Origin of the sequence: Vampirovibrio sp., from assembly GCF_041737375.1 — a bacterium.
Taxonomy (GTDB): domain Bacteria; phylum Cyanobacteriota; class Vampirovibrionia; order Vampirovibrionales; family Vampirovibrionaceae; genus Vampirovibrio.
In genome coordinates, this window is sequence record NZ_JBGSRV010000003.1 from 57,672 (window position 1) to 114,233 (window position 56,562).

The window sequence follows — 56,562 nt, forward strand, 5'->3', positions numbered from 1 at the left end:
GTGGCTTTCTCACTCGGCGCTTACGGTGTAGATAATACGATAGGTGTAGACTGCCTGTTTGCTGTCTTCTTGAAGCCGCTCGGTAGTGATTCTCTTCGATGCGTGGTGTGCCGTACCCGTGGACTTGACCCTGAGACTCGCAGTACTCTATGCTGAGGTCAGGGGAAAAAATCTACTATTCAAACTAAAAAGTCACTTCTATAATTAATACCACATCATCTGAAAAATGAGTAGTTTTTTTGTAAAATTCATTGATAAAGTGGAAATTTACTTAATACGAATGAAAGTACGGTTTACATGAACGGCGGCTCCCTGTTTGATATTGTTGGCCCCATTATGGTGGGCCCTTCCAGCTCCCATACCGCCGGAGCGGTGCGGCTGGCTAATTTGGCCCGAATGGTGGCCAGTCAACCCATTCAATCCGTTGAGTTTGTGCTGTACAACTCCTTTGCCCAAACCTATCAGGGTCACGGCACGGATCGGGGATTAATTGCGGGAATTCTGGGTTACGGGGTCAACGATGAGCGCATTCGGGACGCCTTCACTCTGGCCGAAGCCGAACGGTTGAATTACCGCATTACGCCGTTCTCAGGGGCCAATAACTATTCTCCCAACACGGTTATTTTTAACATGATACTGCAAGGGGGACAGCCCCTGAGTGTGGTGGGCCACTCCATTGGGGGCGGCAAAGTTTACATTTCAAAAATCGATGATCATAACGTGAGTATTCGCGGGGAAATGCCCACCCTGATTCTTTTTTACAAGGATAAACCCGGCATGATTTGGCAGGTTACCAAAATTCTGGCCGAACAAACCATCAATATCGCCACCCTCACCTGTAATCGAAATCAGCGGGGGGTGGAAGCCTTTATGATTATCACCCTGGATTCCCTGCCCCCGGCGGAAGCGGTGGCCGAAATCCGGGGCATTCCAGACATTTATACGGTAAGATCCATTGATAAGCTGCCCGCTTAACTTAAAATCTAGCCCAGATAGCCCAAAAAATTCAGGAACCACCCACCCATGCCCAACTTCAATTCGTTTCAGGAACTCCTTCACTATTGCCAGGAGAAACATTGCAGTATTTCTGAAGCCGCCTTGCAGTATGAGGAAGCCTATTCTGGCAAAAACCGGGAAGAAATCCTGAGCGGCATGCGGGTTATTTTGCAACAAATGCGAGATACGGTAGAAAGTGGCATCCATTCCGAGGAAAAATCCATGAGCGGCCTGACCGGTGGAGACGCCAAGCGCATTATGGATTTTATGAACCAGCCCCAGTGTTTTTTATCGCCGGTGGAAATGAAAATGATTGCCTACGGATTGGCCACCCTGGAAGAAAACAGCCGCATGAAGCGCATTGTGGCCTGTCCCACGGCGGGGGGTAGCGGATCGGTGCCTGCCGCCCTCATTGCGGTGGAGCAAGACCGGCAAGTACCACCGGAACAAACTTTAAAAGGGCTGATTACGGCGGGTGTGATCGGCGAAATCACCGCACGGCGCATGTTTTTATCAGGCTCCGCCGCCGGGTGTCAGGCGGAAGTGGGTGTGGCATCGGGCATGGCTGCCGGGGGACTGGTGGAAATGATGGGGGGCAGCCCTACCCAAGTGGTTCACGCCGCCGCCATTTCCATGCAAAATTTAATGGGTCTGGTTTGCGATCCGGTGGCAGGACTGGTGGAAGTGCCTTGCGTGGTGCGAAACGGCTTGTCGGGCGTGCAGGCCTCTGCGGCGGCCACCATGGCCCTGGCCGGTATCCAGAGCTTTGTACCCATGGATGAAGTGGTAGAAGCCATGGCGGCGGTGGGTAAGCTAATGCACCCCAGCTTGAAAGAAACCGCCGAAGGCGGGCTGGCCCAGACCCCTTCGGCCAAAGCCTTTACGGAACGCTTTAAAGCCCCTCAAACGCTTGGCGAAATTATGGAAGCCAAACCCGATTAGGCGATTTTAATCAAAGCAGGCGCCTCCCGTTGGACGTTGCGGGCAATTGAGGTTTTGGGCTGTTTTTATTCAGTATCATCACCCCATCAGGCCACGGCTTCTGCTGCCCCGGGTTATTTTTAATTTGTTTTACGCCTGATAGTCAGTCCGATCATCAAAAAAGAATGGATGCGTTATGCAAACCGTTTCACCCCTTCCCTTGAAAGCCACCCAATCCATCACACCCACCAGACCGGCCAAAACGCAGTCTCCGCAGTTCGGGTGTCGTTTGCTTGCGGTCATGAGTCCCGCTCCTTACGAAGGGCAGGATACATTTATTAAAGAATTACTCATCGATGGCAGGGATTCATTACTAAGACAAAGCCAGCTTCCTTTTCGTGAAGCAACGCCATCGCCGCCGCCCTCAAAAGCGGATCCCGAATTTGATAAAGCAGACTTTATCGCCAATGGTTTTCCCATCCAGATCAGCTGGGGGCTGGCCATTCCTGATCAGCTGAGTCGCACTTTAAAATCAGCCCGACCGGCTTCACTGGATCCCGCCTTTATCCAGCTATCTCCCATTGTGGCCCATAACAAACCCATTACTTTAGTGGGACATTTACGCCACACGCTAAAAATTGAACCGCCAGACATGACCCCGGAAAACGCGCACCCATTCCCGGTCCATAATGGCTTTCTGGCCCAGGTTGGCGCCATTCCGGTCGATGTGCTGGAAACCATGGGAAACCGCCTTAAAGAAGCAGCCCGAAAAGATCCACAGGTCGCCCTCCCTCAGGGAACCACCGACACTGAGGTTGTGGCCTGCCAAATGGCCCTGAAGCTTAAAGAGCGTTTTGAGCAAAACCCCACCCAGCCTCTCTCGGCGGAACAAATCAAAGCAGTCTTTCAGGATCTGGTCAGCGAAACTATCCTGGCCCCTGAAAAATTAAGCGATCAGGCTTTCAGCGAAACCAGGTTCAATGGGTTCCAGGGAGCCGTTCGGAACGCTTCAAATACCTTTATTTTCGCCAACGCCCAACAAATGCTGTTCAGTCAGCAAAGCATGGGTCCCTCAGATACCTACTACCTTGGCACCCATCAAACCGCTGGGGGCCAAACCAACTATGTCATCAGTCCCCGCCCCATGTTCCCAAGCCTGGGTCAACAGGAATCACTCAACTGGACCCCCCTGCCCAACAACGCCATGACCGAACTCAAACGGGTGCAAACGGAAAAAAACGGGCCTCCTCAAATCCAAATCGAGCAAATACCCTTACCCACTCGTCCTAACAAAAAGCAGGAAGAGCGGGAGGATTTAAGCCGCATCAAAAAATACGTACGGCAACACGCTAAGGGTAACGCCCCGCATCAAACCGCAAAACCGTAGTAAGCCACTATAATCCAGCCCTGAAACCAAAAGAACACAATCAAAAACAGTGAGCCAATGCCCGAAACAGGGGTCATTGTCATTCAGGCCGCAAGGCGGATGGTTGCCCTGTGGCTACAAAATATGCTCCAGACCATAAACCAGACCGTTTAAGCTCATGGTTTTTTTCACGGCCAAGGCCACACCCGGCATAAAACAGGCCCGATCCATACTGTCGTGGCGAATGGTTAAAATTTCACCGGCGCTGCCAAAAATCACTTCCTGGTGGGCGATAAAACCCGGCAACCGCACACTGTGAATCCGAATCCCAGCCGGACCGCTGGCCCCTCTGGCCCCGGCAATTACCTCGGTTTCCGGGGCGTTGCCAGCGCCAAATTTGGGCTGGCTCTGCTGCATCAGTTCCGCCGTTTTTAAGGCGGTGCCACTGGGGGCATCCGCTTTTTTATTGTGGTGCAATTCCATAATTTCAGCATGATCAAAATACTGGGCCGCCTGCTGGGCGAATTTCATCATCAACACCGCCCCAATGGCGAAATTAGGCACCACCATACCGCCCAATCCTCGCTGGCGCAGGGCGTTGTCAATGGTTTCCAGTTGTTCGCCCGTCAGTCCAGTGGTACCAATTACCGGGCGGCAACCGGCCTCAATAATGGCCATGGTATTTGCAAAAACCACCTCGGGATTGGTGAAATCCACGCACACATCCGGCTTTTCACGGGCCAGCAATGCTTTAAGATCCCGATCAAAGCGAGTGCCTTGCTCAGTGGTCAGGCCAAAATAATCGTTGATGGTTTCATTCAGGGCATGGGGATCCACCGCCCCGGCCAGCGCCAAGTCGGGATCGTTGGCCACGGTTTTCACCACTTCCCGGCCCATTTTACCCTTGGCGCCACAAACCGCCACCCGAATGGTTTTTAACGAAGCCTGAGTTTCCATGCCGAAACACTCCCGCCAAATCAATACAATAGCTTGGTTTTAACCGAAAGGCACAATGCAGGCAAGCAAATGGCCCCTAAAAAAACTAGCCCTGTACTTTTTCCGGCTGGGGCAGTTTGAGCTGGGCGTTGGGCCTTTTGTGAAAAGTGACCTGTTCTTCCCATTTTAAATCTACCGATTCAATCACATCCCGGTACTCCTGAATTTTAGGCAATAACGGGGCCAATCGGGCCAAACGATCCGAGGCGCTGCCGTTCAGCCGCCCCAGAATCACCGGGATTTCCCGGTAACGCAAAATCACCTGCTCTGGATTGCGAATATCAATGGCCTTCAAAGTCAGCCCCTTAATCTGGCGAGCCTGCCATGCGATTTCTCGCAATTGCAGCAAATAAGCGGATTTTAAAGCGGTTTGCGGATTGACCACAATGTTCTCAATCCCCGCGTACAGCTGGGGCTGATGCTGATACCCTTTCAGGGAGATCAGTTCATCGTCTGCCGCCACCCCGTAGGGCAAAAACCGTGGTTTGCCCAAGGCGTTCACTTTTTTGGAAAGGCCCTCGGGCTGGTCAGCGGGCGGAGCGCTAAGCCCGGTAGCGTCAAGATTTTTAGAATCACTGGTTTTAGAATCACGCTCTTGCTTTTGATACTGATCATAGCTGGCAGGCACATAAAGCGCCGCCCAGGGCTTTTTCTCAAAAATCTGGATGCTCAGCCGTGCCGGAAACAAACTGCGGCGAACCACGGCCCGATCCACCAGATCAAATTGCGCCTCAATCTGATCGGCCAGCTTGCCGGTATGCAGGGTATAAATGGGCTTGCCCACCCATGGCTTCACCAGTGGCGCCAATTGAGAAGCTTGAACCAGTCGTTGATTCTGCACATCAAACCGGGGGGCGTTGTACAGCCATAGGGAACTATGGGCCATTTTCCACAGCAAAACAGCCCACACCACCGCAAAACAAAGCTTCAGCACGGATTTAATGCGTCCGTAAAAAACCTTCAGCTTTTTTTCCTTGCGCCGCTTTTGCAAATAATTTTCTTGCCGACGCCGGGCCCGATCCAGTTGGCGACGGGATTTAACCAGCTTTCGCCCTGACTTGTCCTGTTTCGGAGTGCCTTTGCCCTTGCGCTTTTTATCAGGGACCACCGGCGCCAAGGTCTCTTCAGCCGGTGCGATGACCGATTCCTCAACCCCGGCCACAGCCTCAGTTGCCGATGCCGATGGCGGCGTTTCAGGCTCCGGCGCAGGGGTGGCTATTGGTGGTTTTACCAACGGGTCCTGAATCCCGCTGCGAGATGAAAAAACACTTTGCGAACCGGCCTTGTCGCCCTCTGACTCTGTCCCCATGTCACGCCCCTTCCATGGTCGAATGGTCAGATCCGGCGACAAGTGAGTAGAGCGTCCAGCCTCTGCGGACGGCAACTCTTCCGGCTGATCGGTTTGAGACATGCAAACTCACTATCAATTAGCTCACGGCGGTTTTCAAAATACATTCTACCAGTTCATCGTACCCGATTCCCATGGCTTTGGCCTGTGCGGGCAGGTCGCTCAGGTTGGTCATGCCCGGAATGGTGTTGATTTCCAGAATGTAAAACTGGTTATCCGCATCCACCACAAAATCAATGCGAGAGACGCCCCGGCATCCGGCGGCCAAATGGGCCAGCAAGGTGGCATCCTGAATAGCCTGCGTGGTTGGCTCATCCAGCTCGGCGGGCAAAATAAATTCAGTGCCGCCCTCCGTATACTTGGCTTCCAGGTCGTACCATTCAGACTGGGTGGGCCGCAGCTCCAGAATGGGCGTGACGTTGGGCTCTCCGCCAACTTCCACCACCCCGACGGTGAGAGACTTTCCATAAACATATTGCTCCACCATCACCTCATCGGCGTAGGTGAAGGCGGTTTTCAAGGCCGCTTTCAGGTCATCGGGCTGATCCACCTTGCTCATGCCAATGCTGGATCCCTCATTAATGGGCTTCACCATCACCGGGTACCGCAAGGGCATGGGCACCGGCTTGCCGTTCAGCACACTGGACTTCAACACCACCGAGTCAATCACCGGCAACCCGGCGTCTTTCAAAACACTTTTGGTCAGGGCCTTGTTCATGGTTAATGCGCTGGCGGCCACCCGGCATCCGGTATAAGGCACACCCATTAGCTCAAGAACCCCCTGAATACAGCCATCTTCGCCATATTTTCCGTGCAAGGCTATATAGGCCACTTCAATTTTTTTATCGGACAAGGTGCGGGCAATGGTTTGATCCACATCAATCAGCTCGGCTTGCTCGTAGCCCAGCCGACGCAGGGCATCGTAGCAATTTTTGCCGGAGCGCAAGGACACTTCCCGCTCAGAGGACAAACCGCCGTACAGGACCCCGATGCGGGTATGTTTGTTTAAAATCTGGTTTTGTTGTGTGCTGGTCATCTAACAAATTCCTTGTGAATCCAATTAAAATGCAGAGTGCGGTTAAATTAGAGATCTAAACGAAGCCCCCGTTCAAGACCCTTCTTGCAGGGCCTGCCAAAGCGCTTGTTCATCGGGGGTGGCCTCCCCTAAAAACAGGTTTTCCGGGTGGGCATCCAAACCGTAACCCGCTTTAATGGCCTGCTTCATGCGAAGCATCAGGCGCAATACATCGCCAGAGGTGGCATTGTCCACATTCACGATAAAATTACCATGCAAGGGGCTAACCATAGCCCCGCCTTCTCGCCACTGACCCTTGGCGCCCAGTTCTTCCATCAGTTTGCCCGCAGGCATGTCCTTGGACGGATTTTTAAACACACTGCCCCCGTTCGGCTCTTTGGGGTGATGGGTTTTACGAAACGAGACGCTTTTTTCCATCATGGCACCAATTTCAGCAGGATTGCCGGGTTTAAATTCCAGCTCCGCGCTCAAAATAATTTGCCGCTGCGGATCAATGGTACTCATACGATAGCTGAAACCCAGTTGCTCCGGCAACCAGCGCTCAATTTCGCCGGTTTGCACATTAAACAGGGTAACGCTGCGCACCAAATCAGCGGTTTCCTGACCCAAGGCCCCGGCGTTCATGCGCACCGCCCCGCCAATGGTACCGGGAATGCCAATCATGTACTCGCCCCCGGTCAACCCGTGCTTTAAGGCCACACTGGCTGATTTTGCCAAATGCACCCCCGCCCCAAAGGCAATGCGGGTGTCCGATAGTGGCTCTGCCCAATCCAGCTTGCGAGTGATAATGGTAACGCCCCGGATACCGGCGGTGGCGATAATGGTATTGCCCCCCCAGCCAATCACGGTTAATGCTTTGCCGCTGCGATGGGTTTCCTTCAAAATGGCAATCATATCCGCTTCACAAGCAGGCTGATAGGCTTCCTCCAGGGGGCCACCGATGCGATAGGTGGTAAAGCTGGCCCCGGAAAGTACTTGAGGCAAACAGGCGCTCATTCAGCGCTCCAGTTTCGAAGCAGCTTGGTAATATTGCCCGCCCCCATGGATAGCACAATGTCACCGGGCCGCATTTCAGCCTGCAAGGCCGCCCGCAGCGCGCCAAAATCGGCGGTTAACGGCACGTAATGAGCATTGGGATGCTTGACGGCTTGGGCAAAGGCATCGGCGGTCATGCCCGGAATCACCGGCTCATGGGCGGCATACACATCGGTGAGGTACAGCAAATCGGCGTCCTCAAAGCAGGTTAAAAACTCCTCCCACAGCGCTTGCAAGCGGGAATACCGGTGCGGCTGAAAAACCGCGATCACCCGGCCCGAGGTTCCCTGCAAGGACTCCTTGGCCGCCTTTAATGTTACCAGCACCTCACTGGGGTGATGGGCGTAATCGTCTACCAGCAAAGTGTGATTCCGCTCGCCGACCTTCTCAAACCGTCGGCCCATGCCAGTAAAGGCTTGCAAGGCTTCGGCCAACAAGTCAAAATCGGCCCCCAGCTGATCCCCCACCGCTACGGCGCACAACCCGTTAAACAGGTTATGCAGGCCGGGAACCGACATGTTCAGTTCCCCCAGCATTTTGGTATTGCGGTACACATAGCCCTGATAGCACCCTTTAGAGTATGGGCGGGCATTTTTCAGCCAGTATGTGGTCTGTTGTTCCTGCCCGGTAAATACATCCCCCGGTGCGATTAAAATGCTTTCCAGACCGGGAGGGCTATCCGCCATCAACCGTTGGGTATTGGGACAAGTCACGTTATAAAGCACCTTGCTGCCCGGTTTCAAAGCCTTTAAATAAGTCCTGAATGTATCCAGAACCCCTTCCAGCCCGTTGGTGTAATGATCCGCGTGATCCAGCTCCAGATTGGCCACCACCGACACGCTGGGCTGATACTGCACAATGGTGCCATCGCTCTCATCCAGCTCGGCCACCGCGTATTGCTGATTGGGGCTTAACAGGGCGTTGGTGTTTAACCGGGGCATTTTGCCGCCCACCACCACGGTGGGGTCTAAACCGGCCAGCTTTAAAGCCAGCCCGGTCATGCCGGTAATGGAGGTTTTTCCGTGGGTGCCGGTAATGCCAATGGTGGTTTTATGGCCCAGCAAGGCCCCCTGCATCACTTCCCGCAGCAAGCAGGAGCGGTGATGAATTTCCAGCCCCTGCTCCAGAGCCAGCGCAATTTCCGGGTTCTGGTTATCGATGGAAGAGGACACAATCAACATGGCGCTTTTTGGCACCTGACTGGCCGCATGCCCAATAAAAATATGGCCGCCCAGCGCTTGCAATTCTTCGGTATAAGCACTGGCCGACAAATCGGAGCCGCTGACCTGAAAGCCGGACTGAATCAAAACCTTGGCCAGGCCACTCATGCCAACCCCGCCTACCCCCACAAAATGCACAGGGCGAGCCTTGTCCAGATGCAGCGGCTGGTTCAGGGTTTCGGTAGAAATACTCATAAAGTGCCTCTTTCCCTAAACCGACGACAATTGGCGTTTTTGACGAACGTAATCCTGTACCACTTCGCGATCATCAAAATGAATGGTGCGATCGCCCAGAATCTGGTAATCTTCGTGGCCTTTGCCAGCCACCACAATAATATCGTCCGGCTGAGCCAGATCAATGGCCTGATGAATGGCCTGCTTGCGATCAGCGTCCACCATCATCCGGGCGGAATCAAAGCGCTGAATGCCGGAAATTACATCGGTAATGATCTGTTGGGGGTCCTCCGTGCGGGGGTTATCAGAGGTAATCACCAGCAGATCGGCCAAGCGTTCAACAATACCGCCCATTTTGGGGCGCTTGGTGGCGTCACGGTCCCCGCCGCAGCCAAACACGGCAATCAAGCGGGCATCTTTGGGGGTGACCACCCGCGCGGCATTAAGCACGTTCTCCAAACCATCCGGGGTGTGGGCATAATCCACAATCACATAAGGCTTTTCAGACACCACTTCAAAGCGTCCCCGAATCCCTTCCACTTTTTCAAGCGATTTTACACAGGCATCCAGCGGAATGCCAAGCGCCAACCCACTGGCCAGCGCCGCCAACGCGTTGTAAACGCTAAATTGACCGCCCAGCTTCAGCTTCACATCCGCTTTGCCCGCCGGGGTGATGACCGTAAAGGAAGAGCCAGCGATGCTGTAGTTGGGATTTTCAATGCGAACATTGGCTTCGGGGGCTTGAATGCCGTAGGTGTACAGCGTCACCCCTTTGGGGCAGGCGGCGATAAACTCGGCAGCGTAATCGGAATCCAGATTAATGACCGCCGAGCGCTGCTTGCCTTCCGCCACTTCCAGCCGACTGAACAACAGGGCCTTGGCCTGCCAGTACTGGGCCATGGTTTTGTGGTAATCCAGATGATCCTGGGTCAGGTTGGTTAAAACCGCCACTTCAAAGTCGCACCCATGCACCCGGTATTGCTCCAGGGCGTGAGAACTGACTTCCATCACCACAAAGGCGTTTTCTTCCTGCTGCATATCATGCAGGATTTCCTGAAGTTCGGTGGCCATGGGGGTGGTGTGGCCGGTGCTGTCATAAGCCTTGCGCTTGCTGGTTTTTTGACCCAAAGTGCCAATCAGGCCAACTTTATGGCCTTGATCCTCCAGCATTTGCTCAATCAGGTGGGTGACGGTGGTTTTGCCGTTGGTGCCAGTCACTCCCACCAAACGCATTTGGCGACCGGGAAACCCTTGCAGGGCGGCGCTGATTTCGGCCAGCGCCTTGTAGGTGCTGTTAACCGCAATCACCGGAACATTATCAGGCAAGGCGATACTGTGCTGACGTTCCGCCTCGATGATCAAAACCAAAGCCCCCTGGCTGGCGGCGCTGGATAAAAATTCATGCCCATCGGTGCGGCTGCCACCCAGGGCCACAAACACAGTGCCCGCCTTGGCTTGCCGGGAATCACTGGTTACACCCGCCACCGATTGCGTGGCGACACGCTCGAAAACCTCAGGATTCACAATCGTGGAATCAGACAAATAATGCGGTAGTTCAGCCAGTTTCATAGCGTTTATGTCTCTCAGCGTTAACCGTAACTCTTTAAAAAAAACTCTTTTGAAAACTCTTTAAAAATCGTGTGATTGAAAATAAATCGTTCAAATCAGGCGAATGGCTAGCGAATCCCACCCGGCAGCGGTGAACGGCCCGGCATTCCAGCAGGCTTGAGGCCCACCGAAGCCACCGGCCTACGTGCTATTTTAGCAGCATTTAAACCCAAGTAGCTGACTGTTTCCTGAGCGATATTGCGAAAAATAGGGCCAGCCACCGTACTGCCCCAACTCTCTGCCATGGTGGGGCTATCCACCACCACCATAATCAGCACTTTGGGGCTTTGGGCTGGAAAAAAGCCCACGAAAGAGGTGTAAACATCGGAGCTATAGCCCCGCCCTGTGGCGCTGGGCCTGCGGGAAGTTCCGGTTTTACCCGCCACATCCACCCCTTCCACCCGAACCGTAGAGGTTTTGGCCTCCTTAATGCTTCGAGTCAGCAATTCACGCATATCCGCACAGGTTTTTTCGCTAAAAATGCGCCGATGGGTGACCGGAGAGCCTTTCATCACATGCGGGGAATTCCAGATGCCCCCGTTGGCGATGGCCGCCACCGCGGACGCCATTTGCACAGGGGTGGCCGCCATGCCGTACCCGTAGCCGATAGAGGCATGGGTAGACTCATCCCAGGACTTGGGGGGCAAAATAATGCCAGCCGATTCGCCCGGAATATCAATGCCGGTTTTAGAGCCGATACCAATGCGCTTGAGCAACTCATACTGCTGCTGAACCGGCATCATCAGGGAAATTTTGGCGCTGGCGATATTGCTGGAGTGCATCAACAGGTAATTTAAATCAATCATCCCCGGTGCCCCATGCCGCCCGTAATCGTAGTTCTGAATGGTCCAGCCGCCCACTTTGATTTTGCCAGTATCCAGAATGCGGCTGGTTTTGCTAATTTTACCCAGCTCCAGACCGGAGGCCACCGTTAAAATCTTGAAGGTGGAACCGGGGGGGTACACATCGCTAATGGCCCAGTTTTTCAGCGCCACTGGCGGGGCTTTGTAAAATTGATCGGGCTGGTAGGTCGGCAGAACCGCAAAGGCCAGCAGTTCCCCACTACGAGGGTCCATCATAATGACCGTGCCCCGCTTGGCCTTGGTGCGTTCCAGACCAGCGGCCAGCTCACGTTCTGCCACATACTGCAAGCGGGCGTCAATGGTCAGCTTGACATCCTTAGCCTTGGGCAACGTCACCAGATTTTTGGGGTCCAGCTTGCCCAAGTCCACCAGATTGCCCCGCCCGTCCAGATAAGTGTTACTGAGATCGGTGGGCTTCTTTTTCAGCACCTTGGCCGCGGAAGCCTCTACCCCGGAGCTAACCCCCGCCTCATCATTAACATAGCCCAGCACATGAGCGGCCAAATTGCCCTGAGGGTAGTTCCGCACGTTTTTCTTGGAGAAATCCAGCCCCGGCAACGGCACTTTGCGAGAAATGGGACGGCCTTTTTCATCTAAAATCAACTTTTTGGTCTTGGGATCCAGGGCAATCACCGAAGTGCGAACCCCAACAATGGCTTCCATTTGCTGCTTGGTCAGATTTTTTTTCACCCCAATGGTTGTATAAGGCTCCGAAAGCTTTTTCAACAACGGACCTTCATCCATGCCCAGCGCGGGGCTTAAGGCGGTGGCGATTTGATCCACCGGCATTTTGAAAAAATACTTGGGATGCACGAACAAATCATAAAGCAGGGTATCCTGAGCCAGCACCATTCCATTGCGATCCACGATGCGCCCCCGGTTAAACAGGGTCAGCGCCTGATTTCGGGAAAGCTGGGCCTTTTTCTTCAGGTGCTTGGCATCAACCAGTTGTATATAAAACAGTTTACCCACCACCGCCACAAAAATCAGGCCCAAAATCATCAAAACAATCTGAAATCGCTTGGCCGACAGTTGATCACGCAGGGGCGGCTTGCCGCTGGGCATATCATAAGATTGGGCTAGACGCCGCTGGCGGTGCTGGCGCTTGCGCTGCTGATAGCCTTCCCTAGTACCCGTAGACACGTGGAATCTCCTGCTTGGGCCGGGGCATGGGGGGCAGCTTGGCCGGGGCTGCCGAAGGGGCGATTTCAATCACCGTTTCCGGCATCCGCAAATGGGGAACCTTGGCGGCGGCGGCCTCTACGTTTTTATAAGAGCGGATGTGATTGAGTTTCACTTGTAATTCTTTATTCTGTTCGTTCATATCACGGGTATTTCGGGCCAGTTTATTGATGGAACCCTCATACTGCACCTTAATGCCGTAAGCCACCAGCACCCCCACCCCAAACACCACAAACACAATGGAAAGCACCCGGGTAGACACCCGCAACACCCGGCCCGTTCTGGCCGGTGCGAAGTTACCCTGAATAATCATCGGTTCAGGTTGCTCTCTCATGTGAAAGGATGCCCCATAAAGCGTCTTGGCGGTAGATACAGGTAATACTTTATTATTTAGGCCCCAATAAGCCTAAAAAAGTAAGCCTGTGTTTATTATATAGCCCGCCCGCCCATGCCGTCACGTGAAAATTCAGGCTCAGCCTCATAAGCAGAACAACAGATCCAGCCTATAGACCGGACGGCCAGTAAAACTTGAGGACCCGCAAAGAACGGCAGGGCGATTAATCGGAAACCACAATGCCCTTCAGGTCATAAGGGGTGACATGCGTGATTTTAACCTTCACAATTTCACCGGGAACCGCTTGCCCTTTGACTTGAACCGTATTGTCCACCTCTGGGGCGTCCCACTGGGTGCGGCCAATCAGGGTGCCGTACTGGTTAATCATATCAATCAGCACTTCCACGGTTTGCCCAATCATGGTTTGGTTCTGGGCAAAGGCAATTTGCTGTTGCAGGGCCATCAATTCATTGCGACGCTGCTTGATCACGCTTTTTTTTACTTTACCGTCCAGCGTTTTGCTGTGGGCGGTATCCACATCGGAGTATTCAAACACGCCCAGCCGATCCCACTGAACCTGCTCAATCACGGTCTTCAGGTGCTGGTAATGCTCTTCGGTTTCGCCGGGGAAGCCCACAATAAAGGATGTCCGCAGCTTCACGTTTTTAATTTTGGCCCGAGCCCGCTCGGCAAAAGCCACCAAGTCGGTCACCGGACGGCGCATGCGCTTCAGCACCTCGGGGTGGCTGTGCTGCAAGGGACAATCCAGATACTTCACCACTTTGTCGCAATCGTTAATGGCTTCCAGCAACTCATCGGATACCAAATTGGGATAGGCATACATAAAGCGAATCCACTCAATCTCCTCAACCTCGTTCAAGGCCCGCAGCAGGGCAGGCAGGCTGGAGCCAATATCTTTGCCGTAGCTGGTGGTATCTTGTCCCACCAGAATAATTTCCGTAACGCCTCGTTGCGCCATTTCACGGGCATTGTCCACGATATTTTGAACGCCACGGCTACGGAACACCCCACGCATGCTGGGAATAATACAGAAGGAGCATTTGTAATCGCACCCTTCCGCAATTTTAAGGTAGGTGTAAGAACCCACCGTAATGTGCCGACGCACGGTATCTTCTTCCAGAATATAGGTGGGGTCCTGCTGCATGGCCAGCACCCGCTCTCCGTTTTCCACCCGTTTCATTACATCGCCAATTTCGGCCACGTTGTTAATGCCCACCACGGCCTTGGCCTCGGGGAACAAATCCAGCAACTCGCCCTGAAATTTTTGGGCCAGACAGCCGGTAATCAACAACTCTTTGCCCTGCTCGGCCAAGCTGGCCAAAACGCCCACCGATTCTTTCTGCGCAGAATCAATAAAGGCGCAGGTATTCACCAGCACAATATCCGCTTCTTCTTCACTGGCCACAATTTGATGGTGTTCTTTGTCCAGAATGCCCAGCATGGTTTCGGTATCCACCAAATTTTTAGGGCAGCCCAAGTGGACAAAGCCCACTTTTTTCTTGGCAGTGACGGGGAGCGACTCAGGGGTGGCAACCATAGCGCCTGCCAAAGCATCCGTAGAAGAATCAGTGAGGGTGGTGGTGGGAGGGGTCATGAAAAAGTCCGCCGTATTAGGGATCAATTACAGAGTAATAGGATACTAAAAACGAAGCCCCCGCAAGAGTTGACCTCAATATTAAAAAAAGTAAGCCCCCTTGCCAAAAGGCGAAAAAACCACGGCCCATTGGCTTTAAGTGCTCACATCAACGCCCGCTGGCAGCGTTTGTCTGGTGTGTTTTTAAATTTTTTTTGAAGCTTGCCGGGAACAAAGCCTTCCCATTCCGTCTATATCCTACAGCAACAGAAAAGAAGTTAACCCTGCTGGGAAAGTACGGCGTATCACCCAAAGCGTTGAGAGAGCGCCGCCCCCCCCCAAAAAAAACGCATTCATGCCCCTCAACCCATGTTCCTACATTGCTACAAACCCCGGCTTTGCCTGAAGCCCAGGTGGTTTGTATAACCCGGTTTGTCTCAGCGCTCCAAAAAGTCAGCCTTTATTAAAGCCAATAACCCTAGCACCCTCTATGTTGTTAGTCGGGGAGTTTTACAATGCTCAAGTTCAATCCCAGTCATAAAGCCCAAAATCAGCACGCCTGGAAAGATATGGCCTTAAATATCGGCAAACTCTCGCTGGCCGGACTGTTTGTAACCGGCACTGTTTTCTTTTGCCACGCTTATGCCGAAACGCCGGAAACCGCCCAAAGCGTTCCCGTTCTTAGCCCAAGCGAATTGCCTCAGCCTTAAATTTCTCTCTCCTACATTCCTTCCTACCAATTCCGTACTACCCTGCTATCCAGTTTAGCCAAACAGCTGGATGGCATTTCTTTTTTCTTCAGAAATCAGATTAGATGGACTCTTGAGGTTTCCCGGAGGTGGGGAAATCTGGTGTTTTTTTAAGTTACTTGTTTTTGCCTCACTAATGGCGTAACAAATAAACGTCCACCCCAACATTACAAAAATGAAAGGGTAATGATTTTGCCAAAACGGAAAGAAAACCTAGCGGTTATAAATGCTTTTGGTGAAGAGGGGATCTTCCTCGAGAGGTAAGGCGTCCACCTTTTCTTTTTCAAATGAAATAACAGAATTTTGGGATTGTGTGCTTGGTTTTAAAAGCAAAGCAATAATGCCAAAAACGGTGAACCCCATAAACCAGCGAATCCACGAAACTGAGGATAAAATCATTTGAGCGTATTGATCCAGAACACCGAAGCCAGAGGGGGGAAGGTCTGTTTTTTGCCCCTGAATAAGACAGTACAGTGTCCAAGCTATTAAAGCTGCAAGAGCTATGTTGTAGGAGCTTAATCGTAACTTTAAATTTATATTTTTTTCAATGTTCACAATTACATCGTTCCTTAATCATTAAGCCATCCGAGCTAAAGGCGTAGTTACAATCATCATTGAATTGAACATAAACCGCAGTTAGAGACTTGTCCTGAAAGTCATATACGGCCTCATAATGAGGGTAGTTCTTTTTATTTATAAAAATTAAAGATTTTAATTTGCCATCATAATCATATTTTAAATATGTTCCTACTTTGTCTTTAGACTCAACCTCATAAGATGGGTTTTCAACATTTTCAACATAAAGCTTTCGATTAGGCAAATCTATCTCATATTGGTACTGTTCGGATTCAGGTTTAGGCTTGTTGTTAATTGTGAAAAGGTTTTCAACATAATGAGGATCAACAGCTCCGTAAGCTTGGAGCTGTTGTAAATGTTTGCTTTTTTCCAAAAAAGCCAAGTTCTTCTGTTCGTCAATCAGCTGATTTTCTGTCTTTGGATTGAAATAACCTGAAAAGGCCAGAAACAAAAACGTGATTGCCAAGACCAAAAGGACAAATTCGACTCTCAAATTTTTATTCGACAACATCATTTTTATATATTAAACATGCATTTTCGCAATGAAAGAGAGCGCTCCATGGAGGGCTAGCGGTAATTGGTGAATTGCAGGGGCATGCTCTGGCGATCGCCGAATTCTCGCACATGCTGGATGGCTTCCTGCAAGTCGTCCTTATTTTTACCGGATACCCGTACCTGATCGCCCTGAATGCTGGCCTGCACCTTCAGTTTTACTTCTTTGATATGGGCCACGATTTTTTTGGCCATCTCGGTTTCAATGCCTTTTTTCAGGTTGATGACCTGGCGGACCTTGCCACCCAAAGCGGCTTCTGGCTCTTCTTTATCCAAAATTAAGGGATTCAAACCACGCTTCACCAGCTTGGCTTCCAGAATGTCATAAATGTTCTGGGCCCGAAACTCATCGGTGGTGGTCAGCACAATTTTCTTGCCTTCTTCCAGCTCCAGTTCACTGCCGGAATCCTTCAAATCAAAGCGAGAGGCGATTTCTCGACGGGTTTGATCAAGCGCGTTCACCAATTCCTGATGATCGAACTCGGAAACAATATCAAAACTGGCATCCTTGGCCATAAGGGTCGGTTCCTTTCCGGGAATCACTCAGAATACGAAACAAATCAGTCACAACATCCCGAACCGTCATGATACGAAAGCCTCATTTGAATCAGCCTCATTTTTACAAGTTCGGGGTTTTGTATTACATTGCAGAAATTGTATCTGAAAAATACCGGCGCAAAGCAAGCCCACCGGAGAAAGTCTCACTGGCTTATGGAATATGCCATACAACTGCTCCTTCCCATCATTGGGGGCCTATGGCTGGGCGGCTGGCTGAGTAAAACCTACGGACTCTCTCCCATATGGACGGTGATGCTGGGAGTTCTGGGGCTGGTGGGCGGTATCGGCATTATGTATAAGCGCTCCCAACGGGAGCTGAACCTGCCACGTTACACCCCAAAACCCAAGTCGCAGCCAAAACCCAGCCAATCCCTTCAAGATCTGGATTCTTTATATAAGAAACTTCACGAAACACCTTTGGATGAACAGGATGATGAACTTGATGGGCTGGATCGGGATGAGACTGATCCGAATATTCCCCCAAAGCAACCATAGAGCGCCTCAGGCATGAACAACCTCACCCCCCAAACGCCAAGTCCCTTTGCCCAGCTACAAAAAAAACTATGGATAGGCACACTGGCCATCCACTTTAGCCTATTGCTGGGATTCGCCCTGTTCAATCCGGCTCGCCTCTATTATTGTGCGGCAGGGGTGGGATTGGGTATTTTTTACCTCTGGAGCCTCACTTTTAACGCCGAAAACCCCAAAAAAGGAATTCAGTTTGCGTTTTCGGTGATACGCATGGCCGGTTTCGCTTATGCCGCCGTTCAGCTCGCACACGCACAACCTACTGAACTCGCTATTGTCATGAGCGGACTTTTAAGTTACAAAGTGGTTCTTACTGTGGAATACGTGGTTCAGGCACTACCGGCATTCCGTCGTTTGGCACCTGCAAAAGCAGGGCGACGCTTGTCTTGAAAAACCCGCATTTCACACTGGGTCGTCTTTTCCAGGTGAACCGCTTTGGCAACGGCCAACCCGCCGTAAGGCTGAATACGGGTGTGAAGCGAACAATACCTATTTCAGGATAAAAGTGCACTGCCTCACCCCCCTCGGATAGTTTGAAATCAGATTGAAAGTTTTTTAAAAGGAACGTCATGGAACACGAATGGGTAGTCCAATTACTCGGCCAGGAAGTTAACCTGAATACGCTGATTATGGTCTGGCTAGGTTTGGGCGTTATTTTGGTTACCGCGTGGTTATTTACCCGCAACTTAAAAGTTATCCCCAGCCCCTTGCAAGTAGTGGGCGAAGGGGTTTTTGACGTTTGTCGCAGTATTACAATGGCCACCGCCGGAAAACGGGGCGATGGCTTTCTGTATTTTGTCGGCTCTATTTTCCTGTTTATTTTAACCGCCAACGTAATGGGCCAATTGCCCCTGCGCTTGTTTCACATTCCGGCGGGCGAACTCAAGGCAGCCACAGCGGATATCAACACCACTGCCGCCTTAGGGGTAGCCACCCTGCTGTTTTATATCGGGTACGGTATTTATAAAAAAGGCCTCGGCTATTTCAAACACTACATTTCTCCAAGCCCTTGGTACATCGGCATATTCTTCCTGCCCATCAACATTCTGGAAGATGTGACCCGCCCCGGCTCACTGCTCATCCGACTTTATTTCAACATTCTGGTTGGCGAAATTTTGTCAGGCATCGCACTGAGTGTAACCCCGTATGTGCTGCCCAGCCTGGTTATTTTTCTGGAATTGTTTGTGGCGGTGGTGCAAGCTTACATTTTCGCCATTCTCAGCTCGGTTTATATCAGCCTTTTGTCTGAAGAGCATCATTAATTTCCCACTCATTTTCACACTTTTCTAAATCAGTCGAAATCCGGTTTTATTATCACTCACGAGAGAAAAAGGAGACTCTAAATCATGGACACAGCTTCAGTCGCTATGTTGGCAGGCCCCTTGGCAGTTGGCTTGGCCGCCATTGGCCCCGCTATCGGTATTTGCTTTATGACCGCAGCGTTTTTCAACAGCGTGGCTCGTCAACCTGAAATTCAAGGCAACATCACCCCTCAGTACTTCATCACCTTGGGTGTTGTTGAATTGCTGGGTCTGTTTGGCTTTGTAACCTTCTTCCTGCTGTTCCAAAAATTCGGCGGTTAAGTTTTTTCAAGCTGGAACCGCTTGTTCCCCTGAGTTCTATTCAGTCATTACAAGCGGTTCCTTCCTTGACTCTTCATTTATAAGTCGCTCCAGTCCAGCATTGCGCCACAGGAAATTAAACCCAAATGCCGACATTCAACGCCACATTTTTATTCGTACTGATTAGTTTCGCCGTATTCGCGGCGATCATGCAGGCCATTTATTTTGCGCCCATCATGAAAATCAAAAACGAGCGTGAGCAAAAGCTGACCGATGATCAGCAATCCACCGCTGATTTTTTAGCACGATTTGAACAACTGCATGCCGATTATGAGGCAGGCATTAAACAGGCCCGTCTGGAAGCGCACCAAGTGATTCAGAATGCCCGCCAACAGTCAAAAACATCCGCCCAACAAATGGTCATTGAATCCCGCACCGTGGCCCAAGGCGAGACGGATCAAAAAATGGCGGAACTTCATCAGTGGCGGGAAAGCACCTACCAGCAAATGGAAGCTGAACGGGCTTCCCTCACCCAATCGGTTATCGCCAAAGTTAAAGCGGGCAACAAACTTCGCACCGCCACTGGCAGTTAGTATCAGAACAGGAGCATTAAAGCAGGAATGTTACCCCTCAGCGAATCAATCCCCTTCTTGCGGCAAGCCTCCGTGTTCTTGCTTCAAGCCGAAGGGCATGGGCACAGCATGACCCTGATGCAACAATTGGAACACTCCAACGTTTTTAACGTGGCTTTGGTGGTTTTAATTCTGGGTTTTCTGGCCAAAAAATTTAACTTGTTGGGTGGCATTGAAGCCCAACGCAAGCAGCTGGCTTCTGGCATCGAAGCAGTTGAACTGCAAAAAAAGCAGGCCCTTCAACAGTTAGAGGAAGCCCAACGTAAAACGGCCAATTTAACCGCTGAAGTGGATGAAATTTTGAACAACGCCCGTCAATCGGCTGAAGCCCTTTCCAAGCAAATTTTAAATGACGCTCGCAGTGAGTCGGACAAAATTATTGAAAACGCCAAAAGGCGGGTGGAGCTGGAGCAACGCTCGGCCATCAAGGATCTGGAACGCCGGTTGCTCAGCGATGCCTTGTCCGATGCTCGGGTTGCGCTGGCCGGGGACTTGAACGCCGCCGATCAAAAGCGCTCGATAGAAACCTTTCTGGATGAATTATCGCAACTGAAAGAGGGCCATCGCTCATGAGCAATCGGCTTCAAAATACAAAAGTAGCGTCTCGTTACGCCAAGGCCCTGTTTGAAAGCGTTCGTCACGGCAGTGAACTGGAGCAGGTTCATCAGGATTTGAAAACCATTCAGGAGTTGATGGCCCAAGTTCCCCAGCTCAGTTTGTTTCTGGAAAATCCAGGGATCCCGGAAGCAGACAAACAAAGCTTTGTGGATGAGCAATTTGGCAAAAGCACCACGCCTTGGGTCCACCGTTTGCTGAAATTGATGGTGGAAAACGGCCGCACCGTGGTCATGCCTCAACTGGTGAGCCAATTTGCGGAATACCGCAATCGGCAGGAAAACACAGCTTCCGCTGAAATTATTACCGCCGTGGAGCTGGAAGCAGAACTTAGAGACCGCATTCGCAAAACGCTGGAAACCAGCCTTGGCTTTAGCCGGGTGGATTTGAGCAACCGGGTTGATCCAGGCTTGCTGGGTGGCGCGATTATCAAAATTCAGGACAAGGTGATTGATGGCAGCTATGTAGGCCGCCTGGAAGAATTACGCAAGCAAATCGGAAAACTGTAAATCAGGGATCTCGTTGAGCCACTGGCATCACCGCCCCCTTAAAAATTTGAAGTTTAAGCACACAGTAAAAAGGAACGAACCCATGTCATTACGTGCGGAAGAAATTAGTTCAATACTGAAAGATAAACTGGCCAGCTACGAAAGCGACGTGTCGGTCAGCAACGTTGGCACCGTGTTGGAAGTCGGCGACGGCATCGCCCGGATTTACGGCTTGCGTGGGGCGATGTCCGGCGAGTTGATTGAGTTTGCCGATGGCCACAACACCATGGGCATGGTGTTAAACCTGGAAGAAGATAACGTGGGCGCCGTTATTATGGGCGAATTTACCCACATTAAAGAAGGTCAGGTGGTAAAATCCACCGGGCGCATCGCTTCCGTGCCTTTTGGAGAAGACTTGCTGGGGCGGGTAGTCAACCCGTTGGGCATTCCGCTGGACGGCAAAGGGGCCATTGAGGCCACCGAATACTTGCCCGTAGACCGTAAGGCGCCTGGGATTATCGCCAGAAAATCGGTTCACCAGCCTTTGCAAACCGGGATTACCGCCATTGACGCCATGACCCCCATCGGTCGTGGGCAACGGGAACTGATTATCGGGGATCGCCAAACCGGAAAAACCGCTGTGGCTTTGGATACCATCCTAAACCAAAAGGGTCAGGACGTTATTTGTATTTATTGCGCCATTGGCCAAAAATCCAGCTCCGTGGCCCAAATCATCAAAACACTGGAAGACAATGGGGCTATGGCTTATTCCATCGTGGTTGCCGCCTCAGCCACCGATCCGGCGCCTTTACAGTATCTGGCTCCATTTGGTGCCGTTACCATTGCGGAAGGCTTTATGGCCCAAGGCAAGCACGTACTGGTCATTTATGATGATTTAACCAAGCACGCCTGGGCTTATCGCGCCATGAGCCTGTTGCTGCGTCGTCCGCCAGGTCGTGAGGCTTACCCGGGCGATGTGTTCTACTTGCACTCCCGGTTGCTGGAACGGGCGGCCAAATTGAATGACAGTTTGGGCGCTGGCAGCATTACCGCCTTGCCCATCATTGAAACGCAGGCGGGAGACGTGTCCGCATACGTTCCCACCAACGTGATTTCTATTACGGATGGACAGATTTTTCTGGAATCCGACTTGTTCAACGCAGGTATTCGTCCAGCCATCAACGCCGGGATTTCGGTATCCCGAGTTGGCGGGGCCGCTCAAACCAAGGCCATGAAAGCAGTGGCAGGCCAATTGCGTCTGACATTGGCCCAGTTCCGGGAACTGGAAGCATTCTCCCAGTTTGCCAGCGATTTGGACAAGGCCACCCAAGATCAACTGCGCCGGGGCCAAATTATGATGGAAGTGCTGAAACAGCCCCAGTTCAGTCCGTTATCCCTGGCTCAGCAGGTTTCTGTGTTGTTTGCGGCCAACAAAGGCTTGCTTGACGTTTTAGAAACCAGCCAACTGGCCGCATTCAAGCCGGAATGGTTCTCTTTCTTCAGCGCCAATGTGGCCGATTTGGAAGCCAAGTTAAACCAAGGCAATAAACTGGATGACGCCGAAGAGGCCAAACTGGTGGATGCCATCACCAAGTTCCGGGACACCGTGTTTTCCGGCGGCAAAGCGTAGGAAGGTCAGCGAAGGAAGCCAATCATGCCCAACCTGAAGGACATCCGGCGCCGGATTAAAAGCGTCAAAAGCACTCAAAAAATTACGCAAGCCATGCGTATGGTTGCCGCCGCCAAGGTAAAACGGGCTGAAAACAAGGTCAAAGCAGCCCGTCCCTATACCAGCGAACTCCAAAAAGTGTTCAGCAATGTGTTCAATGATTTGCAAAACCATGTGGAACAACTTAGCAATTCCCGTTACGGCGAATTGCTGAAGGCACGGGCCATTCGCAACATTGGCATTGTGGTGATCACCTCGGATCGGGGCTTGTGCGGGAACTACAACTCCTCCGTCATTCGTCAGGCTTTCCGTTTAGAGCGAGAAGTAAAAGCCCGTGGCCTCACCCCCAAGTTCTACCTGGTGGGAAACAAGGCCATTCAGGCATTTGCCCGCTATTCGGAATCTGAGGTTTTGGGACGCAGCACCGGCATATCAGCGGCCCCCACGGTGCAAGATGCCAACCTAATCGCCCAGACCATGACCCAAGCGTTCGTGGATGAAAAAATTGACACCATTGACGTACTTTCCACGCATTTTGTGTCCATGATTTCCTACAAAGTGCAGATCAGCCCGGTCATTCCGGTCCGCTCCTTTATTGACTGGGAACCTGAATTGATTCCCTCTTTAAATGACAGCCACTACAGTGTGTCTGCCAGCAAACTGAAGCCGGAATTATTGATGGAGCCGGATGCGGTGACCACGTTGGATGCCATTGTTCCCATGTATGTCAGCAATCTGTTCTACACCTTGTTGCTGGAAGGTTCTGCCAGTGAGCTAGCGGCGCGGATGACCGCCATGTCCAACGCAACCACCAATGCGGGCGACATGATTAACCGCCTGACCATTCAGTACAACAAAGTGCGTCAGGCAGCCATTACCCAGGAAATTCTGGAAATTGTAGGCGGGGCGGAAGCGCTGAAATAAGCTGCTTGATAGTTCAATATAAAAAAACCGGTGAAGGGTCTAACCCAGCCGGTTTTTTAATTGCAAAAAACGAGAGTTCAAAAAATGGATCGCCAACACCCTGGCAAAAAACGGGCATCAATTAACTGTTTTATTAAATAAATATATCGAGTCGGCCCAGGGTATGGGTGTTGAATTGATACAGATCCGGGCTGCCAGAAAACTGGGGCTTTCCGTTAAACGTATCAGCAGTGGCCACTTTGATGTTTTTATCAGCGGCGCCCTGAAACAACGGAAACGTTCCCCGGACCGGGGGATTGGCCACAGGCAGGAAAAAAGATTTGGCAGCGGCTTCGATAGGATTCATAACGAGAAACACTCACTTTCTCAAATTAAGCGTTGATGAAAAAGGTTGGTGGACGAGCAAGGTTTATGTCTGTTAAACACTTAGGTTAGTGTTATTTAAACACCTGCCCTGTTTTTTGTAAACACCTTTTCCATAATTTGTAAGTGTTTGCTCAAAGAAGCGCATCGGGATTTTGGCAGAACGATGACAAGCTGCGCTGGTTTTGGGTATACTATAATCAGCCATTGGCAAATTCCGTCTGAATTTCAGCGGTTCATACCCGTTATATTTAAAGCCCGAAGTCAGAGAGAACCGTCCATGTTCGACCTAATCCGCAAGATGCTGCCCGATCCCAACGAGCGTAAAATCAAAGTCCGTGAGCCTATCGTGGATCACATCAACGACCTGGAAGCGGAAATGCAGGCGCTTTCTGATGAAGAGCTAAGAGGCAAGACCGCCTATTTTCAGCAAATGCTGGCCGGGCGGGAGCGGGGCGATACCGAAAAACGGGATCGCCAGCTGGAAAAAGAAATGCTGGATCTGATTTTGCCGGAAGCGTTCGCCACGGTACGGGAAGCCAGCCGCCGGGTTCTGGGCATGCGCCACTTTGACGTGCAGCTATTGGGCGGCATGGTTTTACACGATGGCGGCATTGCGGAAATGAGAACCGGAGAGGGAAAAACCCTGGTAGCCACTTTGCCCGCCTACCTGAACGCTTTAAGCGGCAAAGGTGTCCATGTGATTACCGTCAACGATTACCTGGCCCGCCGGGATGCCGAGTGGATGGGCAAGGTTTACAATTTTCTGGGGCTGAGCACCGGAATGGTCCTGTCCCAACAGCGCAGCTTTAACGCGTTTGCCGATAAAAAAGACGCCTACGACGCTGATATTACCTACGGCACCAACAACGAATTCGGGTTTGACTATCTGCGAGATAACATGGCGGGTTCCAAAAGCCAGTTGGTACAGCGTCCCTTCAATTTTGCCATTATTGATGAAGTGGATAGCATTTTGATTGACGAGGCCCGTACCCCGCTCATTATTAGCGGGCGGCTCGAGCAATCGGCGGACATGTACCGCACCATGGCTCGCATTGCCCCCTTGTTGCAGCCAGAACGTGACTACACCGTGGATGAAAAGGGCAGAAACGTTGTTTTAACTGAGGACGGTATCGATCGCGCCCAGGAAGTTCTGGGCATTGAAGACCTGTTTGATATTCAGCACAACATGGCCCACCACATGCTTCAGGCGCTGAAGGCCAAGGAACTGTTCCGTGTGGACGTGGATTATGTGGTTAAAAACAACGAAGTGATCATTGTAGATGAGTTCACCGGGCGCTTAATGGATGGTCGGCGGTGGAGCGATGGTTTGCATCAGGCGGTGGAAGCCAAGGAAGGGGTGCAAATTCAGGATGAAACCCAAACCTTGGCCAGTATTACCTTTCAAAACCTGTTCCGGCTCTACCCCAAGTTATCGGGCATGACGGGCACCGCGCAGACCGAGGAAGCCGAGTTCGGCAAGATTTACAGCCTCAGCGTCACCACCATTCCCACCAACCGGCAAGACAGCCGAAACAATTTGCCGGACACCATTTATAAAAACGAACGCATCAAAATGTATAAAGTGGTGGAAGAAATTGTGGAATACCACCAGATGAACCGCCCGGTACTGGTGGGAACCGTTTCCATTGAGAAGTCCGAAGAAATTTCACACCTGCTTTCCAAGCCCGTGGAAATGGCCCAGCATTTGCGGGAAAAAGCGGCCCGCTTGCTGAATAGTCTGGATCAAACCAAGGATGCCGCGCTTTACAATCAGTTGGTGGGAAAACTCCGTAACCCGGAAGCCGCCAACCCGGAAGACTTTACCCAAATCGCCAAGGGCTTGCCTGAAGATATGGCCCTCTTTCTGGAAGGACTGGCCAAAACCCTGAAGACTGTTCAGGCCATTCAGGCAGGGCTTCCGCACCAGGTACTCAACGCCAAGCACCACGAGCATGAGGCCATGATTGTGGCTCAGGCGGGGCGCAAAGGGGCCATTACCATTGCCACCAACATGGCGGGCCGGGGTACCGATATTTTGCTGGGCGGCAACGCCGAACTCATGGCCAAAAGTGAATATGAGCTGATGGGCATGGACTGGCGCACGGTCGATCCCCAAGAGCTGGAAGCGGCCATTACCCGCAAAAAATTGCTGACTGATTCGGAAAAAGAAGAAGTTCTGGCCGGGGGTGGCTTGCACATTATTGGTACCGAACGCCACGAATCACGCCGGATTGACAACCAATTGCGGGGTCGAGCGGCTCGACAAGGCGATCCCGGCTCTACGCACTTCTTTCTGTCTTTGGAAGATGGTTTGATGCGTAAATTCGGCGGCGAGCGCATTTCAGGCATGATGGACTTGCTGGGGGTGGATGAAACCATGCCCATTTCCGCCAAAATGGTCAGCAGGGCCATTGAGGGCGCTCAGCGCAAGGTAGAAGCTTACTACTTTGACATTCGTAAAAATATTTTGCAGTACGATGACGTGTTGACCGAGCAACGCAAGCTGATTTACGAGCAACGCAAAAAAGTGCTGAACGGGGAAAATTTACGGGATTCCATTCGCCATATGGTGGAACAGGATATGGAACGCATTATAAGCACCCACTTAATTCCCAACAGCACCCCGGAAGACTGGGCGGATGAAGTGCTGGATGAAATGCTGGCCACCATCCATGGCATTTGCCCCCAACTGGGGCCGGTGGTTACGAAGGCCAGTCTGGCTGGAAAAAATCAGGCCCAGCTGCTGGAATTTGTTCGCACCGAAGGTTTAAAAGTTTATGAGACGCTGGAAAGCGAATTGACTCGAGTTTCAAGCGAGCTGGAAGCCTCTCATGGGGTCAATCTGGTGGGGCTGGATGAGGATGATGAAACCATCCAAAGCGAGCTGGCCCAATTATCACCCGAAAAAGCAGCCGAAATTAAGCACCCCCTGCGCCGAATTGAGCGAGACATCCTGCTATCAGTGATTGATAACCGCTGGATTGATTATCTGCACAATCTGGATGGCCTGCGGGAAGGCATTGGCTTGCGGGCTTACGGCCAGAAAGATCCGCTGATTGAATACAAGCGGGAAGCTTTTGAAATGTTTCAGAACCTGACCTACGAAATTCAACGGGATACGGTCATGATTCTGTTCAACACCCGCATTGAAATTCAGATGCAGCGCCAACTGGAAGAGCCTGCCTTGACGGTGGAAGCAGAAATGCACCATACCCCCCTGACCGAAGCGCTGGAGCATATTCAGGAAAGCGGGGAAGACGCCTCAACCGCAACCACCGTCATTGCCAGTGAACTTCCTTTGCTGGAGCAGCCGGGCGATAGCGATGAAAACCGCACCCGCAAAAAGCCCAGCAAAATTAATCCCTTTTAAACGGGTTTAAAAGGGATTAAAGCCGTTTAAAACCGGTAGGCACACCGAACTTTAAATTCAACCCAAGCCGCTTCTCATCAAGCACCGGCTTGGGTTTTTTCCGTTTATTCGCGCGAGCGGCTTTGGGTCTTGGCGAAAGCTGAAAAAGCTAAAATTGTAAAGGTTTGTGAACACTTTAGGGCGCTAAGCTCAAAGGTTTTTTCGCAAATGCCGATAAGGCCTTATAGCAAGAGGACTTGGCATGAACTTTTATAACAGCTATTTACAAGGGGTCAACCAGACCATTGGGGAGCATTCCCGTTATGCGCGCCAATTTCAGGCCGGTCAGGGAAAAACCGGCACTCAGAGCGGGGCCACTACAGCCACGCCCACCCCGGCTCCAGATCAAAACCCAGCCACCGACCCCACCCAGCTGATGAATTTATTGCTTACGCTGTTCCAGATGATGGGCGGAACGCAGGATACGGCCACCGGAACGACAGGCACCACCACAGGAACCACTACCGCCACTACGCCGCCGCCCTATGTCCCCGGATTGACTAACCCGCCACCACCGGCTCAAAACCCGGCGGTTGCTTCCATTGAAAGCAAATTGAGCGCCAAGGCCAACGCCACCGACCCCAATAGTGCAGCCATCATCCTATCCCCGGCTGATGTTGCCTCGCTGCGGGCCGACTTGCAAAGCGGCAAATTTTCCGCGGCGGATTTGGGCGAAGCGCTGATGTATAAGCTGGATCAGGCCCCCGACAAAAACCGGGTGGCCATCGGCCAACTCATTCAGGCATTTACCAACGCTGGAGAATTGAACATTTCGGCATTCCTGCAAAATGATTACCTGCTCAAGCTATCCCCGGCCCGACAGGAAACGCTCATGAACAGCATCCAGCAAGGTGGACTGGAACTGGAAAACGGCAAACCCAACGGGCGACTGATTGGCTTTATGCTGGACAACCTGAGCAAGCCCGGCGATCCGCAAAGCAAAGCCTTTATTCAGCAGTTGCTGCAAAATTTACAAATCACTTACGCCAAGCATCCCCAATCTTCACAGGGAAAATTGTTGGCCCAATTGATGACACTGGGGGGAATATCCGTGGGTGATGATAACGCGCTTATTTTTCAGAATGCTTAAATTTACGAATCCAGCTACTCACCAAGCTAGATGTAACATCGTGTTTTTTGGCCAATTTTCCGGGCTTGGTTTCGCCTTGCTGATAATCCTCTAATACATACTTGCGTTTCACAGCAAATTCCTTGCGGCGTTCCGAAAGGCTCCCTGATTTTTTCTTTGTGCCAGTTCTGACCCTTTCAGAGGAGGCTTCCGACAAGATGGAAGGTTCGCTTTCGAGTTCGGTAAGAGATTGAACCTCCTTTCTCGCTTTTAGCTGCCGGGATAATGGCGCATTGAAGTCTGTCAACGGCTCAATCTCGAAAATCGCAAAAGGATTCCACGACGGTTTCTGATGCCCGCTGACCGGGGGGGAATCCAAAGCGGGTAATGTAAAGGGGGGCTGATTGGGGAATTTCACCAAAGTCGGCCCGCTCAAATCTGGCAAACCCTTCAAAAACTGGCGGTCTTGCGGCGAGAAAAACAACTTGTCCACTTCAGGGGATGAAGGCTGAGAATCGTAGAAATCCGATGCAACAGACTTTAGAAAAGAATCGTTCGATGCGGTGCGAGGCGGGGGAGATGTTTCATGCGAGGTGACCAGCTGCTGCTTGCGTTTTGCTTCATCAGCGGCGGTATTTTTAAACCCAAGCGAGTGCCCAGTGGTAACCAGCGAATAGGGATGCATCGACCATTCTCCTTTACAGCAAATACACGGGCTCGTGAGCCAAAACGGAATCATGCCATGGAAACCCGGATTATGAAATCCAGATTATTTTAGCGATGATTCAAACTTTTTACTATAACAATAGTAATATTGTCAAATCCATGACCAACGCAAAACCGCATCAATCCCAATGGGCGGTGGTTAACTGAACCCGGCGCACAATCTCAGCCTCCGGCACGGTGAGTAACTGGCCTTGCTCAAACACCTTTTGGCCCGCCACATACACCGCCTGAATGGCTGAGGGCTGGCTGGCGTAAACCAGATTGTTCATGGCGTTCTGGCGGGGCTGCATGGAAAGATCGTTGAGGTTTACCACCGTAAAATCGGCGGCAAAACCGGCCTTAAGCTGACCGATGGGCAAGCCCAGATTTTGCCCCCCGTGACGGGTGCCCATGGCAAACATATCCGCCGCCTTGGTCACTGTGGAATCCAGGAATTTGACCTTTTGCAGCAAGCTGGTCATTCGCATTTCCTCAATAATAGAGGCCCGGTTATTGCTGCACCCCCCATCCGTTCCCAAAGAAATACACACCCCGGCGGCCTGCATTTCCCGAATGCGGGTAATGCCATCACCCAAAAACAGGTTGCTGGAAGGGTTGTAAGAAAGCCCGGTACCACGCTGAGCCATTAATTCAATTTCTTGATCATCCATCCATACGCAATGGATGCCCACCAGACGCTGGTTCAGCACCCCTAAACTCTCCAGAAAAGCCACCGGGGGTTTGCCGTGTTTCTCCTCAATCAGGGTGCGCTCGTACTGGCCTTCGGCAATGTGCATATGGAATGGGGTATCCAACGATTCCGCCAACGCCGCCCCGGCCAGAATCATCTCCACGCTGGCCCCGTGCAAGCTATGCGGGGCGGGCAGCACATGCACCATGGGGTGCTGCTTGAATTCGGCATGCAACTGGCGGGTATTTTCCACCGCCTGCGGCACGGATTCCCGAAAGCGATCGGGCGCGCCGTCCCAGTCGTACATGGTACGGGCCATGACGATGCGAATGCCCACATCCAGCGCGGCCTGAATCACCGCACGGGCGTTATCGTTGGCCTGATCGTTGATATAAAAGAAATCGCAAACCGTGGTAATCCCGGCTTTCAGCATTTCCCCAAAGGCAAACAGGGCGCCGGTGTAAATATCTTCTCTGCTCAGGGTTTTGGCGTACTTGTACAGGGCCTGATCCCGCCAGGTGAAAAAATCCTCGTCATCGCAAAAGCCTTTTAGCAAGGATTGAAACGAGTGATTGTGCGAGTTGACCAAACCGGGAATGATCAAACCATTGGCAAAGTGAATGACCTCTGCCGGTTGGGCGCTAGCCCCGTCAGCCAGAGCATTAGTCAGGGTTTTCAGGGGGCCTGCCCCCAGAATTTGATCGTCTTCTACCCATAACCCCCAGCCCGATTGGGGTTGTCCGTCCCCGTGAATCAAATCGGCGGTGTAAATGGGCATTGTGGAACTCCTCACTATTCAAACGCTGATTCCGATTGTATGATCCTTAAGAGCCACAGCAAAGTAAAAACGGGGAAAATTTTGATATCAGCCCGGTTTTGTTTTCATTACAATAATAAACAGGAAAAAATCGTACCGCCTTGAAAAAAGAGAGCCTGCCCCATGTTCACCGGATTGATTGAAGAAGTGGGCGCCATTGCCCAAGTGGAAAGTAGTGCATCAGGAAGCCGTATTCGGGTTAACGCCGCCAAGGTGCTGGAAAACGTGCAACGGGGCGATAGCATTGCCGTGGATGGGGCCTGCATGACGGTGGTGGACTTTGATTCCCAATCCTTTGCCTTTGAAGCCTCCCCCGAGAGCTTATCCAAAACCAATTTTTCCAGTTTTCACCCCGGAAAACGGGTCAATCTGGAGCGACCTCTCACCCCCACCAGCCGCATTGGCGGCCATTATGTAACCGGGCATGTGGATGGGCTGGGTAAAATCATTGCCAAAGAGGTCCACGGCAACAGCGTGGTGTTTACCTTCCAGGTTCCCACCGCCGAAATGGCCGCCTTGCTGGTACCAAAAGGTTCTGTCACCATTCTGGGCATTAGCCTGACCGTGAATACAGTGCGTGAAAACCAATTTACAGTGGCCATTATTCCCCACACTTTGGCTCATACCAGTTTGGGCGATTACCAGCCGGGCGATGCGGTGAATGTGGAAACCGATTTACTGGGCAAATACGTCCAGCGGCTGATGAGCGGTCAGGCGGCCACTGAAAACCCTTACTGCGCCCCCGCCGCCCCCACTTATTTTCCCGATTTGACCTCTGAATACCCCACCCACAGCGAAGTGGAACCGGGGCTGTCCATTGACGCCCCCTCTCTGGCTCCGGCCATGAACGCCATTGGACTAACCCGAAAGCAGCCTGCTACGGCTAAAATCCACACCGGCAGCTGGTTTAACCACGACCCGGAATAAAGTTTCCTACCCGATTCCATGGTAAAGGAGTGCCGCATGACCCCCAATTCCAAAACCAATCAGCCGGATGAAGAGGCCGCCAGCCTTTTTAGCACCGTAGAAGAGGCCATTGAGGCCATTCGCAACGGTGAAGTGGTGATTGTGGCCGATGACGAGGATCGGGAAAACGAGGGTGATTTTATTTGCGCCGCCGAAAAAATCACCCCGGAAATCATTAACCTGATGGCCGCTGAAGGCCGGGGGCTGATTTGCCTGACCCTAACCCCCGATACTTGCGATCGACTGGCCCTCAGCCAGATGATCTCGCCTTCTCAAGACCCGTTGGGTACCGCTTTTACGGTCAGTATTGATGCCTCCACCAAATACGGGGTAACCACCGGCATTTCGGCCAAGGATCGGGCCGTGACCATTCAGGTGGCGGTGGCCCCGGATGCCACCCCTTCCGATTTACGACGCCCCGGCCATGTGTTCCCCTTGCGGGCCAGACCTGGCGGGGTACTGGAGCGGGTAGGACAAACCGAGGCTAGCGTGGATCTGTCCCGACTGGCCGGGTTGCATCCTTCTGGCGTGATTTGCGAAATCTTAAACCCGGATGGCACCATGGCCCGTCGCAATGAGCTGTTTGAAATCGCCACCCGCCTGAAGATGAAATTTATTACCGTGGCCCAAATCATCAATTACCGGCTGCAAAAAGAAAGCATGATCACCCGTGAGGCAGTGGCCGAAATGCCCACCCTGTACGGGGATTTCAAAGTATACGCCTACCGCAACCAGATTGACGGCTCCGAGCATTTGGCGCTGGTGAAGGGCGATATTGACCAAACCCGGCAAGCGGAAGCTGACAGCCTGATCCCCCTGGTACGGGTCCACAGTGAATGCCTGACCGGCGATGTGCTGGGCAGTTTGCGCTGCGATTGCGGGGATCAGCTGCATGCGGCCATGCAGGCCATTGAAGCCCACGGCAAAGGCGCGCTGGTTTACATGCGAAGCCATGAGGGCCGGGGCATTGGCCTGCTGAACAAAATTAAAGCTTATGCTTTACAGGAAACCGGGCTGGATACGGTGGAAGCCAATTTGGAAATGGGCTTTTCCGCCGACCTGCGGAATTACGGCATTGGGGCGCAAATTCTGCTGGATTTGGGCATTCAATCGTTTAACCTGCTGACCAACAATCCCCGCAAAATCCGGGGATTGGATGGATACGGGCTGGAAGTGCTGGACCGGGTTCCCATTCCTGCCATTCCACAGGCCCACAACACCCATTATTTACGCACCAAGCAAGAGAAGCTGGGCCACTTGCTCAGCTTTGAAGGCCCCCGTCAGGAATTATAAGCCCGTCAAAAGAATCGTAAAAAGGACTCTTACCCCATGCCCCAAGTATTTGAAGGAAAACTGATTGGCACCGGCCTGAAGGTGGGCGTGGTGGTTTCCCGCTTTAACGACGTGATTACTGAAAAACTGCTGAAAGGGGCCATCGGGGCGTTATCGGCTCATGATGTGGCCTCGGCCGATGTCACCGTGGCCTGGGTACCGGGCGCTTTTGAACTACCGCTGGTGGCCAGTCAAATGGCTTTATCGGGAAAGTTTGACGCGGTTATCACCCTGGGCTGTGTGATTCGGGGCGCTACCACCCATTATGATTATGTGTGCAACGAAGCGGCCAAAGGCATTGCGGCGGCTGGGCTCAAAAGTGGTATTCCGGTGATTTTCGGGGTGCTCACCACTGAAACCATTGAGCAAGCCATTGAGCGTTCCGGCTGCAAGGCAGGCAACAAGGGCATTGATGCCGCTTTGGCCGCCATTGAGACCGCCAATCTATTGAAACGACTCAAGACAGAGATTTAACTGCGTCTTGGGCAAATAGCGCTTGTTCCCAATCCAGTCCTTCTTTAAAATCCAGCAAACGCAGGTTACTGGATTTTAAAGAAGTGTTTAGGATGAAAAAGCCAGGATGAAAGCAAAGTGCCTATGAGCAGGCTTTTGCGGCACTGGATGTGAGCAAGCCGGTAAACCCAACCGTATGAAAAAAAATAATGAGCCTCATGAGGTGGCCCGATATTTTTATCAAACTCTGGCCCAAAGTCAGGTGCAAGTTTGCTGGGGGCTTTTTTCGGAGCTGTCCCAAAAAGAGTTTATCAGCTGGACTCTGAAGGACATTTATGAGCAAAACCCCAAGGCCGCTCAAGCCGCCAAGCTAGGCCCCGCTGAGATCAAGCTGATGTTTGAAACCAACAATCTGGATTTGGTAATGCGTTTTTGGCGGAAATTTGTGCGGCAAAGTCAGGCCGCTCAGTTTGCCCGCTTTGGCTATTACAAAACCCTGGAAGTTACCGGCAAAATAGCCACCATAGAAGCACAACTGGTTTTCGACAACGGTCAGGAGCAGCGGGTGAACCTCACCATGGTACAAGAACGAGGCGGATGGCGCCTGGGCTACCTGGAATCCAAAATGCCCTTTTAGGCTTTGGGGTTAAAGCAGGCTACGGCTTCTGCGAGGATGAGGGTGGGCTTCTAGTTTTTCTGGTGGGTTTTAGCCACTTTTTCCTGAGGCCTTCTCAACTCCAACAAAAAAGCCTTCCGGTTCAAAACTCGGAAAGCCTTCTGGTGTTTGGGTTTTCCACTTGTAAAAAGTGGCGGGGTGGACGGGACTCGAACCCGCGACATCTTGCGTGACAGGCAAGTACTCTAACCAACTGAGCTACCACCCCGTGAGGTACGGTGTTCCTTTGGGGGACAGGAATTTTATAACATAGCCGATTGGGGGACACAAGCGAAAATATTGAGAAAGGAATGCAAATAAAAGTTAAAATTTTGAAACCCCCTCTAGCAAAGCGTTATCGAAAACATTGAAAAAACAAGGCAAAAAAAGGCCGCATGAAGCGGCAAACTAAAAGAGGGGGGATGTAAGCGTTTATTATAAATTTATTTTGGGCCCAAAAAAGTGCAATGCATTTTACAGAGAAAGCTCTGGTGGGAGAGAATGGCCTACACAATGGGTCTAACGGATAAAATTGTTTTTTAAATTTAACGTTTTTATAATATTTGAACTTTGGAACCCAAAATGAACAGAGCCGCAACACCCTTGCCCCGACCGGCTTAGGCACCCAACCTCCGCATTGTGTGCCTGCGGTTGCCCTTGATTTGAAAGAATGGAGGGAGCCTCACTAATAACCGGTATAAGCGTTTCCGGGGCGATAGGGGCGGGCTTTTTTAAGCGGCTTGCGAGGCAACCGGCATTTTTGCATCACCGCATAGCGCAGGCAATCCATCACATCCTCGTACGGATGCTCCTGTAAGGGGGATTCCGAGCCGGATGGCCCGTAGCGGTATCCGCCCTCAAAGGCCTCAATCAGCTTTTCACATCCAAAATCCACCTGCAAAGCCGGACGGGGGCCAATCCATTCCGACAGCTTAACCCGCAGTAATTCCAACCCATCCTTGATGGATGACCTGTCAAAGAACGGAAACACCCCCATGCTATTCAGGATATCGATACTGGTTTGCAAGCTCTTGTCGGAGCGCTGAGCCCCCGCCGGATCGCAAATATCTTCCACCGGGACACTTCCGTAATTCACCTCGGTCAAATGGGTGACCCGTCGGGCGAAATCGGTGAGCAGTTCCTGCTTGCCTACCACTTCTCGCAGCACCAACAGCCGATCTTCGCTGTCAAAGGCCAAAAACAGGCACGAGGGGCAATGAAACCCAAAATCCCAGCTTCGAATCAGTTTGTGGGGCTTAAACGCGGTAAAATCCCCTTTGTTGGCCTCGTTAAAATTACGAAACACCCGATCCTTCAAAGACAAGTGGTAGTTAATATCCAGCTCTCGGGCCACTTCATCTTCGCTCAGCCGTTTTTGCTGGTTGGCGTACCAGCCTTCATTGCGCAAGGGATGTTCCCGCCAGTGGATGCGTAACACCCGCACCTGCCCGGAAAATCGCAAATCGGCAAACCGGTTGTTCTTGCCATACGGGGTGCCTACCACAATGCGGCTGGGGGTAGACTGTCCGGCAGAGGCGTAAGCGGCGTCCTGCATGGGCCAAAAAGGGAACTCATCAAACAGAATGGCCTTGTAGCGCCCCCCTCGCCCAAAGTTCTCGTTGCTGCTTTCCCCGGTAATGGTGTTGCCGTTGGCCGGATTGAGCAAGCGCAGCAGGTTATCATGCACGTTGTCCTGAAACCCGGCTGGACGCATCCAGTGCGGTAACCAGGCCAGGTTGTAACGCAGTTTTTCCATCAGGGTAGACAGATCGCCCTTGCGATCCACCGCCTCCTGCTTGCGGGAACCCAAATGAAAATTGGCCCCGTCCCGAAACAGCCAGAAGTATTGAAAGGCCAAAAGCACCAGCCAGCTCAGGCCCATATCCCGGCTTTTTTCAATCAGCAGGTCTTCCCCCTTCTCAATGGCGGACACCAAATCCAGCAAGGCCGCTTCCTGAAACGGGTAGGGCACAAAGGGCTGATGCGGCTGATCCAGCCGGGGGTCAAAAGTCCAGCAGAAATGCCGAAACCAGAAGCGGATATCCCGTTTGCACCAATGCATCAACAAAGCCTGTAACTCGGGGTTCTCCTGCGCCGCCTGATACAAGCTCAGGCGGCGGGTTAACCAAGGGCGAGACGGCAAATCAGCGGCAGTATTTATAGGGCTATTTGTATCACTCATGCCGGGCCTTTATATCCCCCCCATTAAGGCCAGGGCGATTTGAGAGCTGGTTCGCAAGGTACTTTCACGGTTCTGTCGGTTTTGTTCGGCCTGAAGGGCGGCGTTTTGATTGCTGACCTGCATGGCCAGATTGGCCCGTTGCACCGCCAAATCCGTGGCCCGCTGGGTTTCGTTCTGCAAAATACTGCTGCCATTGCTTTGCAAGCCTCGGGCCTGATTGTTCAAATCGGCCAGATAATTTTGAAACAGGGAAAACCGCCGCACCCGGCTGTCTTCATCGGCCCGATAAAGCTCTTCTCCCAGCAAGCCGGACTGCTTGTAGGCTTCCGATAACTGCCCCAGGCGGTTGTTTTCCAATTGCCCCAAAAAATGGGTGCCAAAGGTGGCGTTATAGGCGCCCCCAAACCGCTTGGCCAAGTTGGTGCGGGCTTTGGAGAGCTGATCGTTGGCGCTGCTATTAATACCGGCGGCTTGCAAATCAAAAAAATCCTGACTGCGCTGATTGATGGCCTGCTGACGAACCGGGTCCGGCTGGTTCAGTTCTTTGGCCAAATTCTGAAGCCCCTTCAGGCTTTCTTCCACCGTTAAGCGGGTGGTGGGGGTCAAAAAGCTCTCAAAGCGTTGATCACTGCCTTTGGTGGTGGTCACATACCGATCGCCGGTCGGACTGTTAAATTCCACCTTGGTAATGGCGGGTGGGGCCACGATTTTAACCACTTCCCGTTTGGGGGCTTTCTGCTTGCGTCCTAAAGACATTGGGATGCTCCTTAAAAACTTGACTGAACAGAGGGTTGATAGAATTGGACAGAAGATTAATAAAATTAGAGAGAAGATTGATGGAAAGCCTGCGGCCCGTCTGGCAAGGGCTGACGCTTTTGCACCCCTCGCAGCAAACGGGGCAATAACCAGCCTTGGTAACGATTGGCGGATACACTGTAAATAGCCACGTCCCGCAAACAGCCACCCAGCTTGATATCGGCTTTAAACAGGGCTTCCCGCTGAAAACCCCACCGCAGGCAAAAGCCCTTGGCCCCGGCGTTATCCAGTTCAAACTCAGCTTTCAGCTTTAGCAAGGCCAAGGGGCCAAAGGCGGCCTGAAAAATAGGAAGCAACAGGCGTTCCACCGCCGATCGGGCCTCTTTGTTTTCACGAAAATGGGAATGGGTGGCCCCGTGCAAAAACGCATGACGACCGGGCTGAATATCAGAGAGGGCAATAATGGCCCAAACCTGATCCGTCTCATCGGCCAGCACCCAAAGCCAGGGCAGGCAAGCGGCGGTATTTTCCGATAAAAAGTGGATATCTTGCTGTAAGTTTCCACTTTGGCGATAATCATCCAGCAAAATGGGGTGATGCGTCTGGAGCAACGCCTCAATACCGGGCTGATAGACGGCCCATTCTTGCAGGCTGGAAACGTGGCAAACCCGAAGCATGCTTAAGGTTCCCAATCCTTGATGTAAGTACGCACCCGGTTCAGCAGCTCTTGCTCGCTGAGCTGCTCCAGCTCGGCAGGCTCCAGAGGTGTTTCTGCCTTTTTGCCTTTTTTCACCACAGCGGTATTGGCATCTTCAGCGGGGGTGCGTTTCAGTATTAAATCCACCGCCCAGATTTTATCTTTCATGCTTTCAGAATCCAGGGCCTCGTCAATAACCCCCAGCACCCGGTGATAGCGGTCCGAGAGGGCGTCCAGCAAATTCTTCAGTTTGGGCAGCAGTCCGCCGGTGGATGGTATTTTTTTGGGTTTCATATACAGTATCCTGTCGTTGGGCTTGGGCAATTCGGTGCAGGTAATCGAGGGGCGGATCGGTGGCCCGGCTGATGCGTGCGGTGTATTCACCCACCATCATTCTGGCGGAACCTACGCCAACCGCTTGCTGTGGCTTACGACCGCCTTGCCAGTCGGCCAAAGTGGCGGGTTGCAGGGGGCCTTGCAAACTGGTTTTCTGCAACAGGCATTTAAATTTGCATCGTTTGCAGCGTTTTTTATACAGCAAGGCATTTCCGGCAGCGTGTATCCGCACTTCTATCGTTTTTAAAAACAGGCTTTTGCAGTGGTCGCATTGATATGGCATAACGCCCCTCACGTTCTAGACAGTCAGCAGCGCTGTCGCGTGAATTTAGTATGAAGGTGGGGTTTGGATTTTCCCAGCGAAGCAGATTTATGATTTCAAGGGGGCCAGCCCCCTTGGAATCCCCCGCTGGGGACGGGTTGTGTCCCCAGACCCCTCAAATATGGGGGAAGGGTGAATCGAAGAACGTGCCTTTCAAGGGGGCTAGCCCCCTTGGGTGTCATTGGCTGGGGGTGGGTTTTGTTTTCAGGCCTCTCAAATACTGCGGGGATACCGTTTCCTAGAATGCGCTTTTCAAGGGGCTTGCCCCTTGAATGAATGCCCATAAGCCCCCTATCTAAAAAACACCTCTCTCCCTCCTACCTGAGGGGTCTGGGGACACAGTCCGTCCCCAGCGGGGGATCCCAAGGGGGCTGGCCCCCTTGAAAATCCACTATTTATAAAATAGCAACTACAAAACCAGCTCCAAAAACCCCAGCAAACCCTTTGGGGCGAACTTACACTAAAGCGTTTTTGTCAAACAAACACCAAGAAAAGATTACGAAATGTAAACTCACCCCAACCGCCTGCCCATCAACACCTTGGCAAAAGCTCTTATTTTTGTTTTTATTTTTATTTCTCTCAATGAGGATTCTCAGCTAGAATAATTTCATCGATTGGAAGTGACCACCACTAACGTTTACAGAGGGATGGAACCAGCGCCATGATTGACGCAATGGATCGGCTTAAAGTGCCGAAATGTAAAGCTGCCCAAGCCAATAAGCCAGTGCAGTTTGGGCAAAAAACAACACCCATCCACAGCCAGCCCACCCAACAGGGCGATGTTTTTGTGAAATCCGCAAAGCCAGCCGAGGCCAATAGCAAAGCTTCGGCCCCCGCTCAAAGCAAAAACCCGATGGGCGCGGCCCTGCAAAACTTTGTGAAACAGGCCAGCAAAGCGGACAATCCCTTGATGAACGCCTTGAAAAAACTGGCCCCGGCCAGCCCGCCCGCCCAACTGGAAGCCAGCCGCAAGCCTGCTGAAATACCGGCAGGGGCCAGCACCCAATCGCCTTTCCTGAAAGCTGGAGAACACACCCTGGCTTCGCCCGAAAAAGCGTTTGCCACCCAGCCGACCAGCGCCCAAATCAATACCCGTAATAAAGTTAATTTGTTTGCCGGAGCCGCTGTCACGTCCGCAGGGCTGGGCGCTTTAACCGGCATGGTAATGGGACCTGCCGCCATTGCCGCCAATCCGGCCTTGCTGAATAAAATGATTGCTCTGTTGCCCACGCAACTGCCCTAAGTTTTCTCTCTCCTTCTAACAATAACTAACTGCGACTGATAAGGTAATAATTGCCTGCCCTAACCCGGAAGCTTCGGTTTCCGGGTTTTACCCTGTTTATGGCCCCATAAAAAAGAAGCACCCTGCTGCAAAGGGCGCTTCAAATGGTTTGATTCAATTGATTTTATCGAACAGCAAAGCGTTCGCCCTACTGGCACCGCAAGCTAGGCTTGGGGAACGGTGCCATCCAGCAAATAAAATTCGGCGCTGATGGGACGCTGACTGACCGGCTCCACATGCAGTTGGCGAACCTGAGCGGTGGCATCGACATAACCAGACAACTTGAGCTGGCGGTTGCCGTGGGAAATCAGTTGGGCGAACTCGTGCGATTTAACCTGAATGTGAACGGACTGAATGTTTTTTCCATACAGGGTTACCGGAATGTATCCCGCTACCCGCAATTTGCGAGGGGTTAGGGTAGTATCCCGCTCGGTTACTTTTAATTCCTGCGACTTGGTCATAGTCTCTCTCTCCCTCCGGGTCATCCCGGTTTGTGAATGGACGGTTGTGTAAAAACTCCGCCTCTCACCAAGATAGGCCACAAGGGCTTCAGGGTCAAGCCAAGCGAGCTTTGGCCAACCGGAAACAGCGCTTGCTGAAAGGCAAAGCATCAAACCTGCCCCCTGTTTCGGGAATTTCCGGGTGCTTATGGCCGGGTTAAATTATCTCAACAATTGGAAAACACTTTGAAAACCGCACCCATTCAGGTCACAATAACCAGCGTTCCGTCTGTTCTCTTCTGTTCAGAAGTCGAGGGTTCAAGGTATGTCCCACCCCATTTACATTCTCAGCACCGAGGAAGCTTACCAGCAAGCAACCGCCACCGGCCAATTCATCAGCGACAGTCTGGCCTCTGAGGGGTTTATCCACGCCTCGCCCGCCCACCAGCTGAACCGGGTGGCCAACCTGTACTACGCCCACTTGCCCGCCCTGTGGTTACTATCCATCGATCCTCAAAAAGTGCAGCCCGAAATTCGGTGGGAAGCCGCCAGCACCGGCGATTTATACCCACACCTGTACGGGCCGCTAAACATGGAAGCCGTTTCAAAAGTCACTCGCCTAACCCCCAATGCCCAAGGCCAGTACCACATTCAGCCCGAAATTTAAGGCATTTTAAAAGCGAAATGGGCCTTCTCGTAGGGCTTCCGCATACGGGGCGGTCAAACGGGCGCCATCAAACAGCACCACCCCACCCATGCCTGCCTGCTGAACCGTCTCGATTTCTCGTACCAAATTCAGCGGGCCAGTGCGGTTGTACAGGGAAAAAATACCCACATACACCGGTATTTGATCGTTGACTTGCGCCCGCAGCTGGGCGCATTGGCCGCTCATGCGGGTTAAATCGGTGGAAAGGCCAATGGGGGTTAGGGCCTGAATATCCCCTTCTTTGGCCCACTTGGGATAATCCTGCAATTTTTGAGCGTAGGTGGGGTCATGACTGGGAAACACCACGGCTGACACTAGCAAGTGGGGCCTCACAGCCCGAGCTTTGGCTGAAATGGATTTCACAAAGCTGGACACCTGAGCCTTACGCCAGCTCACCCACCGATCCCAAAGCGGGCTGGTGGGGGTTAAATCTTTCGGATCGGCCGAAGGCGAACTCAACGAAAGCGAAGCCGGACTCCAGCCAGTTTTGGGCAGGGGCTTTCCGGCTTTTTTCAGGGCCTCCAGCTTCAAGCGCTCCGCCTCGGCACGTTCGGCCTCAATCATGGCCTTGAACTGCTGACGGGCTGATTCGCTATAGCCCCAAGTGCTGCCCAGATAATAGGGCTTATTGACGGCGGCGCTGGCCGGATAGCGGATATAGTCCAGATTAAGCCCATCAATTGCATAACCGGACACCATTTCCATCAGCAACTGATCCAGAAAAACCCGCACTTCCGGGTGGGCCGGATCCAGAAAATAATGGCCCGGCTCCACATCCGAAATCACCGGATTGGGCTTGTCCCAGTGGGGCCGCTGCACGTTGCGCCATTGGGGGTATTGGTTCAGAATCGGGCCGTACTGCTCCCTGTTTTCTTGTTGATTACCGGCAAAAAACACCTGAACCCAAACGTGTACTTTCAGCCCTTGCTGATGGGCCTCTTCAATCCAGACCTTCAGCGGATCTCCGTTGCCATAGCGGGGATGCTGCTGCGGTAAGCCATAAGCGGCCATCACCTTGCTGGGATAAATGGTTTTTCCCTGATAATAGGTTTCCAGAAAAATATGGTCGATATGCGCCTTTTTCAACTCAGTTACTTTTTCCCGAATGGATTCAGGCTGGCTGTTTTCGGGGCGAATCCAGGTGCCTTTCAAGCCCTGCGCCATGGCCGGAATGGTGTTGTAAAAGGCTAAATCGGCCTGATGCACACATTGTTCTGATAGCTTGGCCATGGCCTCATTGGCCCCCGCTTGGGCCTGATTGGCCAATACGGCACGGCAAGTCTGAGCGTCTGCCAAATGGCTCTGGTAGATGGGGGAGGCCGCACTTCTGGCAGTGGCTCGGGCCAAAGCCTCATCCACATCATGCAAATAGGTGCCGTGGGTGAATTGAATGGTTAATTTCTGAGTATCCAGGTTCCAGCCCGCCACAGACCCCATACGCCCAAAGCGATTGAGCCATTGTCCGGCAGTGCCATGCCCACTGATTACAAAGCCATTGGCTGGAATCAGACTGTTTCCGGCCTGAATATCAGTAATCACCCCGTCGGTTACCACGGCCTCAAACCCGGCCTGATTGGTGCCGGTACGGGGGCCATAAGCGGGGGTGTAAATCATCAACTGGTTTACCCCCCGAAAGCCGGGAAGGCCCTTGGCCGCCGGGAGTTTAAATTCATCGGGATCAATCGCTGTGAGCGGGAACTGATAGGTTTTAGTGGCTTGCGGACGGGCCGGATTTAAAATACTGGGTAACCCGCCTTGCTGGGCCTTGGCTGGCTCCGGCTTTAACCCGCCCAAAACCGGAACAGCGCTGAGCAAACACAAGGCAGTGAAGGCCCAAAAACGCGTTTTTTTTGGATCAAAGCGGGAAATAGGCAAGAACGAAACTCCTGTCAGCAACAAACCCTTATTGTACCTGATTTTTAAAGGCATCAAGCAGGCCACTGGTAAGCCCGAAAGTCGGTTGTTTTTTATCATCATTTTGTTGCGGAAGCCGCTACGTTAGCAACGAATGCGCTTGAGGGGATTTAAAAGGATTAACACGGCCAAACCAAACGCCTCCCCTAAACTTGTAAGAAGGATTGGACGATTCACCTTGACCCCCTCAAGCTTACTGAACCCGCCCCAAACCGACCTGAAAGCAACCGATCTCCCCACAAGACCGGAAAGCACTTTGGCGAGACATCCTTTTGAAAGTGCCCCTTTTCTGGAAAGCTGGTGGGAGCATTTGGCCCCCAAGTTTTGTGGCGGCGAAGGTGAGGGCCAACTGTTTAAAACCACCAAACCCGTGCTAAAAGGTCTGGTTCCGCTTCAGTTTTTACGACAAGCCGGATGGAACGGGGTGTATTACCAAAGTCTGAATCAGGCCGATTGGGAAAGCTTTCGCACCCTAAGCGACCGCACCCGCTGGGACTGCTTTGAAGTGCGCTGGAACCAGACCGTCACCGATTCGCAGGTGTTTAACCCCTACCTGCGTTTGGGGTGTAAAGTGCTGCACACCCCGGTATCCGGCAGCCCGGTTATTGAGCTGCAAAATGGATGGGAAGCCTACTGGCAAGCCAAGGGTAGTCATCACCGGCAAAATATAAACCGGCAATTCAAAAAAGCCGCCCATCTACAACCGGAACTCATCTTTTTTGAAGGAGAGCAAGGGCTGGCTGAATTTTTCGCGCGTTTTTTCCCGGCCCATCAAGCCTATTGGCAGTCCAAGGGGGAAGGATCTTATTTTGAGGATCCCCGAGAACGGGCTTTTATCATTAGTTGGGCCAGCAAACTACAACAATCAGGACAACTTTGCCTGAGCGGCCTTTTGCTGGGCGGACAAATCACCAACCTGAGCTTCAATGTCATCCACCGCAATGTGCTTTATGCCTTGCTCACAATCAATACCGGGGTTCATCATCAAGCAGTCCCCGGCATCATGGCCCTGCATCAACTGACTCAACATGCTTGCGCTCAAGGCATGGAAACCATCGATCTGGGGCCGGGAGAATCCACTTTCAAGAAAAAATTCGCCACCCGTGTGGATCCCTGTTTTCAAACCCTGATTATTAACCCAAAATCAGTAGCGGGGCAACTGTACGGGGCGTTTAAATCCGGCAAATCGGTTTCTGTTTAAAAGGGGATCTAAAAAACACTCGGAACCACCGGGCGGCGGCCCCGCAGTTCATTGCTCCCCGGCAGGCCCCCCCCAATCGATATTTTTTTGCAACCAATGTAATAAGCCCGCCCCCTCCAAGGGATGGTTTTATCCTTGGTATTTAAACCCTATCGAGTCATATCAATCCCTGATTAAAACTTTTATAATGAATCCTGTGAATGGCCACCAACGTGGACTTCACAGGCCCCTCCATGGATTCATCCTGGAGGGGTACTTTTTTGCTTGGTTCTATTTAGCAGGGCGCTTAAGCGGGATGGTGCGCCCACTGGGTAGGGGAAAGCGTTTTAAGTTGCAAGGCATGCAAATGACGCTCACGGGCCTCTTTCAACACCTCATGCACCAGCCGGTGCTGATCCAGAATGCCCACCCCTTCAAATTTGGGAGAAACCACGGTCATGCTGAGGTGAGTGGCTTCCAGACCCGGCGTGGCTTCCAGATGCCCAGCGTGTTTCCAGCTATCATCAATGATTTCCACATGAGTGGCTTCCAGTGCCTGGGTTAATTGGGCTTTCAGTTGTTCAATAGTAGACATGCGTTTCTCCTTACAAAGTGGTTCGGGCTACAACAGGCTCTGGGCGTCAATGTCCAGAATAAAATTCAAGTCCTCCGGCAAGCGGGCTTCCATGGCCTTGCGGTAAAAGTCAATAATCAGGCGATGTCCGGCAGGGCCAGCCCCATTTTTAACCAGCAAATGCAAACGAAATTTATTTTGAATGCGAGGCAGCACACAAGGCGCTGGCCCCATCAGGATCATGCGTGAATCCACATCGGCTGAGGATTTCATGAGTTCCCGCAAGTGCAAAGTAGCAGCCTGAATGAATTGCTGGGCCTTTTTCTCGTTCTCGCAACTCACAATAAACCGAAAAATTTGAGAATACGGCGGAAAGTTGCATTGCTCTCGCTGCACAATTTCTTCGTTGTAAAAGCTGGGGTAGTCCTGATTTTTGGAATGGGTTAACACCATATGTTGAGTTTGCACCGATTGAATAATCACCCGTCCCGGCTTTTGGCCCCGACCGGCCCGACCGGCCACCTGGGTTAACAACTGAAAGCCCCGCTCGGATGATTTGTAATCCGGCAGGCAAAAGGCGGAATCGGCACTGACTACCCCCACCAGCGTTACATTGGCCACATCCAGCCCCTTGGCCACAATTTGGGTACCAATTAAAATATCGGCTTCTCCGGCGGCAAAGGTTTCAAAAATTTCCACATAGGCGTTCTTACGCTGCAACACGTCACTGTCAATTCGCAACACACGGGCCTCGGGAAATTTTTTAATGACCTCATCCTCAATACGCTGAGTACCCACCCCACTGTGGCTCAGCTCCATGCTGGCGCACACCGGACAATAGGCCGGACGCTCGCTTTCGTATCCGCAATAATGGCAACACACCTGATTGCGGGTGCGATGAAAAGTAACCGCCACATCGCAATTGGGACACTGAAACACATGATCGCAAACCGTGCATTGAATGGTGGTATAAAACCCCCGCCGGTTCAGCAGAATAATAGACTGCTCGCCCGCTTGCAGATTGAGGTTGAGTTCCTCAATCAAGGAGCGGGACAACTGGCCCTGATGGCCCTGGGCACGCTCCTGCTTCATATCCACAATGCGAACTTCGGCCAGTTGGCTATTGCCAAAACGCTCTGGCAGGTGCAAAATACGCTGATTTTGATGGGCCTGATAAAAGGTGCTGATTTCAGGAGTAGCGCTGCCCAGCACCACTTTGGCCCCGGTACGCCGAGCCAGCTCCAAAGCCAAAGTTTTGGCGTTGTAGCGAGGGGCGGGGGAATCCTGCTTGTAGCTGTTCTCATGCTCCTCATCAATTAAAATTAAAGCCAAATCCTTTAAGGGCGCCCAAATAGCGGAGCGGGCCCCGATCAAAATTTTCAACTCCCCGTTGCACAGTTTTTGCCAGGTGTCGGCCTTTTCCCCATCCGATAAATTACTGTGCCACAAGGCAATGTTTTCTGAGCCAAAGTGGTTAATAAAGCGGCGGGCAATCTGAGAGGTCAACGCGATTTCCGGCACCATGATCAGCACCGCCTTGCCCCGCTCCAGGGCGTGCCGGGTCATGCTCATGTACACTTCCGTTTTACCGGAGCCGGTAATGCCGTACAGCAGGTAGGGGTGTTCGCTATCGCCATTGACCACCGTATCCATGGCCCGCTGCTGGTATTGAGAGAGGGTAAACTGGGTGCGGGCCACCAGTTTTTGAAACAGGGCCAAGGGGTCCCGATGCTCCGCCACCTCGGTAATGCTGAGCAGGCCAGCGGCCTCCAGCTTTTTAAGGGTAGGCGGGGTGGTGCCTAACACGTCCACCAGCTCCCGCAAGGGCAAGCCTTCTGGCAGCGATTTTAAGTGGTTGATAATGTCCTGCTGGCGGGTGGACAGCACCGCATTGTTCAGGGCCTCCACATTCAGCGTTACCCGTTTGTAGGTTTTGGCCCGTGTTTTGGCGCTTAGCTCGGTTTCCACCACCACAATGTCCAGCTTGCGTAAGCGGGCCAGCAACTGGTTCATGGTTTTCTGGGGCATTCTTAAATGAGAGGCCAGATACTTGGGCGAGTATCCCTTGGGGTTTTTGCCCTCGCACAACTCCTGATAGGAAGCGGCGTTTTTATACAAAAAATCAATCAGTTGCAAGGCTTTGCGGGCATGGGCATCCTGAATGCGGGCAAGGATGGAAGGCTCCGTAAAGTTGGGCCCCTGAAACACCAGTTTTTTAGGCTTTTGCACCAGATTGGCAGGCAAGGCACAGGCCAGCACCTGGGCAATGGGGGTGGCATAATAATCGGCCACCCAACCCATAAAATCGTAGTACGGGGCATCAAACAGAGGTGTTTCATCCAGAATATCAGACAGCTCCTTGAGCTTGTAAGTGCCTTGGTAGGTGTCGCTGAGGGCCACGATAAACCCGGTTAAATCCTGCTGCGCCCCAAAAGAAACCAGCACGGGTTGTCCTACCTGCGCCACTTCCCGAAATTCTTCCGGCACCTGATAGGTAAACACCTGACTTTGCAGGCTTTTGGTGGTCATGTTCACCAAAACCTCAGCATAACGAGGCAAGGGGCTTGAGCCCGCTTGTGGTGTGGATTGCGGTTGCAGGACAGTATCCCAGAGCGACAGATTCATCACTCTATTATCCGCAACGCAGGCCCCTTTTGTCATTTTTTGCAGCCAGCCTTTAGGATTCTTTGGATTACGCCTTACTGTGAACAAAACTCCGCCTTGCCTGAGGGCTTGTAAAAATGGAGCGGTTGATATAGTTTTTACGTTTGGAATTAGTGGGTTTTTTTATCAAGATTATTTTTTAATCAACCTCAGTGAACGCCCTGTAGGGCCAATCATCATGAGAAGGGTAGTGCTGTTGCTATGAAACTCATTTCCAGTCCTTTCCGGGACGCAGGCGCCCAAAAACGATCCATATCCACCCGGCCGGAACCCAACATCCGGCCTCGCGTTTTGCCCGCCTCAGCCGATGGTTTTGAACGGCACAGCCCCTTGTTTGGCATGACCCCGCATAAACGCAAATTTTCTGAAGTGGCAACCGTTGAGGACCAGGTGGTACCGGAAATAATATTCACACCCACCCCCGTCCCCGCCCCAACCAACCGCAGCCGATTTGAGGATGTGGCCGTTTCTAATCAGGAATTCAGGGCATGGCAAGTAATCGCCGACAATAGCAACGCCTTACACGAGGCGCTGAGCCGAGGCAATCCCAAGCAAGCGGACCCGCAACTGTTTAACTATCTGGCCTATCGCATGCTGGTGGCCGGGGCTAGTCCTCATCAGCCCAATGCTCAAGGATTAACCCCCATGGCCCATGCGGCGGCCCACGGCAATGGGGTGGGCATGAGCCTGCTTGAAGATCAAAAAGCCTCAATTACCCCTCAAGAAGCAAGCGAGGGATTGATTCATGCCTCTATTAGCGGGTATCCGGGCGTGATTCAAAAATTATTGAAAAAAATACCCCTCGGCCAACTGCCTCATAACGCCATTACCTTAAAAAACCCCTTGCATCTGGCCGCTCAAAACGGTCGGGCGGAAGTGGTGGAAACCCTGCTGACCCGGCCCGATCTGGATGTAGGCGCCACCGACTGGCGTCGTAAAAACGCCTTGAACCTTGCCGCAGGCACTGGCAACGCCAAAACCGTCTCTGTGCTGCTTAATCAGCCCAACAGCAATGTCGCTCAACTGGATTATCTGGGGTGTAACCACTTGCACGAATCCGCCGCTCACGGAAACGCCGATAGTGCCAAAGCGCTGCTCAAAGGCTCTTTGCTAAACCCCAACCAGAGAAACTGGCTGGGCAAAACCCCCTTAATGATTGCCGCTCAAAAGGGGCATCTGGATTTTGTGCACACCTTCCTGAATCAGCCCGAGGTGGAGGTCAACCATCGGGACATCGCAGGAAACAGCGCTTTAATTCTGGCCTTAACAAACAGTCACCCCAAAGTGGCGGAAGCCCTGATCCAACATCCCGGCACCCAGATCAATCTGGCGGGTAGCAGCTCAGAAAGCCCCTTATATAAAGCGGTGATTAACAACGATGAAGCCAGCGTCCGGTTGCTCAGCAAGCAACCCGGCATCCATATCAATCAGCCCAACTGGCTGGGCGTTAGCCCTTTAATGGCCGCCATTAGTAAAGGGCAAAAACCAATGGTGGATATTTTATTAAAGCATCCCCAAATTTTTATTCATCAACAAGATGAAGATGGGGACACCGCCTTAAGTTATGCCGCCGTTCACAACGACATGCACGCCCTGAAACAACTATTGGCCATGCCCAAAATTCAGATCAACCAGTATAACTTTCATGGGCAAACCCCATTAATGCTGGCCATCATGTATAACAAGACCGAAGTGGCTCAAGCCTTGCTGGCCCAGGAAAACATCAACATCAATCACCAGGACGTTAGTGGAAACACGGCCCTGCACATGGCGGTGGAGGAAAACAACCGGGACGTGGTGAAATTATTACTGACCCACCCGGACATTGACGTGAATTTGAGCAATGTTTTTCAATCCACCCCCTTATCGCTAGCGGTGATTATGCGGCATGCCGCCGTGGTTAAACTGTTGCTGGAGAAGCCCCAAACCAATATCCATCAAGCCGATATGTGGGGAAAACCCCCAATTGAATACGCCCAACTGCGAAAAATGACCCATATTATCAGCCTGTTAAAAGCCCGAATGGCAGAAGACGCCAAAAACCAGCACTAAGCAACGGCCCATCATCAACGCCTTTAAAGGCGTTTCTATACAGAGGCCGGGCGCGTTTTTTTCCAGACCCAATAAACGGGTAGGCCCAGAGCAGTTAGTAAAATTCCGGCCACGCTGGTAAAAAACTTGGTGTGCGGTAAATCCGACTGAAAACGGGACACAAAATCCGGGGTGAAAAAATCGCCGAACAATAGGAAAAAAGCAATGAAGGAGGCCCCTGCGATATAGGTCACCGGCACCGCGTAATCCCGCTTGCGGGTCATTTGAACCGCCACCGGTATTTTACGGCCCAATCGAATCAGGCCCAACATGGTCAGGATGTAAAACAGGAGGGTGGAAAACACAATGTAATCCAGCAATTGCCCGTAAGTGCCCGATAAAGCCAAACCCGAGGCCCACACAAACTGCACCCACAAGCAAAAATTGGGGGAATGGGTTTTGGGATGCACCTCGCCGAATTTTTTAAACAGCAGCCCGTCTTTGGCCATGGCGTAAAACACACGGGCGCCAGCCAGCAACATACCATTCAGGCACCCAAAGGTGGAAATCAGGATGATGCCCGCCATAATCAGCACCCCGGCGCCGGGGAAAATCATATCCATGGCCACGGTGGCCACCCGATCTTCGGGGGCGTTTTGAATTTGGGGCAGGCTCAGTAAATTCAGGTAAGCCAGATTGGCCAGCAAATAAAGCACAGTCACCGTGATGGTGCCAATTAACAGCGCCTTGGGCAGGTTTTTAGCGGGATTTTTGACCTCTCCCCCAATAAAGGTCACGTAATTCCAGGCATCGGAAGAGAACAAGGCCCCCACCGAGGCGAATGCGAACAGGGTTAACCAGTCTCCTTGGGCCGCTTGCGCCGCAGGCAGAGTGAAAGACCAGTCCACAGAACCCAACCGGTTGCCAAAGGCCAACCCGACCCCAATTAATAAGGCCAGGGCCAATACCTTCAGGCTGGTAAACACGTTTTGCAACCGGGCCCCGTTTTGAATGCCGGTTGAATTATAAAGCGTCAACACCAGCAACACCGCTACCGCCAGCAGGCTTTGCAAACTCATGGGCCAGCCGGAAATTAAAGGCGCTGAGGAAATGGCCGGCACCAAAACCCCCAGATACTTTGCAAAGGCCACTGCCACCGCCGCCAAAAAGCCGGTTTGAATAACGGTCAGCAAATTCCAGCCGTACAAAAAGGCGGGCAACTCGCCCCAGGCTTCTCTTAAAAAAACGTATTGTCCGCCCGCTTTGGGCATATAGGCGGCCAGCTTGCCGTAAGAAACCGCCCCCAGCAAGGTCAGCAAGCCCGCAAAAACCCAAATGGCCATCAGCCAGCCGCCGGTTCCTACCGTGCGGGCGATATCGCTGGACACAATAAAAATGCCGGAACCCACCATCGACCCTGCCACAATGCAGGCGGCTGAAAACCAGCCCAGCCGGGGCAACAGTTCTCCCTGCCCGGCAGCGCCTTGCGGGGTCAAATTCGGCCCATGTTCAGAAGAACTATCTGATTCCCGCGCCATCGCCATGCAGCATTGTCTCCCGGCCTGATTGAAAGGCCACTTGAATGGTAAGCGGCTATCTTAAATCAAATATCCTGTCCGGCGCTACGGGCAGCGGCCACTTTTTGCTGATCCTTGCGGATGTACTTGATGTGCTTCCACACGTACAAAATACCCAAAATCACCAAAATGCCAATAATGGCGTAATCAAACTTGTGCCAGATGGCCCGGAAGGCTTCCAGATTTTCGCCAAAGTAAACGCCCACGTACACCAGTCCGTAACTCCAGATGAGCGAGCCAATAAAGGTGTAAATAATAAAGGGATAAAAATGAGCTTGCAGGATACCGGCAGGCAACGAAATAAAAGTACGCACCACCGGCAACATACGGCAGATGAAAAAGGCCCAATCGCCGTATTTATCCACCCAGCGCTCGGCCACATCCAAATCATGCTCACTCAGCAACAGCCATTTGCCGTGCTTAATTAAAAAGGATCGCCCCCCAAACAGACCAATCAGGTACGAGGGAATGGAACCCAGCACACAACCCACCGCACCGGCCAACGCCGCCAGGTGAATGTTTAACTTGCCTTGCTGGGCCAGAAAACCGGCATAGGGCATAATAAATTCACTGGGCAGGGGAACGTTGGCGGATTCAATGGCCATTAGCAAGGCCACGCCCGCATAACCCAAGGTAGCGATTACGTTGTGAATAAACGCCATCACCAGTTCCAGCAGAGAGTGAAAAAATTCCATATGCCGCTCCTATTTGGGAATCCAGAATATTAGCTAAAAAGCCTAATTAAAAGTGACTTTCAGCCAGTTTACCACGCACATCAAGGCCCCGGAAAATAAAAAGGTTAAGGGGATGGTGAGTACCCAGGCCCATAAAATATTTCCGACGATACCCCATTTTACAGCGGAAATCCGTTTGGTCGCACCCACCCCCATAATGGAAGAGGTAATCACGTGGGTGGTGCTGAGGGGAATGCCAAAATGGCTGGCCACCAGAATAATGCCTGACGCGGTGGTTTCGGCGGCAAAGCCATGGATGGGCTGCAATTTGAGCATTTTGTTGCCCAGGGTATGAATAATTTTCCACCCGCCGCTGAGCGTACCCAGCGCAATCATGCTGGCGCAGGACATAATCACCCACAGCGGTACATGGAAGCCTTCCCCCTGCTCAAAAAACCAGCTGGGGAAATGCACACCGGGCATTTTGCTAAAGGTGAGCAAGGCCAGGGCGATGATGCCCATGGATTTCTGGGCGTCGTTGTTGCCGTGGGAAAGGGCCATCATCATGGCCGAAACAATTTGCAACTTGCCAAAGGTCCAGTTAATGCGATGCAGATGCACCCGAAACACCATCCAGGTGAGCAGGCCCATAATTAAAAAACCGAAAAAGAACCCGGCCAGCGGAGACGTGAACATGGGCAAAATGATTTTATCCAGCACCGTGTTCCAGGAAATATGGGTGTGGCCTTCGTTGCTGGCGAAAAACGTGGCGCCCAACAGGGAACCAATCAGGGCATGGGATGAACTGCTGGGCAGGCCCCACCACCAAGTGAGCAGGTTCCAGGTAATGCCGCCAATCAGGGCGCACAACACCATATCCATCGAAATAGACGAGGCATCCACCAGCCCTTTGCCAATGGTAGCGGCCACTTCCGTACTCATTAAGGCGCCTGCGAAGTTAAACACAGCCCCAAACAATACCGCCACCCGAGGGGTCATCACCTTGGTGGCCACCAGGGTGGCAATGGCGTTGGCGGCATCGTGAAAGCCGTTGATATAATCAAAAATCAAGGCCAGCCCGATAATGGCAATCAGCATGAAAAGCTCTGGGCCAAATTCCATAATAAACTTGAAACTCCTTGGCCTAGGTGTGCTTTAAAATGATACGCATGGCCACGTTGGCGGCATCACGGTACTGATCGGTCACGTCTTCCAGCATCTCGTAAATATCTTTACGCAAAATCAGTTCACGCACGTCTTCAATATCGTGAAACGAGCTGGCGATTAACTGGCCTAGCACCATATCGCCCTGATCTTCCAGCTCATGTAAAATGGCGGCCTTGGCATTCACGGTGCGAGAGTTCAACTTGCCCGACAGTTCCCGAATGACGGCGGCCATGGCTTCCGCCTGACGATCGATGAGATCCACAAATTTGTTAAAATCCCCGTTGTAAGGGTGCATATTGTGGGTGAGCAGGCGATCGGTAATTTTGGTAATCAGCTTGGGAATGTTGTACAGGGCCACCGCGAATTCCTGAAGATCTTCCCGGTCGAAAGGGGTAATGAGGGTGCGACAAATTTCCTGGGTCAGGGTTTCCAGCGTTTTTTTGGCTTCCCGCTTGTATTTATAAATCTCGTCCGAGGCCTCTCGAACCACAGCCTCATCATGCCGATGTTCCACCAGTTTTTTCATCAGGCGGGAGCTGCGGTTGGCGGCCATTTCCATATCCTGCAGCATTTTGAGGAACTTGTCCTCACGGGGAAGCAGATTAAACATTGGGGATCCAGCTCTTTGTCATCAATTAGTCACATATTACGCATGTTGGCGGCGCGTACTGCCGCATTTTATGATCAAATCCCAACTTGAAAGCAAGCCGAAAAATGAGGAGGCGTCCATACCGCATCACCGATACTCCGGCTCACTGGCTTCCAGCAGTGGTTCTTGTCGGGGCATCAGCGTTTTCAGGATCAGATGCCCCAAATAAAGCAGCGGGGTAATGCCAATGGCAATCAAAAACTTCCAGCTGTAGTTGCCAATGGCCAGCCGCAGCATTTCAGATGCCTGCATTTGCCCCCAAAAGGCAATAAAGGTCACAATCAGGGAATCAAACAACTGGGACACCACGGTAGACCCCGTGGCCCGCAACCAGATAAAGCGGTGCTTGGTAACCGAGCGGATGGCGTGAAAGATCTGGATATCCAGCATTTGCCCAATCAGGTAGGCCAGCAAGGAGGCCAGAAACATGCCGGTGTACTGGGTATAAATGGTCATAAACACTGGCTTGGGAATAAAAGTGGCGGCATCTATCGGCAGTAAACTGCCCACCGTTAAATAAATATAGGCCAGCAAGCACATACCAAAGCCCACCCAGGTTACAAAGCGGGCGCCTTGCTTGCCATAAAACTCGTTTAGCAAATCGGTCAGTATAAAAGTAACCGGAAAGGGAATAATACCGGCGGACAGCAGCACCGGATCTTTCAGAAAGGGTACCCGGAAGGAAAACAACATGGCACCCACTTCATCGGCAATAAACAGGGAGATGACAAAAATGGCGGTCAGCCACACAAAAATCTTCTGGGAGCGATCAAAACGGGTCCAGGCAGCAGTCACAAGGGGTCCTTTAAGCGATCAGAGAGAAGGGGTAAACAATGGGGATACTACAATAAGAAACCAGAGGGAATTCATGGATTGATTATCTCACAGCAGAAACAGTAAGCTATGGATATGCTCAATTGAGCTTAATTATAGGAAAAAACTCGGTATGATTCGTCGAATTGCCCTGACCGGTGGCATCGCCTGCGGCAAATCCCTGGCCGGGGCTTATTTAAAAAAGCAGGGCTTACCGGTGATTGACGCCGATGATGTGGTGCATGACCTGCTGCGGAATGATGAGGCCCTGAAATCGAAAATTCGGGAAGCCTTTGGGGCCGAGGTGTTTGATGAGAGCGGCCACGTTAAGCGGCCCGCCCTGGGCCAGCAAGTGTTTGCCGACCCGGAGCGGCGCAAGTTACTGGAAAGCTGGATTCATCCCAAAACCCGGCAAGCCATGGAAGCCTTTTACGCTCAGCATGGCCATCAGGCGGCGGGCGTTTGCATTATTCCCCTGTTGTTTGAATCCCGCCTAGCGGATCGCTATGATGCAGTATGGTTGCTGGATACCCCGCCCGCCATTCAACGCCAGCGCCTGATTACCCAGCGGGGCATGAGCGAGGCGGATGCCATGGCCCGCATTCAAAACCAGATGAGCCGGGAAGAAAAGCGAACCCTGACCCAACAACACCCCGGTGGCCATATTATTGATAACGTTGGCGACGCGGCCAGCGCAGAAACACCTGAAGCCCTGTATAAACAACTGGACGCCTTGCTAAAAGCCCTGCCCACCGCCGGAGAATAGCCCCTATGGCAAACGCCACACCGGAAGCCGGTATGGCGTTGCTCACTCAGTAGGTAATTGGCAGGAGTTGAAACCGATCAGAATAAATTATCGGGTGGTGGGTAGGTCATGTTCTTGCCATGCGGCCCAGCCGCCCTCCAGTTCCATTACCGGATAACCTGCCTGAGCCAGATGAACGGCGGCATCGGCCGCTAAATGGCAAACATGGGAATAACAATACAGAATGTTCTGCTTGTTTTTGTCCAGCCCGGTGGGGTTGCTCCACTTGGATTTTGGCAGGTTAATGGCCCCTGGAACATGTCCTTTCTGGTAATCTTCCGCTTCGCGCACGTCCACAACCACAATGGATTGCTTCTGAGACATCATGCGCTCCAGCTCCACCGGCCCGGTGGTAAACTGCATTTTATGCTCAAAAAAAGTTTTAGCCTGAGACGGGTTATTAGGTTTTACAGGTGACTCAATCGCCATGCATGGTCCTCCTTCTCTTACTTTTCAACGATTTTTATCCTTTAAAATCAATCTTTCAATCAATCGGGATAAAAACGCCCCTCATCCTCACTACGGGAATGGGGTCATTCTAACCAAGTCCCGTTTTTTGTTGAATTACTCAAACGGAGAATTGACGTCAATACTTTCTGCCTCAAGTAAAGAAAATAAGAAGAAAAATTAAGAACAGGCTGCGCAAAAGTTGAGAAAAGATGTAAACACTACGCAACGAAGGGGCCGCAACACCGCAATTTCAGCCCGCTCTCTGTTTTTATTTATTCAGAGAGATTAAACATTTTTGCAGGATTCAACCAAGCGCAAGTCCTGCCACCGGCATCATTCACAATGAATGATCCGCTTATCAACCACCCAACATCCCCAATCCAGTGATTCCATCCCGGCGGCAGCTTTTATAGCGGGAAACAGTACCCTGTTTTTAACGCTTACCCCCTTGTCCGCAAACAGCCTGAACAGGCCCGGATGGTAAACGGATGAGCGAATGCCATGGAGGGTCGTGCCTTTAAAAAATTCACGTTTTAGACGGAGGAGAAGATTCAGGGAGGCTTTCAAGCTGTTGAGGAGCGGTTTGATAGCCTATGTGGTGAGGAGACGAGGGGTTCATCCCCTCTATGCTATGGATACCGCGAGGGTTTTAATACCCTCGCTTTTTATTGCCCAAAATACGGGTGAAACGTTTTTTGAGTGACGGTTCCGTGACAAAAAGCAGATTCACGCATGTCCTTTCAGGAAGGGCATTAAAGCCAACTTTACATTTTGTATTGATCCCCAGCCCTGTCATCAGAATGTCACAGGACTTACCTACGATGGCCTTGCATTCCACATTAATGAATCAAAAGGCGTTTCAAAGGTTATGGCCATCAGCTCCATTAGTAGCAATATCGCCCGAGAGGTTTTTCATACTTCTTTGGCTGGCGTGGCCGCCAAAGGTGTGGGCAGCTCCTTTCGGGTGTGGGATGATCGCAACGCCCCCAGCCCCATCCAGAAAAATACCATTAAACGAGAAGCCGCCACCTTGGCAATGGTTTCCGCCTTTACGGCAGGCATTGATTTGGCCGGACAAAAAATCACCCAGAAAGCGGCCCAAATACCAGCCCTCAAAACCACACTGGAAAAAGCCGCCCATCATCGCATCCTGATTAAAGCCGTCCCCGTATCGCTGGGCATTTTAATGGCGGAATTACTGAGCCGCAAACTGGCCCCCCGCAATATCTGGAGCGAAGATGGCCAGTTGAACGAAAGCGTTCTGGACTCCGATTCAGATTCCGATGATGAGGATATTGATGCGCTGGACAAGGCGGACCACAAAGCGCCCGACACCTCCGCCGAGCAGCCCTCT

At 52.0% G+C, this 56,562-nt stretch carries 54 protein-coding genes, 1 tRNA gene and 2 pseudogenes (1 of these 57 cut by a window edge); 27 read left to right on the forward strand and 30 right to left on the reverse strand.

Translation table 11 applies throughout. The annotated features are described in order from the left end of the window. Positions 1-297 precede the first annotated feature (297 nt). The 3 genes from sdaAB (at position 298) to ACEW81_RS00965 (ending at position 3,304) form a co-directional block, all read left to right on the forward strand. Positions 298-975 carry an L-serine ammonia-lyase, iron-sulfur-dependent subunit beta gene (gene sdaAB / locus ACEW81_RS00955; RefSeq protein WP_373531087.1) on the forward strand — a complete coding sequence of 226 codons (678 nt, stop codon included), beginning with the start codon at positions 298-300 and terminating at the stop codon, positions 973-975. A gap of 48 nt (positions 976-1,023) precedes the next feature. Further along, the gene (gene sdaAA, locus ACEW81_RS00960) at positions 1,024-1,938 is read left to right on the forward strand and encodes an L-serine ammonia-lyase, iron-sulfur-dependent, subunit alpha (protein ID WP_373531088.1); all 915 of its coding nucleotides are present in this window, start codon (positions 1,024-1,026) and stop codon (positions 1,936-1,938) included. A 175-nt stretch (positions 1,939-2,113) separates the two neighbouring features. Further along, positions 2,114-3,304 (forward strand): class II glutamine amidotransferase, encoded by a 1,191-nt coding sequence (locus ACEW81_RS00965; protein WP_373531089.1) that lies wholly within the window; start codon positions 2,114-2,116, stop codon positions 3,302-3,304. A gap of 114 nt (positions 3,305-3,418) precedes the next feature. Here ACEW81_RS00965 and dapB read toward each other — a convergent pair whose 3' ends face one another. The 9 genes from dapB to rimO form a co-directional block, all read right to left on the reverse strand. After that, a complete protein-coding gene (gene dapB / locus ACEW81_RS00970) occupies positions 3,419-4,240 on the reverse strand; it encodes a 4-hydroxy-tetrahydrodipicolinate reductase (RefSeq protein WP_373531090.1) in 822 nt (273 codons plus the stop codon). 85 nt (positions 4,241-4,325) lie between these two features. Further along, positions 4,326-5,690 (reverse strand): cell division protein FtsQ/DivIB, encoded by a 1,365-nt coding sequence (locus ACEW81_RS00975; RefSeq protein WP_373531091.1) that lies wholly within the window; start codon positions 5,688-5,690, stop codon positions 4,326-4,328. 16 nt (positions 5,691-5,706) lie between these two features. Continuing rightward, positions 5,707-6,663 carry a D-alanine--D-alanine ligase gene (locus tag ACEW81_RS00980; RefSeq protein WP_373531092.1) on the reverse strand — a complete coding sequence of 319 codons (957 nt, stop codon included), beginning with the start codon at positions 6,661-6,663 and terminating at the stop codon, positions 5,707-5,709. A gap of 72 nt (positions 6,664-6,735) precedes the next feature. Next, a complete protein-coding gene (murB, locus tag ACEW81_RS00985) occupies positions 6,736-7,659 on the reverse strand; it encodes a UDP-N-acetylmuramate dehydrogenase (protein ID WP_373531093.1) in 924 nt (307 codons plus the stop codon). Then, on the reverse strand, positions 7,656-9,113 hold the full coding sequence (murC, locus tag ACEW81_RS00990; RefSeq protein ID WP_373531094.1) for a UDP-N-acetylmuramate--L-alanine ligase: 1,458 nt from the start codon (positions 9,111-9,113) through the stop codon (positions 7,656-7,658). Before murC ends, murB begins: the two co-directional genes overlap by 4 nt. A gap of 15 nt (positions 9,114-9,128) precedes the next feature. Beyond that, positions 9,129-10,661, reverse strand: coding sequence for a UDP-N-acetylmuramoyl-L-alanyl-D-glutamate--2,6-diaminopimelate ligase (locus ACEW81_RS00995; protein WP_373531095.1), 1,533 nt, complete (start codon positions 10,659-10,661; stop codon positions 9,129-9,131). Positions 10,662-10,768: 107 nt separating this feature from the next. Next, positions 10,769-12,706, reverse strand: coding sequence for a peptidoglycan D,D-transpeptidase FtsI family protein (locus ACEW81_RS01000; RefSeq protein ID WP_373531096.1), 1,938 nt, complete (start codon positions 12,704-12,706; stop codon positions 10,769-10,771). Continuing rightward, positions 12,690-13,079: a hypothetical protein gene (locus ACEW81_RS01005; protein WP_373531097.1), complete on the reverse strand. Its 390-nt coding sequence runs from the start codon at positions 13,077-13,079 to the stop codon at positions 12,690-12,692. The genes ACEW81_RS01000 and ACEW81_RS01005 overlap by 17 nt, the downstream gene beginning before the upstream one ends. A 223-nt stretch (positions 13,080-13,302) precedes the next feature. After that, entirely contained in the window at positions 13,303-14,694 is a 1,392-nt protein-coding gene (gene rimO / locus ACEW81_RS01010; protein ID WP_373531098.1) for a 30S ribosomal protein S12 methylthiotransferase RimO, read from the reverse strand. Between the two features lie 494 nt (positions 14,695-15,188). Here rimO and ACEW81_RS01015 point away from each other — a divergent pair, with 494 nt between their 5' ends. Next, positions 15,189-15,383 (forward strand): hypothetical protein, encoded by a 195-nt coding sequence (locus tag ACEW81_RS01015; RefSeq protein WP_373531099.1) that lies wholly within the window; start codon positions 15,189-15,191, stop codon positions 15,381-15,383. A gap of 252 nt (positions 15,384-15,635) precedes the next feature. Here ACEW81_RS01015 and ACEW81_RS01020 read toward each other — a convergent pair whose 3' ends face one another. Genes ACEW81_RS01020 through ACEW81_RS01030 form a run of 3 tightly spaced genes read right to left on the reverse strand, consistent with a single transcriptional unit; the run spans position 15,636 to position 17,066 of the window. Further along, positions 15,636-15,977 carry a hypothetical protein gene (locus tag ACEW81_RS01020; protein WP_373531100.1) on the reverse strand — a complete coding sequence of 114 codons (342 nt, stop codon included), beginning with the start codon at positions 15,975-15,977 and terminating at the stop codon, positions 15,636-15,638. After that, positions 15,967-16,512 carry a hypothetical protein gene (locus ACEW81_RS01025; protein ID WP_373531101.1) on the reverse strand — a complete coding sequence of 182 codons (546 nt, stop codon included), beginning with the start codon at positions 16,510-16,512 and terminating at the stop codon, positions 15,967-15,969. The genes ACEW81_RS01020 and ACEW81_RS01025 overlap by 11 nt, the downstream gene beginning before the upstream one ends. A gap of 53 nt (positions 16,513-16,565) precedes the next feature. Continuing rightward, positions 16,566-17,066, reverse strand: coding sequence for a YajQ family cyclic di-GMP-binding protein (locus ACEW81_RS01030; protein WP_373531102.1), 501 nt, complete (start codon positions 17,064-17,066; stop codon positions 16,566-16,568). Between the two features lie 195 nt (positions 17,067-17,261). On the opposite strand from ACEW81_RS01030, the gene ACEW81_RS01035 reads away from it, so the two are divergent. The 9 genes from ACEW81_RS01035 to atpG all read left to right on the forward strand — a co-directional run bounded on the left by ACEW81_RS01035 (position 17,262) and on the right by atpG (position 23,526). After that, positions 17,262-17,603, forward strand: coding sequence for an AtpZ/AtpI family protein (locus ACEW81_RS01035; RefSeq protein WP_373531103.1), 342 nt, complete (start codon positions 17,262-17,264; stop codon positions 17,601-17,603). A 12-nt stretch (positions 17,604-17,615) separates the two neighbouring features. Beyond that, the gene (locus ACEW81_RS01040) at positions 17,616-18,026 is read left to right on the forward strand and encodes a hypothetical protein (RefSeq protein WP_373531104.1); all 411 of its coding nucleotides are present in this window, start codon (positions 17,616-17,618) and stop codon (positions 18,024-18,026) included. A gap of 179 nt (positions 18,027-18,205) precedes the next feature. Next, positions 18,206-18,898 (forward strand): F0F1 ATP synthase subunit A, encoded by a 693-nt coding sequence (atpB, locus tag ACEW81_RS01045; protein ID WP_373531105.1) that lies wholly within the window; start codon positions 18,206-18,208, stop codon positions 18,896-18,898. Positions 18,899-18,982: 84 nt separating this feature from the next. Further along, positions 18,983-19,219, forward strand: a complete 237-nt coding sequence (gene atpE, locus ACEW81_RS01050; RefSeq protein ID WP_373531106.1) for an ATP synthase F0 subunit C — start codon at positions 18,983-18,985, stop codon at positions 19,217-19,219. Between the two features lie 125 nt (positions 19,220-19,344). Further along, positions 19,345-19,791, forward strand: a complete 447-nt coding sequence (locus ACEW81_RS01055; RefSeq protein WP_373531107.1) for a F0F1 ATP synthase subunit B family protein — start codon at positions 19,345-19,347, stop codon at positions 19,789-19,791. Positions 19,792-19,818: 27 nt separating this feature from the next. After that, entirely contained in the window at positions 19,819-20,403 is a 585-nt protein-coding gene (locus tag ACEW81_RS01060) for a F0F1 ATP synthase subunit B family protein (protein ID WP_373531108.1), read from the forward strand. Further along, positions 20,400-20,954: an ATP synthase F1 subunit delta gene (atpH, locus tag ACEW81_RS01065; RefSeq protein ID WP_373531109.1), complete on the forward strand. Its 555-nt coding sequence runs from the start codon at positions 20,400-20,402 to the stop codon at positions 20,952-20,954. Before ACEW81_RS01060 ends, atpH begins: the two co-directional genes overlap by 4 nt. A gap of 82 nt (positions 20,955-21,036) precedes the next feature. Beyond that, entirely contained in the window at positions 21,037-22,563 is a 1,527-nt protein-coding gene (gene atpA, locus ACEW81_RS01070; RefSeq protein WP_373531110.1) for a F0F1 ATP synthase subunit alpha, read from the forward strand. A gap of 24 nt (positions 22,564-22,587) precedes the next feature. After that, positions 22,588-23,526, forward strand: a complete 939-nt coding sequence (gene atpG / locus ACEW81_RS01075; protein WP_373531111.1) for an ATP synthase F1 subunit gamma — start codon at positions 22,588-22,590, stop codon at positions 23,524-23,526. Positions 23,527-23,659: 133 nt separating this feature from the next. Here the strand turns inward: atpG and ACEW81_RS01080 are convergent, their stop codons facing one another. After that, on the reverse strand, positions 23,660-23,872 hold the full coding sequence (locus ACEW81_RS01080; RefSeq protein ID WP_373531112.1) for a hypothetical protein: 213 nt from the start codon (positions 23,870-23,872) through the stop codon (positions 23,660-23,662). A 297-nt stretch (positions 23,873-24,169) separates the two neighbouring features. On the opposite strand from ACEW81_RS01080, the pseudogene secA reads away from it, so the two are divergent. The 3 genes and pseudogenes from secA to ACEW81_RS01095 all read left to right on the forward strand — a co-directional run. Continuing rightward, positions 24,170-26,254 (forward strand): annotated as a pseudogene (secA, locus tag ACEW81_RS01085) (preprotein translocase subunit SecA); the annotation flags it as partial. A 30-nt stretch (positions 26,255-26,284) separates the two neighbouring features. After that, a pseudogene (locus tag ACEW81_RS01090) lies at positions 26,285-27,262 on the forward strand (hypothetical protein); the annotation flags it as partial. A gap of 241 nt (positions 27,263-27,503) precedes the next feature. Then, a complete protein-coding gene (locus tag ACEW81_RS01095) occupies positions 27,504-28,391 on the forward strand; it encodes a hypothetical protein (protein WP_373531113.1) in 888 nt (295 codons plus the stop codon). Here the strand turns inward: ACEW81_RS01095 and ACEW81_RS01100 are convergent. Together ACEW81_RS01100 and ACEW81_RS01105 are read right to left on the reverse strand one after the other, a co-directional pair. After that, positions 28,372-29,109 carry a hypothetical protein gene (locus ACEW81_RS01100; RefSeq protein WP_373531114.1) on the reverse strand — a complete coding sequence of 246 codons (738 nt, stop codon included), beginning with the start codon at positions 29,107-29,109 and terminating at the stop codon, positions 28,372-28,374. The two genes, ACEW81_RS01095 and ACEW81_RS01100, sit on opposite strands and share 20 nt — an antisense overlap. A 106-nt stretch (positions 29,110-29,215) precedes the next feature. Next, positions 29,216-30,544 carry an amidohydrolase family protein gene (locus ACEW81_RS01105; RefSeq protein ID WP_373531115.1) on the reverse strand — a complete coding sequence of 443 codons (1,329 nt, stop codon included), beginning with the start codon at positions 30,542-30,544 and terminating at the stop codon, positions 29,216-29,218. Between the two features lie 162 nt (positions 30,545-30,706). Between ACEW81_RS01105 and ACEW81_RS01110 the strand changes: the two genes are divergently transcribed. The 4 genes from ACEW81_RS01110 (at position 30,707) to ACEW81_RS01125 (ending at position 33,971) form a co-directional block, all read left to right on the forward strand. After that, the gene (locus ACEW81_RS01110; RefSeq protein WP_373531116.1) at positions 30,707-31,510 is read left to right on the forward strand and encodes a riboflavin synthase; all 804 of its coding nucleotides are present in this window, start codon (positions 30,707-30,709) and stop codon (positions 31,508-31,510) included. Between the two features lie 36 nt (positions 31,511-31,546). Continuing rightward, positions 31,547-32,842 carry a bifunctional 3,4-dihydroxy-2-butanone-4-phosphate synthase/GTP cyclohydrolase II gene (locus ACEW81_RS01115; RefSeq protein ID WP_373531117.1) on the forward strand — a complete coding sequence of 432 codons (1,296 nt, stop codon included), beginning with the start codon at positions 31,547-31,549 and terminating at the stop codon, positions 32,840-32,842. Positions 32,843-32,878: 36 nt separating this feature from the next. Then, entirely contained in the window at positions 32,879-33,355 is a 477-nt protein-coding gene (ribH, locus tag ACEW81_RS01120; protein WP_373531118.1) for a 6,7-dimethyl-8-ribityllumazine synthase, read from the forward strand. 175 nt (positions 33,356-33,530) lie between these two features. Beyond that, on the forward strand, positions 33,531-33,971 hold the full coding sequence (locus ACEW81_RS01125; protein ID WP_373531119.1) for a hypothetical protein: 441 nt from the start codon (positions 33,531-33,533) through the stop codon (positions 33,969-33,971). A 170-nt stretch (positions 33,972-34,141) separates the two neighbouring features. Here the strand turns inward: ACEW81_RS01125 and ACEW81_RS01130 are convergent. From ACEW81_RS01130 to ACEW81_RS01150, 5 genes are all read right to left on the reverse strand, one after another. Beyond that, a tRNA-Asp gene (locus ACEW81_RS01130) sits at positions 34,142-34,218 on the reverse strand. Positions 34,219-34,674: 456 nt separating this feature from the next. Further along, entirely contained in the window at positions 34,675-36,171 is a 1,497-nt protein-coding gene (locus ACEW81_RS01135; protein WP_373531120.1) for a hypothetical protein, read from the reverse strand. Between the two features lie 9 nt (positions 36,172-36,180). Continuing rightward, the gene (locus ACEW81_RS01140) at positions 36,181-36,927 is read right to left on the reverse strand and encodes a hypothetical protein (RefSeq protein ID WP_373531121.1); all 747 of its coding nucleotides are present in this window, start codon (positions 36,925-36,927) and stop codon (positions 36,181-36,183) included. A 65-nt stretch (positions 36,928-36,992) separates the two neighbouring features. Continuing rightward, positions 36,993-37,604, reverse strand: coding sequence for a GNAT family N-acetyltransferase (locus tag ACEW81_RS01145; protein ID WP_373531122.1), 612 nt, complete (start codon positions 37,602-37,604; stop codon positions 36,993-36,995). A 2-nt stretch (positions 37,605-37,606) separates the two neighbouring features. Next, complete coding sequence (locus ACEW81_RS01150; protein ID WP_373531123.1) at positions 37,607-37,918, reverse strand: hypothetical protein; 312 nt, start codon at positions 37,916-37,918, stop codon at positions 37,607-37,609. Between ACEW81_RS01150 and ACEW81_RS01155 the strand changes: the two genes are divergently transcribed. After that, positions 37,908-38,207, forward strand: a complete 300-nt coding sequence (locus tag ACEW81_RS01155) for a hypothetical protein (RefSeq protein WP_373531124.1) — start codon at positions 37,908-37,910, stop codon at positions 38,205-38,207. The genes ACEW81_RS01150 and ACEW81_RS01155 overlap by 11 nt on opposite strands. 736 nt (positions 38,208-38,943) lie before the next feature. After that, a complete protein-coding gene (locus ACEW81_RS01160; protein ID WP_373531125.1) occupies positions 38,944-39,525 on the forward strand; it encodes a hypothetical protein in 582 nt (193 codons plus the stop codon). A gap of 203 nt (positions 39,526-39,728) precedes the next feature. Here ACEW81_RS01160 and ACEW81_RS01165 read toward each other — a convergent pair whose 3' ends face one another. Beyond that, positions 39,729-40,025 carry a hypothetical protein gene (locus tag ACEW81_RS01165; protein WP_373531126.1) on the reverse strand — a complete coding sequence of 99 codons (297 nt, stop codon included), beginning with the start codon at positions 40,023-40,025 and terminating at the stop codon, positions 39,729-39,731. 304 nt (positions 40,026-40,329) lie between these two features. Here ACEW81_RS01165 and ACEW81_RS01170 point away from each other — a divergent pair, with 304 nt between their 5' ends. Further along, complete coding sequence (locus ACEW81_RS01170) at positions 40,330-40,671, forward strand: DUF952 domain-containing protein (protein ID WP_373531127.1); 342 nt, start codon at positions 40,330-40,332, stop codon at positions 40,669-40,671. A gap of 6 nt (positions 40,672-40,677) precedes the next feature. On the opposite strand, the gene ACEW81_RS01175 is transcribed toward ACEW81_RS01170, so the two are convergent. Next, complete coding sequence (locus tag ACEW81_RS01175) at positions 40,678-42,585, reverse strand: glycoside hydrolase family 10-like protein (protein WP_373531128.1); 1,908 nt, start codon at positions 42,583-42,585, stop codon at positions 40,678-40,680. A gap of 217 nt (positions 42,586-42,802) precedes the next feature. Here ACEW81_RS01175 and ACEW81_RS01180 point away from each other — a divergent pair, with 217 nt between their 5' ends. Next, the gene (locus tag ACEW81_RS01180) at positions 42,803-43,825 is read left to right on the forward strand and encodes a GNAT family N-acetyltransferase (protein ID WP_373531129.1); all 1,023 of its coding nucleotides are present in this window, start codon (positions 42,803-42,805) and stop codon (positions 43,823-43,825) included. A gap of 286 nt (positions 43,826-44,111) precedes the next feature. Here ACEW81_RS01180 and ACEW81_RS01185 read toward each other — a convergent pair whose 3' ends face one another. Next, on the reverse strand, positions 44,112-44,399 hold the full coding sequence (locus ACEW81_RS01185; RefSeq protein ID WP_373531130.1) for a BolA family protein: 288 nt from the start codon (positions 44,397-44,399) through the stop codon (positions 44,112-44,114). A gap of 27 nt (positions 44,400-44,426) precedes the next feature. Then, entirely contained in the window at positions 44,427-47,003 is a 2,577-nt protein-coding gene (gene priA / locus ACEW81_RS01190; RefSeq protein ID WP_373531131.1) for a replication restart helicase PriA, read from the reverse strand. A gap of 240 nt (positions 47,004-47,243) precedes the next feature. Between priA and ACEW81_RS01195 the strand changes: the two genes are divergently transcribed. Beyond that, positions 47,244-49,094: an ankyrin repeat domain-containing protein gene (locus ACEW81_RS01195; protein ID WP_373531132.1), complete on the forward strand. Its 1,851-nt coding sequence runs from the start codon at positions 47,244-47,246 to the stop codon at positions 49,092-49,094. 35 nt (positions 49,095-49,129) lie between these two features. Here the strand turns inward: ACEW81_RS01195 and ACEW81_RS01200 are convergent, their stop codons facing one another. The 5 genes from ACEW81_RS01200 to ACEW81_RS01220 form a co-directional block, all read right to left on the reverse strand. Next, on the reverse strand, positions 49,130-50,617 hold the full coding sequence (locus ACEW81_RS01200) for an APC family permease (RefSeq protein ID WP_373531133.1): 1,488 nt from the start codon (positions 50,615-50,617) through the stop codon (positions 49,130-49,132). 59 nt (positions 50,618-50,676) lie between these two features. Further along, positions 50,677-51,345, reverse strand: coding sequence for a DedA family protein (locus tag ACEW81_RS01205; RefSeq protein ID WP_373531134.1), 669 nt, complete (start codon positions 51,343-51,345; stop codon positions 50,677-50,679). A gap of 42 nt (positions 51,346-51,387) precedes the next feature. Next, complete coding sequence (locus ACEW81_RS01210) at positions 51,388-52,446, reverse strand: inorganic phosphate transporter (protein WP_373531135.1); 1,059 nt, start codon at positions 52,444-52,446, stop codon at positions 51,388-51,390. Between the two features lie 22 nt (positions 52,447-52,468). Then, positions 52,469-53,101, reverse strand: coding sequence for a DUF47 domain-containing protein (locus tag ACEW81_RS01215; protein WP_373531136.1), 633 nt, complete (start codon positions 53,099-53,101; stop codon positions 52,469-52,471). Positions 53,102-53,227: 126 nt separating this feature from the next. After that, positions 53,228-53,935 carry a queuosine precursor transporter gene (locus tag ACEW81_RS01220; RefSeq protein WP_373531137.1) on the reverse strand — a complete coding sequence of 236 codons (708 nt, stop codon included), beginning with the start codon at positions 53,933-53,935 and terminating at the stop codon, positions 53,228-53,230. A 151-nt stretch (positions 53,936-54,086) separates the two neighbouring features. Between ACEW81_RS01220 and coaE the strand changes: the two genes are divergently transcribed. Beyond that, on the forward strand, positions 54,087-54,719 hold the full coding sequence (gene coaE / locus ACEW81_RS01225; protein WP_373531138.1) for a dephospho-CoA kinase: 633 nt from the start codon (positions 54,087-54,089) through the stop codon (positions 54,717-54,719). Positions 54,720-54,806: 87 nt separating this feature from the next. On the opposite strand, the gene ACEW81_RS01230 is transcribed toward coaE, so the two are convergent. Further along, positions 54,807-55,187 carry a rhodanese-like domain-containing protein gene (locus tag ACEW81_RS01230; RefSeq protein WP_373531139.1) on the reverse strand — a complete coding sequence of 127 codons (381 nt, stop codon included), beginning with the start codon at positions 55,185-55,187 and terminating at the stop codon, positions 54,807-54,809. An 889-nt stretch (positions 55,188-56,076) separates the two neighbouring features. Here ACEW81_RS01230 and ACEW81_RS01235 point away from each other — a divergent pair. Further along, a protein-coding gene (locus ACEW81_RS01235) for a hypothetical protein (RefSeq protein ID WP_373531140.1) crosses the window boundary here: on the forward strand, positions 56,077-56,562 show its 5' portion. Its footprint extends 189 nt past the window's final position; 486 of the gene's 675 nt are visible here — the first part of the coding sequence; the start codon lies at positions 56,077-56,079; its stop codon lies beyond the right edge, outside the window.

What these genes read in the sequence shown, in the direction of transcription:
- sdaAB (WP_373531087.1), top strand. Translation starts at nt 298, where the DNA reads ATGAACGGCGGCTCCCTGTTTGATATTGTTGGCCCCATTATGGTGGGC.
- sdaAA (WP_373531088.1), top strand. Translation starts at nt 1,024, where the DNA reads ATGCCCAACTTCAATTCGTTTCAGGAACTCCTTCACTATTGCCAGGAG.
- ACEW81_RS00965 (WP_373531089.1), top strand. Translation starts at nt 2,114, where the DNA reads ATGCAAACCGTTTCACCCCTTCCCTTGAAAGCCACCCAATCCATCACA.
- dapB (WP_373531090.1), bottom strand. Translation starts at nt 4,240, where the DNA reads ATGGAAACTCAGGCTTCGTTAAAAACCATTCGGGTGGCGGTTTGTGGC.
- ACEW81_RS00975 (WP_373531091.1), bottom strand. Translation starts at nt 5,690, where the DNA reads ATGTCTCAAACCGATCAGCCGGAAGAGTTGCCGTCCGCAGAGGCTGGA.
- ACEW81_RS00980 (WP_373531092.1), bottom strand. Translation starts at nt 6,663, where the DNA reads ATGACCAGCACACAACAAAACCAGATTTTAAACAAACATACCCGCATC.
- murB (WP_373531093.1), bottom strand. Translation starts at nt 7,659, where the DNA reads ATGAGCGCCTGTTTGCCTCAAGTACTTTCCGGGGCCAGCTTTACCACC.
- murC (WP_373531094.1), bottom strand. Translation starts at nt 9,113, where the DNA reads ATGAGTATTTCTACCGAAACCCTGAACCAGCCGCTGCATCTGGACAAG.
- ACEW81_RS00995 (WP_373531095.1), bottom strand. Translation starts at nt 10,661, where the DNA reads ATGAAACTGGCTGAACTACCGCATTATTTGTCTGATTCCACGATTGTG.
- ACEW81_RS01005 (WP_373531097.1), bottom strand. Translation starts at nt 13,079, where the DNA reads ATGAGAGAGCAACCTGAACCGATGATTATTCAGGGTAACTTCGCACCG.
- rimO (WP_373531098.1), bottom strand. Translation starts at nt 14,694, where the DNA reads ATGACCCCTCCCACCACCACCCTCACTGATTCTTCTACGGATGCTTTG.
- ACEW81_RS01015 (WP_373531099.1), top strand. Translation starts at nt 15,189, where the DNA reads ATGCTCAAGTTCAATCCCAGTCATAAAGCCCAAAATCAGCACGCCTGG.
- ACEW81_RS01025 (WP_373531101.1), bottom strand. Translation starts at nt 16,512, where the DNA reads ATGATGTTGTCGAATAAAAATTTGAGAGTCGAATTTGTCCTTTTGGTC.
- ACEW81_RS01030 (WP_373531102.1), bottom strand. Translation starts at nt 17,066, where the DNA reads ATGGCCAAGGATGCCAGTTTTGATATTGTTTCCGAGTTCGATCATCAG.
- ACEW81_RS01035 (WP_373531103.1), top strand. Translation starts at nt 17,262, where the DNA reads ATGGAATATGCCATACAACTGCTCCTTCCCATCATTGGGGGCCTATGG.
- ACEW81_RS01040 (WP_373531104.1), top strand. Translation starts at nt 17,616, where the DNA reads ATGAACAACCTCACCCCCCAAACGCCAAGTCCCTTTGCCCAGCTACAA.
- atpB (WP_373531105.1), top strand. Translation starts at nt 18,206, where the DNA reads ATGGAACACGAATGGGTAGTCCAATTACTCGGCCAGGAAGTTAACCTG.
- atpE (WP_373531106.1), top strand. Translation starts at nt 18,983, where the DNA reads ATGGACACAGCTTCAGTCGCTATGTTGGCAGGCCCCTTGGCAGTTGGC.
- ACEW81_RS01055 (WP_373531107.1), top strand. Translation starts at nt 19,345, where the DNA reads ATGCCGACATTCAACGCCACATTTTTATTCGTACTGATTAGTTTCGCC.
- ACEW81_RS01060 (WP_373531108.1), top strand. Translation starts at nt 19,819, where the DNA reads ATGTTACCCCTCAGCGAATCAATCCCCTTCTTGCGGCAAGCCTCCGTG.
- atpH (WP_373531109.1), top strand. Translation starts at nt 20,400, where the DNA reads ATGAGCAATCGGCTTCAAAATACAAAAGTAGCGTCTCGTTACGCCAAG.
- atpA (WP_373531110.1), top strand. Translation starts at nt 21,037, where the DNA reads ATGTCATTACGTGCGGAAGAAATTAGTTCAATACTGAAAGATAAACTG.
- atpG (WP_373531111.1), top strand. Translation starts at nt 22,588, where the DNA reads ATGCCCAACCTGAAGGACATCCGGCGCCGGATTAAAAGCGTCAAAAGC.
- ACEW81_RS01080 (WP_373531112.1), bottom strand. Translation starts at nt 23,872, where the DNA reads ATGAATCCTATCGAAGCCGCTGCCAAATCTTTTTTCCTGCCTGTGGCC.
- ACEW81_RS01095 (WP_373531113.1), top strand. Translation starts at nt 27,504, where the DNA reads ATGAACTTTTATAACAGCTATTTACAAGGGGTCAACCAGACCATTGGG.
- ACEW81_RS01100 (WP_373531114.1), bottom strand. Translation starts at nt 29,109, where the DNA reads ATGATTCCGTTTTGGCTCACGAGCCCGTGTATTTGCTGTAAAGGAGAA.
- ACEW81_RS01105 (WP_373531115.1), bottom strand. Translation starts at nt 30,544, where the DNA reads ATGCCCATTTACACCGCCGATTTGATTCACGGGGACGGACAACCCCAA.
- ACEW81_RS01110 (WP_373531116.1), top strand. Translation starts at nt 30,707, where the DNA reads ATGTTCACCGGATTGATTGAAGAAGTGGGCGCCATTGCCCAAGTGGAA.
- ACEW81_RS01115 (WP_373531117.1), top strand. Translation starts at nt 31,547, where the DNA reads ATGACCCCCAATTCCAAAACCAATCAGCCGGATGAAGAGGCCGCCAGC.
- ribH (WP_373531118.1), top strand. Translation starts at nt 32,879, where the DNA reads ATGCCCCAAGTATTTGAAGGAAAACTGATTGGCACCGGCCTGAAGGTG.
- ACEW81_RS01125 (WP_373531119.1), top strand. Translation starts at nt 33,531, where the DNA reads ATGAAAAAAAATAATGAGCCTCATGAGGTGGCCCGATATTTTTATCAA.
- ACEW81_RS01135 (WP_373531120.1), bottom strand. Translation starts at nt 36,171, where the DNA reads ATGAGTGATACAAATAGCCCTATAAATACTGCCGCTGATTTGCCGTCT.
- ACEW81_RS01140 (WP_373531121.1), bottom strand. Translation starts at nt 36,927, where the DNA reads ATGTCTTTAGGACGCAAGCAGAAAGCCCCCAAACGGGAAGTGGTTAAA.
- ACEW81_RS01145 (WP_373531122.1), bottom strand. Translation starts at nt 37,604, where the DNA reads ATGCTTCGGGTTTGCCACGTTTCCAGCCTGCAAGAATGGGCCGTCTAT.
- ACEW81_RS01150 (WP_373531123.1), bottom strand. Translation starts at nt 37,918, where the DNA reads ATGAAACCCAAAAAAATACCATCCACCGGCGGACTGCTGCCCAAACTG.
- ACEW81_RS01160 (WP_373531125.1), top strand. Translation starts at nt 38,944, where the DNA reads ATGATTGACGCAATGGATCGGCTTAAAGTGCCGAAATGTAAAGCTGCC.
- ACEW81_RS01165 (WP_373531126.1), bottom strand. Translation starts at nt 40,025, where the DNA reads ATGACCAAGTCGCAGGAATTAAAAGTAACCGAGCGGGATACTACCCTA.
- ACEW81_RS01170 (WP_373531127.1), top strand. Translation starts at nt 40,330, where the DNA reads ATGTCCCACCCCATTTACATTCTCAGCACCGAGGAAGCTTACCAGCAA.
- ACEW81_RS01185 (WP_373531130.1), bottom strand. Translation starts at nt 44,399, where the DNA reads ATGTCTACTATTGAACAACTGAAAGCCCAATTAACCCAGGCACTGGAA.
- priA (WP_373531131.1), bottom strand. Translation starts at nt 47,003, where the DNA reads ATGAATCTGTCGCTCTGGGATACTGTCCTGCAACCGCAATCCACACCA.
- ACEW81_RS01195 (WP_373531132.1), top strand. Translation starts at nt 47,244, where the DNA reads ATGAAACTCATTTCCAGTCCTTTCCGGGACGCAGGCGCCCAAAAACGA.
- ACEW81_RS01200 (WP_373531133.1), bottom strand. Translation starts at nt 50,617, where the DNA reads ATGGCGATGGCGCGGGAATCAGATAGTTCTTCTGAACATGGGCCGAAT.
- ACEW81_RS01205 (WP_373531134.1), bottom strand. Translation starts at nt 51,345, where the DNA reads ATGGAATTTTTTCACTCTCTGCTGGAACTGGTGATGGCGTTTATTCAC.
- ACEW81_RS01210 (WP_373531135.1), bottom strand. Translation starts at nt 52,446, where the DNA reads ATGGAATTTGGCCCAGAGCTTTTCATGCTGATTGCCATTATCGGGCTG.
- ACEW81_RS01215 (WP_373531136.1), bottom strand. Translation starts at nt 53,101, where the DNA reads ATGTTTAATCTGCTTCCCCGTGAGGACAAGTTCCTCAAAATGCTGCAG.
- coaE (WP_373531138.1), top strand. Translation starts at nt 54,087, where the DNA reads ATGATTCGTCGAATTGCCCTGACCGGTGGCATCGCCTGCGGCAAATCC.
- ACEW81_RS01230 (WP_373531139.1), bottom strand. Translation starts at nt 55,187, where the DNA reads ATGGCGATTGAGTCACCTGTAAAACCTAATAACCCGTCTCAGGCTAAA.